Origin of the sequence: Crocosphaera sp. UHCC 0190, from assembly GCF_034932065.1 — a bacterium.
Lineage (GTDB): Bacteria > Cyanobacteriota > Cyanobacteriia > Cyanobacteriales > Microcystaceae > UHCC-0190.
The window spans coordinates 1-43,800 of sequence record NZ_JAYGHP010000022.1; the positions used below are offsets into that span (position 1 = coordinate 1).

A 43,800-nucleotide genomic window follows, 5' to 3' on the forward strand; every position below is an offset into this window, starting at 1 on the left:
AAATTTATTAAATATGAGTGGATTGAAGTTGAGGCTTACGACAATTGGAATAGCTTACTTAGCTATCTCAAAAAAGTGCTTGATAATTTTGGAAAAGACTATGTAATTAATTTTGTTTAGGCACTTAGTAGTATTCCTAAAACAGTCCGAAAAATAACACCCCTTAAAAAAAATCAATAAAAGTCATTTAACATAAGTTGAAGTTTTTTGCTAAATTCTGGGAATACTAAGTCTAGTTATGTCTAATCTGTCTATTTTATCCTGTGGTTATTTTCTGTAACGGCTCGATTTTCTGTCAAATAAATTTCTATCATTCTAGATTTTTCTTCTGATTATTTCTGTAATTTTTCTTACTTTAAAACATCATGACTCATTGGAAAACGGGACAAAAATTACAAAGCGGCCGCTATGAAATTGACAAAATCTTGGGTTATGGCGGATCGGGAATTACCTACCGTGCTAAAGAACATTCAACAGGTAATTTGGTTGCCATTAAAACCCTCAATGCTTTGATTCAAAATCAGGATAATTTTAGTAAACATCAAGAACGATTTATTCAAGAAGCATTCTGTTTAGCTAAGTGTAATCATCCCCATGTTATCAAAGTTGACCAAGTTTGCCAAGAAGGTGAACTTTGGTGCATGATTATGGAATATGTTGCGGGAGGAACTCTCAAACAATATGCAAGCTATAAAGGGATTTTATCAGAAGAAGAAGCCTTAAATTATATTCAACAAATTGCCTCAGCTTTAATCTATATTCATCAACAAGGATTTATCCATAGAGATGTCAAACCAGGGAATATTATGCTTCGCAAAACTAATATGCAAGCGATTTTAATTGACTTTGGTTTAGCCAGAGAATTTGTCCAAGATAAAGTACAAACTCATACTAATTCTCGCACAGAATCTTTTGCTCCCTTAGAACAATATGAACTCAGAGCAAAACGGGGAGCTTATACAGATGTTTATGCTCTAGCTGCCACTTTATACTATGTTCTCACCTCTCAATTGCCCTTCCCTGCACCTTTTCGTCAACAAGGTATTAATCTTATTCCACCCAAAAATCATAATGCTAATATCAGTAATTCTGTTAATTATGCTATTATTAAAGGGATGGAACTTCGTTCAGAAAATCGCCCTCAATCAATCCAAGAATGGCTAGATTTATTGAAAACAAAACCCCTGAGTGTTCCCAAGAAAAAAAATATTAGAAACTCTCGTCAAGTACATCTCAATCCTGCCAGAAACGAGCAGTTAACTATGGCTACTGTCGCCCCCTCTCAAGGGAGTGATTTATCAAAAATTCCTTTAAGTATTGCTCAAGAAACACAAAAAACTAGCCAAAAATCATCAATAATTATTTCCAGAGCAGACACCAATATTGATTATAAAAACTTGCAAGGATTTCTCACCCTTGGTCATGTAAAAGAAGCAGATAAAGAAACTGCCAGGTTAATGTTAAAAATTGCTGATCGAGAAAAAGCTGGATGGTTAGATACAATTCATGTCGAAAATTTCGACTGTCAAGAGTTAAAAATAATCGATCAATTATGGTGTGAAATTAGTAACGAACGTTTTGGATTTTCAGTACAAAAAAAGTTGTATGAAAATCTGGGAGGAAATCAAGAATATAGTTCACAAATTTGGCGAGATTTTGCGGATAAAGTAGGCTGGCGAAACAATAATAATTGGTTATCCTATAAAGATCTTAATTTTAATCTTTGGGCCCCCCAAGGACATTTACCCATGTTAGGAATGCAGTTTTGGGGGTTTACTGGATGGTTAACAACCATAATCAATCGCCTAAATACTTGTCAAATTAAGTCGGAATAAGGTTAAATTTTTGATAAAATGGGATAAGTTAAATCAAGGAAGTTAAAGAAAATGAACTTATTCCCCTCTTTATTGGCAACCGCTGGTCAATTTCCCACCTATTTTGTCATCGTTTATGTTGTGGGTTTCATCGCTGCCGTTACAATTGGTTCTCTTGCTTGGTATAATTCTAAGCGTCCTGCTGGTTGGGAAGATGCCCAACGTCCCGATTTTGTTCCTGATATGGAATCCAAGGATGACGCTTCTGAAAAACAGAAATCCTAAACTCCTCCAAATTATTCCATCAACAATGCTAATCATCCCTAATTATTATCGTGAAGTCTTCTCAAATTGATCGCTTATTACAAGACTTAAAAGAAGCAGATGAATTAGCCCGACATAGGGCAACCGGCCAACTTTGGCAGATTTGGTTTGAACAAAAGGGAGAATTGGGTTTAGAATTACTGAGACGATCACAGTTTTTTCTAGAGGCTGGTAATCAACAAAGAGCCGAAGAAATTCTCACAGAAACGATTCAAAATTATCCTGATTTTGCTGAGGCCTGGAATCGACGGGCTGTCCTATATTTTACCCAAGAACAATATGAAAAATCAAAAAAAGATTGTGAACAAGTTGTACAATTAATTCCCTATCATTTTGGGGCTTGGCATGGGTTAGGATTATGTCTATTAGCCTTGGGAGAATATCGAGAAGCCATTGCTGCTTTCCGCAAAGCCTTAGAAATCCAACCCCATGCCTTAATCAATCAAAAATTGATTTTAGAATGTACTGCTCTACTGTAAGAAGTTAACCCCTAAACTGTTTTTCTATAGCATTAACTAACCATTCTCTAGGTAAAAAACGGGAAGCATTGACAAGAAATTGATTGCTTAATCCCCCTGTTACCAGATGAGATTTGTTGTTTTCCAGGGCGTTTAAGGCATCTTTCACAACAGCTTCGGCGGAGGTTAACCCATTACCATCCTTACTGGCAAATGTTAACGGAAAGTTCGCCCTTTCAAAGAAATCTGACTCCGTTGGCCCGGGACATAAAGCAGAAATATGAACCCCTTTTCCTTGATTTTCTGCCCATAAAGCCTCAGTAAAACTCAAAACAAAGGCTTTTGTTGCTCCATAGGTTGACAAATAAGGGAAGGGCTGAAATCCTGCGATAGAAGAAACATTAATAATTCCTCCCTGGCCTCGCTGCTGCATTTGCGCTAAAAATAAATGAGTCAACTCAACTAATACCGTCACATTAAGTTGAATCATGTTTAGTTGTTGAGATAAATTTCGTTCTGCAAAGGGGCCATAATCCCCAAAACCTGCATTATTAATCAATAAATCAACGGTTCGACCCAAATCTTTGACCTGATTATAAACTTTCTGGCCTGCCTCTGGTTCTGTTAAATCCTGTACAATCACATCAACTGCGAGGGAAGTCTGTCCCTGTATCTCTTGGGCAAGTTGGTATAGTTTATCTTGAGAACGAGCAACTAAAATTAAATTAGTCTCACGAAGGGCTAATTCTTGAGCAAAGGCCCGTCCAATCCCAGAAGATGCGCCCGTAATCAAGGCCGTTTTCATTATCATAGGACTACAATTTTAAGGGAGTTACTTTTGTTACGAATTGTAACGCATGATCGCACAAAACGATTTACTATGAATCATGGTAAGACCGTCAGTTGGTTGCTAGAGCAACTAACTCAATCCTACTCCGTCAATGATCCTAGACTGATGCCCCCCCAAATTGCCGATGCCGATGAAAGTTATTAAATCCCTAGTTCACTTTCTGCGATTGCGGCCGGGTGGCTTTTCTCTGTCCCTGATGGATCGCTACATAACTTCACAATTAATTGCCCCGTTAATTTTTTCCGTTGGCTTAGTTTCCACTTTAGGTGTTGCCATTGGTTATTTATCAGATTTAGCCAATAAAGTTGTCGATTCTGATTTGCCCTTAATGCAAGCGGTGCAAATCTTATTACTCAAAGTACCAGAATTTACCGCCTACGCCTTACCAATCTCGGTGATGTTAACCACATTATTAACCTATGGCCGTTTGAGTAATGATAGTGAGTTAATTGCTTTACGGGGATGTGGGGTAAGTCTTTATCGTCTCGTTGTTCCCGCGTTAGTTTTAAGTTTAGTAATAACAGTTGTTACTTTTTTCTTTAATGAATTAGTCGTACCCACCGCCAATTATCGGGCTACGGCGATCTTAGTAGAATATCTCCAAGAGGATCATCCATTTTGGCAAAATAAAGATATTTTTTATCCTGATTATGAACAAATTGTTTTGCCCAACGGCGAGACAAGAAAACGCTTAAGACATTTATTTTTTGCTGAAAAATTTGATGGTAAACACCTAAAAACTTTAACGGTTTTAGAATGGTTAGAAGAAAAACTCAATCGTATTGTGGTGTCTGACTCAGCTACTTGGAATACAAACGAAGATACTTGGGATTTTTTTAATGGGACAATTTATAAACTTGCCCCTGATGCTTCTTATCAAGAGACTCGTCCCTTTGAACATCGTCAATTACCTTTGAGTAAAGCTCCTTTTGAATTTGCCTTGCAAGGGCGAGATCCTTATGAAATGAATATTATTCAGGCACAGCAATATATGAGGATCTTAAAAGTGATGGGAGATGATAAAAAATTACGCACCTTTCAAGTTCGTATTCAACAAAAAATTGCTTTTCCTTTTATTTGTGTCGTCTTTGGGGTTGTGGGTTCAGCTTTAGGGGCTAGTCCCCAACAAATGAGTCGGGCTACCAGTTTTGGGTTAAGTGTGCTAATTATTTTTACTTATTACGTTTTAGGGTTCTTAATTGGTAGTTTAGGATTAATAGGCGTAATATCCCCATTTCTGGCGGCTTGGTTGCCCAATTTGATCGGATTGGCCATGGGAGGATGGTTACTTTATCGTTTTGCTGAGTCATAGGGTGGGACTTAGCCCGACATTTAAGTTAAAATTTTTGATTCAGAATGTAAAGAAATGTAAAAAACGCTAAGATTAAAGTAGCGATAAAATCCTTTTTTACAAGATGTCTCATACCAATCCCAGCGAACAAGAACTGCTCAAAACCGTTCTAGAACCATTATTAGAAGACTTTCAATATTGGTTTGTTCGCGCCCGTCATTTATTAGAATCAGAGCGCATCACCTTTTTATCCCTGGAAGAACAAGGGGAACTGTTAGAGCGGGTAAAAACTAGCGAACAAGAAGTTCATACCGCTAAAATTCTCTTTGAAGCCACCGGAAAACAAGCGGGAATCGAGATCAGAGCCTTAGTTCCTTGGCATAACTTAGTGGCTGAATGTTGGGGAGTCTCAAGGAAATGGCGATCTCTCTCCGCGAGTGCGGCTGCACCGCAGCAAAACCCCGATTTACCGTTGTCTTAAATATATATCAAGGTTGCAACAATCCCTAGATCATTCGACAATTCTTGGTAAGCTAATTAAAGATTATCTTAAGAAAAGCTTACGCTTCCCCTAATTACCCCCTAATAATTTTTAGCTGACCCCTTCACCTAACAGGTGCTTTATCGGAGGACTTCAAATGTTACATTTAATTTACATTGTGGCTTTCACAATTATTGCCTTTCTCGCCGTTAGTAATCTAATTCGTAGTTTAATTACCGTGAGTATGGATTCTCAGCGTCGCTATCCCCATCGAGGAACATCTCCTACCGAAAGAGATCTCAAATGGAATTCTCAAAAAACCATCCATCCCGAATTATTAGATGAGCGCGGAAACCCGATTAATGAACCATTATTAGTGATGCGTTCCGTGACGGTTGAAGATGCTAGACAACAGTTAGATGCCATATATAAAGCTTCTCCTAGTGCTTCCAAGGAAAAAGAAGAAGATTCTTAAACCCGTTGCCAGAAATGCTGTGGTATGAGGGATTCTCATGATAAGCGACCAACTCCCCCAACAATCTGCTAACAATTTGTAACATAACCCCTAGGCTAAAGGTGTCTGGGGGCTTATTATTATGATGAAAAGTCTACTCGCGCATTCACGCTTAGTCTTTTGTAACAAAAGGAAACAACTCTTATGAAACGATTGTTCGCGCTAATTCTCATTGCAACTCTGTGGTTCAATTTTGCGCCTTCTGCTTCTGCTGCGTATTCCAATCTGACCCCTTGTAGCGAAAATGCTGCCTATCAGCAAAAGTCCAAAAAATTCCTCAATACCACCAATGACCCCCAATCTGGTCAAAAACGTGCGGAACGCTATGCAGAGGCTTTATGTGGCCCTGAAGGCTATCCTCACCTCATTGTTGATGGCAATTTGAGTCATATCGGAGACTTTACCATTCCTGGTATTTTGTTCCTTTACATTGCTGGTTGGATCGGTTGGGTTGGCCGGGCCTACTTAATTGCTATCCGCAAGGAGAAAGATACTGAAATGAAAGAGGTCGTGATTGATGTACCTCTAGCTCTCAGTAAAATGCTGACAGGTTTTGCTTGGCCTTTAGCTGCCTTTGGTGAATTTACCTCTGGGAAATTAACAGTTAAGGATAGCGAAATTACCGTTTCCCCTCGTTAATTAAACACCTCTTGCACTTTTTCATTCATTATTAATTGTTGGGAGAACCATTCATGGAAGGTTTCACAAAGTTTCTGTCTACTGCCCCTGTCTTAATTATGGCCTTGTTAACTTTTACCGCAGGGATTTTGATTGAATTCAATCGTTTCTATCCTGATCTTCTTTTCCATCCCCTCGGATAAGGGATTATTAGACAAATTCAATCCTTAATTATACTGAGAGGCTGACAATATTAATCTTATTGTCAGCCTTTTTTTCCTCAAGGTTAATATCAAGAATTTTTAAGCAACAGTTAATTTTAAAGATTTGGGTAGATTTGTCCTGTAACATAAAACCTAAAAAGAGCTTTTTCAGAGGATAAATTAACTATATGTCAAGTAATCCTAAAGATACCTTTTCCTGGGTTGATCCCAAAGTGCGTTATCCTGGCGCACCTCCCTATGTAGTTGGGCTTCCCAAGGGAGAAGGGATGAGTCCCTTCAAGATTTTCATCTTTGATTTTACCGCGCTTATTTCTGTTTTAAGTTTGATTCTTGCTCAATTGTTCCATATCTTTGGCTTTTTAAGTAGAACAAAAATTGAATTTAAGGGAGTTGCCGATTTAGGCTTAGGAGCAGCTTTAGCTCCGGCTGATAAATGGGAAAAATTGCAAGATTTGTCCCAATTTTTTAAACCTTGGACATTATTACCAAAACCATTAATTGCTGATAGATGGGAAGAAGATGCCGAATTTGGCAATCAATTTTTAGGGGGACTCAACCCTGTTTTAATGAGAAAAGCTAATCCAGAAGATCTAGCAACTGATGGTAATTTTCCGGTAACAGATGACCATCTTAAACCCTATTTAGGAGATAATTTTTCCTTAGCATCAGCTTTTGAGAAAGGGAAATTATATTTACTAGATTATCAAATTTTTGGAGATATTATTGAGCCGAAACAAGAAGATCAACTAGGACGCTATACTGCTTCTCCCCTATGCTTATTTTATCTCAATGAGCAAGAACAGTTACTCCCTGTTGCAATCAAAGTTAAGCAAAAATATCAGCCAGAAACTGATCCTTATCCAGAGATTTTAACACCTAAATCTTCTCCAGTTGAATGGAAAGCGGCTAAATTAGCGGTTGCAGCAACTGATATTGCTTATCAAGGAATTATCGCCCATTTACTTGATACCCATTTAGTGATTGAAGTTTGTACCGTTAGTACCTATCGAATTTTATCCCCCGATCACATTCTTTATCAACTACTTAAACCCCACTTTTTTAACACCTTAGCTATTAATTATATGGCTCGTTCTACCTTTTTAGGGCGAGGCAATTTCTTTGATAGCACCGGGGCATTAGGTTACACTGGTTCTAATGAATTATTAAGCCGAGCTTATTGGGGCAAAGGATTAGTAACTGACTATGAAGGTGAACCTTGGGAATTCTACAAAAAAGCCTTACCTTACAGCTTAGAATCTCGTGGGGTAGTTAACTTACCTAACTATCATTATAAAGATGATGCACTCCTGATGTGGGATGCCACCAAAAAGTATGTTAGTGATGTGTTGAAAAATCACTACAAAGACAATAATGCAGTAGAAAGTGATGATAAATTACAAGCCTGGAAAAATGAATTAATTGCTCCCAATGCGGGAACCATTCAAGGGTTATTACCTCCCGAAAAAGCAGATCAATTAACAGGAAAACTCAATAACTTAGATGATCTCATTGAGATTGTCACCATCATGATTTTTCTGGCAACAACTCAACACGCTGCTGTTAACTTTGGACAGTATGATTATGGTGCTTGGGTTTCTAATATGCCCTTTGCCTTGTATAAGCCTTTTTCTTCTCTTTATGATGATGAGATCAAGACAGAAGAAGACCGAGAAAAAATCTTATTAGATTGGCTACCAGATCGGCAACAAACTATTAAGCAAATCGTCTTAGTTAAGATATTAACTATACTTCCTCCTTACACCAGTAAGAGTCTTTTAACCTTACCTAACCCCTTCCAAGAAGATGGGGATAAACAAGCGTTTAAGGCGTTTAAAAAGCAGTTGAAAGAAATTGAAGTTAAGCTGAAAGAACGTAATAATAAACTAAAACAACAGGGCAAAACACCCTATGTTTATTTACAACCTTCTCATATCCCTCAAAGTATTGCTATTTAGGCATGATTTGGGGTTTTATAGAAGGAAAGAAAGGGGGTGGTTTTATGGGATCACCCCCTAATGAGTACATGGATAAAAATAAACCTTACTGGTCTATAAAATTGTTTTTGATAAACTTTCGACTTTATTGGGATGTGTTTATTTATTGCGATCGCCCGCCAATGCAAAACGTTTATTTTGGGCGTTAGAATGGGCAGAAACAGAAATTCCTCAAACTTTGGCTGATTTGAAAGAGGAGTTAGGAATTGAGTCCCAACAAGAGAAATAAGTTAGATAAGCCTAATAACAATCCTAACATTTATACTTCTGCATTTTTATTAATTCCCTAATTCTTTCTCTTCATTTTTTATTATAACAATCAATCTCAAGATAAATTTTTTTTAGTGTTTTGAAGCATCAATCATGACTGCTCTCTGAAGGATCAGGGTAACTTGTGTTAAGTTAGTCAGTAGATTTGCAGACCTCTGGCTAAGTAATCATGACTAATACCCCCCCTAACCCTCCACCAGAACCGTCTGAAAGCGGTACATCATTATTAGGAAGACTGGTTAATTTTGTCAAGAAACCCTCAACTTTGATCGTTGGAGGGGTATTATTATCCCTAGGAGTTGCTGGGTATGGGGGTATCAATTATTTTGTCTATGAAAAGTTATCTCCACTTCTCTCATCAGAATTGAGCAAACTGTTAGAAAGAGAGGTAAGAGTGGGAGAGGTTGAAAGTTTTTCTTTCAATCATATTCGTATTGGAAATTCGGCAATTCCTACCCAAGAAAATGATAGAGATAGAGCAGATATTAAGGGAATTACTGTTAATTTTAGTCTTTTGCCTCTGCTTATTGGTCAACCTTTAGAGCTTGATGTAACTATTGATGATCCTAATGTTTATATTGAACAAGATAAAACAGGTAAATGGGTAAATTTACCAGAAATGAAAGGGGAGGGGGAGCTTAATTTACCGATTGATATCAAGGGGAATATTCGCTTAAATAATGCGGATGTTTCTGTGCTTCCTAATGGGTTTAAGGATATAGTTAAAATTGATGCAGCAGGGAAAGTCGGTTATATTTATAAGTCTAATGATGATCAAGAAGTTAGTTATGATTTAGGGGTTCAGCTTTTAAGTAGTAATATAGGTATTAAGGGAAAAACTCAGATTAAAACGTGGAAAACTGAGGCAGAATTGAGAATAAATCAATTGTCATTGCCTAAATTAGTTGCTTTAATTCCTAATTTACCTGTTGCTGTCAAAAGTGGATTAGTTAATAGTAATTTGAGTATTTCTTTGCCCTCTTTAGAAGGGATAGAAGGAACTCAAGGAGTGGGAACTTTTGATATTTCTAAGATTGAAGCAAATATTCAGCCCTTAAAGGTTCCTCTTAAGCTTAATTTAGGTATTGAATTACAAGGAAAAACCGTTCAATTTAAGAATACTAAAATTAGTTTAGGGGGTTTGATTACAGAAATTAAAGGGTCAATTAATTGGCAAGAAGGCTATAATCTTGATGTTGATCTCAAACCGTTTATTGTAGAGAATGTATTAAAACTTTTTCCTAACCAAATACCGCTTAAACTTGCTGGAGAAATTCAAGGAAAAATTCGCTTAAGTGGTGAAATTAAAAATCCTATCTTAACGGGAACTATTAATAATAGCAAACCATTGCTGATTGAAAAAACACAAATTCAAGCTCTTAAAACTGTTTTTCAAGCTAACTTAAATCAAGTTAACCTCAAACAATTTCAAATCAAACCAACAGCAGGGGGAGTAATTACAGCAACAGGAAAAGTAGATACAGGAATTTTAAAATCTCTTAAAGAAAATAAACCGATTAATTGGCAAAAAATGCCTATTGCTTTGGGTTTTCAAGTTCAATTACCTAATCAAAAATTAATTGAACCTTACTATAAATCGCCTCTAAATGTGAGTTTAGGTTCCCTAACTGCCCAAGGTAAAATTGGGGGAAACCTAGGACAACCTAAAGGAAAAATAGAATGGCTTGCGCCCAATATTGTAACAGTTTCCGGTCAAAAAGTATCAGGAAAAGGCGCAATTTTGTTAGCGGGAGAAAATGTTTTATTACAAGACACTGTTTTAACTTCTAACAGTGGGAATATTACCTTAAATGCTGTGGGTAATATTAAACGGAAACAATGGCAAAGCTTAGTGACTGCAAATAATTTTTCCTTAACCCCTTTTGTAAAATTTACCTGTTCCTTAATTAGTTGTCCCGCAGCTATTTTAACTCAAAAAATTACTCTAAGTAATGCCAATATTAACTTATCAGGAAAACTCGATAATTTTGCCCTCAATACTATTAATAGTCGAGGAAATCTTACCCTAAATGTAGATCAAGGTGCAATCGCCCTTAATACTAATCTTTCTCAAGGTAATCTTAACACGACTGCCATTGTTTCAGGGTTAATTCTTGACCCCTATCTTCCTAATATTTCTATTCCGGTACAAGTCAGAAACACCAAAATTAATTTATCCGGTTCCCTTGACCAACTTTTTGCCAATTCAACGTTTAATCTTAACCGTCTTAATATAGATGGTAATGTTCAATTAACAGTTGCAGGAAATCCCATTAATGCTAATCTAGAAATCGGTAATGGTATCTTAGCAGCCGTAGCTAATGTAGGTCAAATTCCTCTTAATTCCCTCATTCCTAATTTACCTGTAAAATCAAGCTTAGTTAGCAGTAACATTGCCGTAACAGGCAACCTCAACTCTCTCATTGCTTCTCTAGGAAATACCCCAGATATTAGTAGCTTTCGCGGGACAGCTAACCTACAATTAATAGTAGAAGGAAGTCTGGTCAATGCGACTGGAAAATTAGGCAGTAACATAATTAGCGGAGTCGTCGATCTTTCCCAATTACCTCTTAATAATTTTATACCTAATTTACCCATTCCTGCTCAATTAACTGGGGCTGAAATAACCCTTTCAAGTCGAGTTATGCCACTCCTATCAAGCACTCCTGACTTAAGCAGTGCTTTGGCAACTGTTAATTTAAGACTGGCTACTGCTGAAGGAACAATTAACACCTTAACTCACTTACAAAATAATCAATGGAATACAAAAATAGCTGCATCCAACCTCAATCCTGCTCTAATTTTAAGCCAGCTTGTTCCCAATGCCCCCCAAATAGAAATTAATGACTTGAATGCCCAAGCAACCCTTTCCGGTAGCCTTAAAAGCATTTTTGAAGGAGGCGGAACCTTACCAATTATAGCCAATAATATTGCCCTTCAAATCGATGGACAAAAGTTAGAAGCTAGTGGTAATTTACTAATTTCTAACCTCTTAACAAATCCTGATGCTCAAATTAACTTAACAGTTGCAGCAAACTCGAACTTTGCCAGCCTACCTTTAACCCAATTAATTTCCCTAATTCCTGTCGATCAAAAATTCCTACCAGAAGAAATAAAATTAAGAGGAATGGGAGAATTTAAGGGAACTTTAGTCGGTCAAAATTTACTAACTGCCCCCACAAACCCAGGTAATATAAAACTTTTAGGCGATGTAAAACTTCTTAATCTTGCCTTTAATGATCGTCAATTTGAACCCAAATTAACGGGCAAACTTAAGGCAATTATCGGGGAAACCATTGCCTTAAACTTACGAGGAAATGAAGATATTATCTCTGCTTCTCTGCAACCTTGTACTCGTGAAAATTGTCCCGCCCCCTATCTTCCTACATCCTTTGAATTACGTCAAACTTCAGGGGACAAACCACCCATCATTGCAACAGGAAAACTCAGAGGGGATGAATTCGTAGCTATCGTTAAAGAATTCCCCTTAGACATATTCAAAATTTCCCCAGGAAAAGAGTTTGGCATTCCTGGATTTATTTCAGGGGTTGTTAATACTGAAATTGCTATTAACCCCTTCACTTTAGAAGGAAAAGGAACTATAACTATAGATCAACCCAGTTTAGGATTTATTCAAGGCAATCAAATAACCGCAAATATTCTCTATCGAGATAACTTCGCCCAGTTAAAAAATGCTACCCTAAGTTTAGGACAAAGCCTCTATGCACTGCAAGGATCACTTAACTTGAAATCCGGGGCAATTCAAGGTAACTTAAATGTAAATCAAGGACGAGTTGAGGACTTATTAACAGCTTTAAAACTCTCCAATGTGGAACGACTTTTAGACTTATTAAAAATTCAACCCATTGATTATGCTGAAGCTCAAAATATTCCGGCCCAGTCTGTGGGAAATGCTAATGCTACCATCGCTGAACAAGTTAACTTATTAGCAGTCATCGATCAACAAATTCGAGAATTAGCGAGGAAACGAGAAGCGGGAGGTGTTCCCACAGAATTAGATATTCGTGGCCGCTTTGATACAGAAATTGCCCTCGGAGGAACCCTTTATAATCCTACCTTGAATGTCGAATTCACGGGTCAAAATTGGGAATGGCATCCTCAAGCATCCTATCCTGATATTGTAGAACCCTTGGGGTTAGTCATACGAGATCAACAAGTTATTCCAGTTAATCAAGTCAAAATTGCGGCCAGTTTTGTTGATAATGTCATCACGATTAAACCCACCAAAATTCAAATTAAAGATACAATTATCGCTTTAGATGGTCAACTTTCTCCCCAACAAATTGACCTTAATTGGCAACTTAATTACTTATCCCTGGATACCATTGGCAGCTTTATCAAAATCCCCTTAGATACATCAGGGGCCCTCAATGCTTCAGGAAATATCAATGGAACCCTAATTGCTCTCCAATTACAGGGACAATTTGCCTTCGTTGATGCAGCATTTCAAGGAAGGCCTTTAAATAAAACTGTTGAGGGACAATTTAGTTATCAAGATGAAAGGTTTAAATTATTAACAAATGAACCATCAATTATTTATGCTTCTGTTAATATTCCCTTTCCTCCTAATCCAAATAATAATGAATTCGACATTAATATTCGCCTAGATACTGACGCACTTAAATTGGTTAGTATTTTCAGCCGTGAACAAGTTTTATTAACCAGTGGAGAAGGGGAAGTTAAGGCAGAAGTGAAGGGAAAACTTGACTTTTCTCAGGGGTTACTTCTCTCTGCCTTAGATGCGAAAGGAATGATAACTCTAAACGAAACTGTTTTCCAAAGTTCAGCTTTACCTCAACCCTTAACGGTGAGTGGAAAAGTTGCAATGAATGACAAAGTAATTGATGTCCAACAACTCCAAGGAACCTTTGCTGATAGTAAATTAAATATCGCCGGAATTTTACCGATATTTACTCCTCAAAATAACCTTGAAAACCCTCTTACAGTAGCCATTGAACAAGGAGAAATTAATTTAGAAGGATTATATCGGGGGCAAGTTGATGGTCAAGTAATTGTTACTGGTGTGGCTATTCAACCCATTGTTGGGGGACAAGTTCGTTTAGCTAATGGACAAATTTTTATTCCTAAAACTTCTAGTGATGGTCAAGTAGAAACCGTCGCAACTATTAATCAATGGGTTAACCCACGTTCGAGAAGAGTAGCGAGTAATAATCAACCCGTTCTTTTTATGCCTCAACTCCAGAATTTTAAGGTGAGTTTACAAAATTTATTTGTTGAATCTTTGCCCTTATTTCGATTTGAATTCGGCGGTGATTTATTAGTTAATGGTTCCTTGGGAAACTTTAACACATTACAACCTCAAGGAGCAATTAATGTTAATCGTGGACAGTTTAACTTCTTAGATACTCGCTTTTTTGTTGAACGTCGTAATCAAAATCAAATCGTTTTTGACCCCAAACAAGGATTATTAAATCCGATATTAAATATTCAATTAAGAACTATTGTTTCTGATGTTTCTGGGACAATAAGAGGATTTCGCACAGAAGGAACCACCGAAATTCCTGATGATAGTCTCAATAAAGTGCAACGGGTTGATATTAATTTAGCCCTCAATGGTTCCCTCGCTCAGTTAGTTCCCAGTTTAGGAAAAAATGAATCAGAAGTCTGTCAAATTCATGATGCTTTGCAACCTATTACCACAACAGCTACCTTATCCGATGAAGAATTAGAAAAAGTTAGTAATTGTTTACAACTATTAGCAGAAAAAGGAACAACCGATCAACAATTATTAAGTAATCCAGCAATCAAATTAACCAGTAGTCCCTCACGAAGTCAGGGGGAAATTGTCCGTTTATTAGGGCAACAATTCTTGGTTTTAGCAGAAGCATTCCAAGGACAAAATACAGAACAATTAATTCAATTTGGTATTGTTCAATTGGCCTTGCCGATGCTTTTCCAAAGTTTAGTTTATGATATAGAAACCTCTGTTAGCGATACCATTGGTAGCACAGATTTTCGCATTGTTCCCTTTTTAGAAACCATTTATGAAGTTGAAGATAAAGGTTATGTTCGTCTATCCTATGATTATGGTTTTAATGAGTTTCGTGTCAGATATGAAAAACGGTTTTAATTCAGAACCAAGAAGTATTTGAAGTCGAGCAACTTGACTATTTTAAAGGCTAAATTTGTCCAATTAATGGATAAAATGACCAATTTTAAGTGTTAATTTTTACTATTTTTTATTTCAATTAAAAAAGTATTTGTATTGATTGTTTTATCCTAGTTTATTATAAGCGATATAACAAAAATCCTTTTAATGTTAGTAGAGAGTGTTTATATGACTTCCAATATTGTCCAAGATATCCGAAATTATATCCCTTTAGTCGGAGATGTAAATACCAAAAGCCCAATTGCTTACCAAGCAACCCGTATGGCAACGCAGGTAGTTAATACAGTGCAAATGGCAGTAGCAGAGGCTTATATCAACGGACCAGAGGTTCCTGATTCTTTGATGCGATCGCTTTTTGATACTTGTATGCCCATCTTTTTCAAGTATTTTCCCTCACTTCTCGTTCCCTATGAATGGGTCTTACAAGAGACGGACGATTTGGCAGAAGGGGCCAGGGATTTGATGAAGATCCAGTATGATCTTCCACAAGGAATGTTAAATCGGATGCTAGGGGAAGGGAAACTAATCTATCCGAAATACAGCATGGGATTGTGGGAGAAAGGGGCTATCGATTTAGAGCAATCCCAGATGCAGATGATCGATGATATAATTGAAAAACTAGAGATCCGAGATGGGGACAACATTCTAGACTTTGGCTGTGGTTGGGGCTGTATTCCAAATTATGTAATGTCTAAGTTCCCAAATGTCAGATTTACGGGACTGAACCTTAGCCATGAGCAATGCGAATATATGCGCCAGAAAATGCAAGACAGTGAAAGCTATCTCAATTCAGGACGATTTACCCTGGTCGAAGGGGATCTTAACAAGGTTAAATTTGAAGAGAAATTTGACAAAGTTCTCTCGGTGGGAGTCTTTTGTCATGTGGGAAATTTGACCAATGCTTTCCAAAAGCTGGCATCTTTTCTCAAAAGTGATGGCAAGGTATTCATTCACATCATCACAGTCCGTACCCCGAATAACATATCCAGTGTTTACACCCATAAATATATTTTCCCCCACGGTCGTTACTGGAACTTTGATGCAGTTCCCAGCCGTAATAAAGACTTAAAAACGATTCGGCGATGGTATCTCAATGGCATGAATTACTCCACCACCTTGGTGAATTGGCTGAAAAACTTTGATGAAAGCTATGAATACGTTAAAGATCTCCATTACGGCATAGATTTTGCTAAGTTCCGTCGCATCTGGCGATTCTATCTGATGTGGTTTGTTTCCAACTTTGCTAGCTGTGACGGCGAGATTAATGGGAACGGTCAATTTCTCATGGTTCATAGTTAACATCGTCTCTTATAACAACGCTGCTGATTGTTTATCTTTAATGTCGGTTGGAAGACCCCTGCGATCGCGTATGTTAGTGGCGGAGATGTCAACTAAAAAATAATATTGCATCAGAAACCCATAAAAATATCGTAATGAAGGGCAAATACTGTAGAATATAAGGTGATTTGCCGATTATTTTGACTGTGTTTTCATGAACTATTCGTTACTCACAATTGTTTCTTATATAATCGGCCCAACACTGATTATTGTCAGCCATATCGGATCGCTTCTTATTCTAATAACTGGCTTATCCTGGGGTTCTGTCCTATGGATCGTGTTGTTATATGTCATCCGTATGCTTGCAACCACAGCCATTTACCATCGACTCCTCACCCACAGAAGTTATCAGACTCCTGCGCTGGTTTTATGGGTGGGCTGTATAGTCGCGGCAGCAGCAGGGCAGATGGGGCCAAGTTGGTGGAAAGCACACCATCTGAACCATCATCAATATTCTGATCAAGATCAAGATCCTCATTCTCCTTATACCCCGGCCAAGGGACTGAGAGGATTTTATTGGTCTCAAGGGGGTTGGCTGTTATCCCCTCGTTTCTTTCCTGCTAAGCTGCCGAGCAATGTTGAGAGTGATCTCGTCTTAAAAGTGATTGACCGTTTGCATTTCATCCCTCTAGTGGCACTTGGGGCCATCTCCTATTTCATTGGTGGTGTTGAATATCTCGGTGCCTTTTTTCTCAGCACGACCTTGCTTTTTCATGGTGTGCAAACCGTCAACTCCCTCAGTCATATTATCGGTAAGCAACCGTTTATCACCAACGATCATAGTCGAAACAGTTGGTTTGTCGCATTTTTAACCTTGGGTGAAGGCTGGCATAATCTCCACCATGCCTTTCCATCATCAAGTCGCCATGGCATAACCATTTGTGCTGGACGGGTTGTCTATCTTCCAGACCCCACCTTTAGCTTCATTAAAATGCTTGAGTTTCTCAGGTTAGGGTCAAAGCTTAGAGTTCCCGTTGAAACCGACCTACTGGCCCGTGCTAAAAACCGACACTTTGAGGATTCAGGGTTGCCCGTCGCAGTAGAAACGGCCGTAAATTCTTAACTCATTTTTGACTCATAACAACTGTGCTGATTCTTTATCTAAGAATAAAGTCGCATCAGAATGTTGACGTAAAACCGAAGCAGGACAATGCTTAGAAATGCCCCCTTGTAGTATTTCTTTGATAATTTCTGCTTTGCTTTCTCCTGTGGCTAAACAGATGATTTTTTTAGCTGATAAAATAGTAGGAATAGTCACAGTAAAAGCATATTTCGGGACATTTTCAAAGTCTTTAAAATGTCCTTGATGTGCTTGAACCCAACGAGTTTGTTGATCAAGACGGACTAATTTAACCCAATGGGGATCATTAAAATTAGCTACTTGGGGTTCATTAAAGGCTAAATGTCCATTAACTCCTACCCCTAAACAACAGAGATCAATGGGATGTTTTTTCAGTAATTTTGTGTAGCGTTCGCATTCATCTAAAGGCTCTAAAGTATCCCCAATTAAATAATGAAAGACCTTGGGATTAATGCGTTTTTCAACCCTTTCATGGAGATAAAACCGAAAACTTGCCGCATCTTTTCCATCGATCCCTAAATATTCATCTAAATGAAATAAATTAATTCGTGACCAATCAATTTTTTGAGAAGCAATTAATTTATCCAAAAACTTAAGCTGAGAGTTTCCCGTCGCTAATAATATGGTTGCTTCACTTTTATGGTCTAAAATATTCTCTAAATATTCTTGTCCAATTTTTGCGGCTCCTATGGACAATTCTTCCTCAGTTTCATAGATCTGAGTGTTAAGGGAATCAACCATTAATAATTGATGAGATATCATAAAAAAATCATCCCAAATTAAACTTGAGGATCGATAGGTTTATCTGGCATATCTGGAGCAATTTTTACCTGTTTCAATGAGTAACCCTGTCTTTCAAGATGTTGAACAAATTGATCAGGGTTAGATTGAGAGCCATTATTCTCATTTGGCAGAGATTTTCTCTCTTTTTTTAACTTAGCTTTACGTCCCATAGTTTTAGTTTTCTACTGTACATTATTATAGCGTTTGTCTCCTCACCCCTTCACCACCTTAATCCAAGTCACCTTCCATCACCGTAGTAATAGCCATTTTCGCATTATCCCTAAATTCTTTCACGTCCACTCGTCCCAATAACCAAATAGCGACTAACAGACCGATCGCTTGGATCACAAAAACTAACCCATAGGACAAAACAGGAATCGAAAAGATCTCCTTCCCCACATTCAAAACGGCCCCGCCCAAAACCGTAGACAGTCCCCTGGCCATAGATTGAGCCAAACCCCAGGCCCCGATGAAGGTTCCGGCGGTTTCGGCTACCGTTAAATCTAACATTAAACTGGTGGCCCCGGCGGTGATCATTCCTGATGCTAAGCCAAAAAATAGTAACCCCGACTTCAGTAAACTTGGACTCTCCATGACACCAGCTAAAATAATTAAACTAAAACAAGCAGATGCGAGCAGACAACCAATTTTTGTGGTTCTTTGTTTTCCTAAACGGGGTATGACTAAAAACCCGGTTGACGCGATCCCGAAAAGGGTTCCTGTGCCAAAAAATGCGTTTAATTGAGTAGTTTCAGCAATACACATTCCAAATACTTCCCCCCCATAGGGTTCCATCACCGCATCTTGCATAAATAAGCTGAGGGTTAGTACCAAAATAAAGCTGAAAAAGAGTCCAGTTTGACGACTTGCGGTTAAGACTTCTAAGGCATTTTTCAGGGTAATTTGATCTTCCCGTTGAACGCTACGACAACGCATAGTAAAACGAGAATAACGGGACTCTACTCCCCAAGTTGCCAAAAAACACATTGCCAAAACAATCCCAGGCATAATGATAAAAACAGGGTTAACCGTTGCTTGTAATGTGGCAATATTGACGATTTTTGTGGTTGCCGTTGGATCATAGGAAAGGATCGCTTCCCCGCAAATTTCTGGAGTATTCAGTAATTTTGAACTAACAATAGCCCCTATCACAATACCCACCATCAACATTGACCAAACTATTCCCACCACCTGCGATCGGTTATCGTCATCAGAAACATCCACCAATAAGGCCGCAAAAGGGGTAGAACTAATACTCAGGGCCAACCCATAACCAGCAAAAACGAACCCCAAAAAGGCGGCCCAACCATAGGACATCAAACTCCACCCCGTTGTCTGAATACTGGTTCCCAGTTGCCAAACTACTTGTAACGCGATGAATGAGAGTACGGTGAATAAGACTGTTCCAATCCACACATAACCTGTACGATGATGGCCCTTGATGGGTTTACTATCGGACATTTGCCCAAACCAAACCCGCGCGGGACTGACAAATTGATACATGGCGATCGCTGTTGCTGCGATCCAAGGCAGTACAGTCAACTCATCAATCATAATCCGGTTGAGGACTCCCAAGGTCAAAAGAGACATGATCCCCAGTCCCATTTGGAATAATCCTAACCGAAACATGGTTAATAGTTTCAGTTTGGGTAAAGGTTTTTGGCTATGGGGTTGAGGGGTTGGTGAAAGGTCTTCTCTGGTCATTTTTAGGTGGTTATTTGGTCTTTTTTATTTTAAATAGTTTTTTCTCTTTAGGCAATTATAGAATTAATTAGATGTAAAATTTTCATGATACTCATCCGATTGGGTGAACTACAAAGGGGAAGATAATATATAATGACCCATCTTATAATTAGGGTCATAGCAACTTTCTCCTTGTCGAATTTTCTGTGATCTTAAGCAAAATTTAATTTGCTAATTTCAAGATTTGATGACAATGAGACTTGTCTATGATTACCCTCAAGTTTATACAATTCATTAGGCAACTTTTTCCCATGAAAAACCTCATCCTTGGTAGTTTATCAGTGGCTCTTTTGTCTAGTATTGTCGCCCCTGCTATGGCATCGGAAGAAGTCGCAGCAGTTAACCTGAATGGCAGTAGAAATGTTGCATCAGAATTGTCTCCCGTTAACCTAGTTCAATTAGCTTATCAGGGCTATTTTTCTGATTTAGGTATTCCCAGTCATGGTGGGTTTAAAAGTGCCTTGACAGCGAAAAAAATTGATGCAGAAACCTTAGTTAGATGTGCGATCGCTAAAGGTAGATTATCGAGTAATGCTCTGCAAAATCAATATTATTTAGACATTTTGAATATAGAATTAGAAGGCCAATTATTTAACTAACTAAGTTTCCAACCTTAATGGGCAGGAGGAAAGTTTAAAACAAATTTCCTCCTGTTTTTTTTGCTTCTTTTCCCTTAAAATATATTAAAACTGAAAATTTTTGATAAAGCTGACGCTAAAATTCCAGTTCCTGTATCTGCTGAGGACTTCCAATTAACGGTAGAAAAACTTTTTAAGTGGTTATCTAAATAATAACAAAATTGTTTGAAAAACCCCCACCATAAAGCCTAAAACGCCTCCTAGATTAACAATTGCTTGTAATTCACTTTTAACAATTCCTTGAACTGCGGCTTCTAAATTTTGAGGAGAAGTTGCATTAACTCGGTCAATAATCACTTGATCAATGGATAAAATGGGAATTGCTTGAGCCACAATTTTTTCTAAATCTTCCTCTAAATACTTGTCTAAAATTAAAGCTAATTCCTTGCTAATTGTTTCTAGAGAAGTCGTTAAAGCGGCTGAATTTTGCAGACGATTAATAATGAGAATCGATAGCTGATTCCAGTCAACAGTTTGACCAAAATCTTGAATAAATTGAGATCCACTTTCTTGAACATAAGTCTGAACAGTTTCACGGGTTGTTTTGCGTAATTGTCTAACGGTAGAAACAGGTAAATTTTGTAAGGAAATACTTTGTAACCACTCCCGTAAACGACTCCGCACTTCTAAAGATAATAATAATTCTTTGAGTCTTGTATTCGCTGTTTCCTGTTCTTCTAGACAAAAACTACGTAACCGTAATAAAGTATTACGAACCCCAAATAAATTGGCCACCACCCAATAAGTGCCACTGGTTTTTTCTCGAACTCCCTCATCAATGACTTGAATATTTCTTTCCGTGAGAAAATCTACTAAAGCTTGACGTAAAATATCAGGAGGTAAAACCCCTTCGAGTAACCAGTCGGCAAACTGTCTGGCCTGGGTATCAGTCAGACGAAAATCTAAGATGATTTGGTCAAAAATTTGATTAATTTGGTGTTCTAAAAAATCAGTGCGACGGGCCAAAGCTTTCAAAAGTCTGGGTAAAGATTCAGTAAATAAATCTCGAAGAATCTCTGATAAAATTTTAGCTGTTTTTTGTTCCTTATCCGTTTTAACTTGTTTAATAGCCAGGTTTAATAACCATAAAATTGCCGTTTGTACCCGTTCCGTTTTTAATAACCGTTGGGCTAACTTTTGTAATTCTTCTGGGGTTAATAATGACCCCATAATGGTATCAGAAACTTTTTTGGCCAGTCTCTCTTGATTACGGGGAATTAATCCAGGGGTAAAGGGTAAACGACGTTTACCAACATAAATCGCCTGATAAGGACGAAATAACATATTAATAGCAATATCATTGGTAAAATAACCAATAATTGCTCCGGCGATCGGCGGTACAATAATGGTGGAAATTAGAGATAAATCTAGGGAAGAAAAATCTGAAAAAGTCATAATCAAGTCAGACGTTAACAAATACGATCAAAGGCGATCGCTTATCATAAGACAAATGGGCATGATTCCATTATGACTAATCTTTAGTCCCTACTAACACCCCCATCATTCCCCCAGCAATGAGATAATGAACAGCATGACTAAATCCTGCCTCATAAGCTAATTTTACTTGTTCGGTTCCCAGGGGAAATCTTTCCAAACTGGGCATAATATAAGCATATTCATCCGTTAACCCGAAACCTTTAGCCGTGGGAACTACAAAGTTATCGAGATACCATTGTTGAAGGGTACGCATCCAGGGTTGAGTCGGACGATGAAAGTCTAGGATAGCAACTTTTGCAGTGGGTTTGAGGACACGATGTAATTCTTGCAGACAGCGCGGAATATCCACAACGTTACGCAGTCCATAACCCATGGTGGCACAGTCAAAGGTGTTATCCTCAAAAGGTAAGGTCAGGGCATCTCCTTCGACCCATTTTAGGGCAAGGGAGGGATAATTATTCTGGGCCCGTAGATCTGCGATCGCCAATTGTTCTGGAGAGAAATCTAACCCCACCACCCGGCCAGTTTTTCCGACTTTACGGGCTAATAATTGAGCTAAATCACCGCTACCACAGCAAACATCTAACCCTACATCTCCTGGTTGGGGTTCGCACCATTTAACGGTCATTTGTTTCCAAATTCGATGTTGTCCCAGACTTAACCTTTGATTGAGTTGATCGTAAACTGGGGCAATGCGATCAAAAATACCTTGAATTTCTGTAGCAGAATGCCAAGAATTGTCTGTCATCAAACCAAGAACCTAAGTAACGGGGTTTTCTTTCTTATTATCTAATGTTACGGTAAGTAATCGAACATAAATTTCAGTATTAATTATTTGGTTTGAACTTCAGTTAATTTTCCTGTATTTCCTTCAATCGAAGCTGCATAATTAAAATCACGGAAGACAAAAAGCCCATCTGAATCTGATTGTTGCTCTGATATGATAACCTCTGGGGGTTCTCCTGAGTATCAAATCAATAAACAATAAAAAAATGTTTAAACAAATAAAAAATTTTATTATTATTGTTGTTTGTAGTTTAACGTTAGCTTTGACCTGGACACCAAGCACTGTCGGACAAATTCCGATATTTACCACACCCACTGATAACCAAACCACGTCAACAACACCCTGGGACCTTAATCAAGCTTATGCTTGTGGGAGATTTTGGTGTAGTGATGTTTATATCTATGATGACTCTCGAAGAATTCAAACAACTTTATTGACTCCTGAACTAACCTTAGCAGCCCTTAAAGAACTTAATCAATCTAATATTGAGGTAACTCAAGCATTAGAACAACGGGCAAAGTTAGTTCAGCAAGTGTTTGATAAAATTTTTCAAAATATTATTACAAATCAAACTAATTTTGAGGTTCCTCATATCGCAGATTGGCAATTTTGGTTGCCCACATCCGTCAAAGAATTGTGGTATCCTGCTACTCTTAAACCCTCCCATCCTTGGACACCGAACATTGAAATTGGTTTTAAAAATCAACAAACAGTTATCTATATTACTTCTCAATTTGATTTAGGAATCGCTTCACAATCCATTGTCACTGTTACTGATATGGATGCAAAAGCCAATGGCACAACTGTGGAACAATTAGCTAAAAAATGGCAAGATACGATTAAAATATCGTTCAGTAATGCCCTTTGGGGATATGAATTTGATCGACAATATCCGAAGTCGAGATGGTTTATTTCAGGGGTAATTATAGGGATAACTCTAATCTTAATTTGGTTGATTGAATTGATTCGTAATTTTTTGAGAAAATGGAATAATAATCTTATACAAAAACTACGAAAATTAACAGAATTTTTGACAATTGATGCCGAGGCTACTGCCCATCAGAAGAATGATAATAATAAATCAGAATCTTTAGGAAATAAACAAGCTGAGAAAAATGAATTTTCAAATAAAAGTGAAAAGTTTCCTCCAAAAATAACAAGATTTTTGAATTTTATCAAGAAAATTTTTCGTAAAAATACGTGGATATATAATCAGTTGTCTCGCTCAAAACAAAAGATTTTTTTACGGCGACAAACTTTGCTTAAACAGAAAATAAACTTATCTCAACTTTTTATAAGAATAGACTTCATTCTAGAATTAATAGTTTTAATTTTGGGAATAACTATTATTACGTTAATTTTTCGTCAAACTCGTTTTTTTTCAGTTTATTTATTAAAAGAAAGTCTAAATTTGCTAATTATTTGGATAGGATTAATTTTTATTGATAAATTAGGAGATTTTGTCATTGATTATTATCTTAACCGTTGGGCAAGTGAAGCACAGGTAACAAACCCTAATTCTAATCGTTATACCTTGAGAGTAAATACTTATTCAATTACCCTCAAGCAAGCAACAACCTTTATCACAATTGTCCTAGGAATCTATATAAGTCTCTGGATAATTGGACTTGATCTTTCAATTTTAGCAGGAGCAGGAATTTTTGCCGTTGCTATCGCTTTTCTTTCCCGTAATTTACTCGAAGATATGCTTAATGGTATCCTAATTTTATGTACTGATCGCTATGCGATTGGGGATGTAATTGATATCGGTGGCGGTATGTCAGGTTTAGTGGAAGATATTAATTTATTTGTCACTTCTTTACGTAATCTAGATGGACAAGTAATTGCCATTCCCAATAGTAAAATTACCACAGTGATTAATAATACCAAAGATTGGTCAAGGGTTAATTTTACGATTAAGATTGCTTGGAATGAAGATGTTAAAAAAGCAATAAATATTATGATTAAAGTAGCTAATCAAATGCAAAAAGAACCAGAATGGGGCAAAAAATTTCTCGAAGCGATAGAAGTTTTAGGGGTTGATGAAATATCCCATGAAGGTATTCTTATTCATCTTTTAATTAAAACCCAACCGAGTGAACATTGGGGAATTGGTCGAGAATTTCGTCTAAGAGTTAAACAAGCATTAGATGAAGCTGGCATTTCTTTGGGTATTCCTCACCATAAAATTTCAGTCAGTGATTCTTCTACTAATAATGATAAATTATTAGCTTATTTTCTTTCTAAACAAGATAGTTAGAAGTCAAACAAACTTAACATATCTCAAGATCATCTTTTTTTAGTAACATAGTTGGAGATAAATATGTTAGAAAGCTCATTATTAGGAATACTTTTTGCGAGTTCAAATTTGGCCAGCATTACCCATCAAGAATTTAATCAGGATCAAACAATTAAAGTGAATTTGTCCCCAGGCAATAATGAGATTTCAAAAAAGTCTAGACTTTCTCAAAGTTTAGAAATGATTGATCAGATGGATGACTCACACCTAAAAATCATACTGTTAAATAATCTCGCTTTATCTTATGCTAATTTAGGTAAGCTTGAACAAGCGATCGCTCTCTTAAAAAACTCTTTATCAATTGCTGAAAATTTTGAGGATATTACTCTAAAAATAACTACCCTAAACAATATTGCTAGTCATTATGATAAGATTGGGCAAAAAAAGCAAGCAATTAATATTTTAAATAATACAATTAGTCTAATAAATACCCTTGAAGATCAATCTGTTAAAGGAAAATTATTATTAACTATTTCGTTTGAATATGAAAAAATTGGGCAAGGAAAAAAGGCGGAAATTCTCTTTGCGAAAAGTCAAACCATAATCACAGAAGCATCTCAACCTTTACCAGAATTTCCTTTTACAGAAACCCCAAGCAGTCTGAAATTAGGATTTGCCGGAGCAGTTAATTCTTTCCGGGATACCACAGGTTTTTTAGGGGTTAATCTTAATTTTTCAAAACAATGGTCAGAAAAAGATATTCTCGTTGATGGTAATATTTCTTTTAATTATGATAGTAGTCGTACGGTTAATAATTATCGACCAGGGAGTTTTATAACCTCAGTTTACCGTCATCATTTTGACAGTGATTGGAATTTTTTTGTTAATTTTTTTAATACGGTTAACGAAGATTTATTCTCATCTAGAAACGATGATGAAGACTTAACCATTATTAGTAATATTTGGTTAGGATCGGGTTTAAATTTATGGCGAGGAGAGTCTAACAGAGAGTTTTTAGATTTTCAAATGGGACTGGGGCCGCGTTATGAATATGATTATATTAATTTTGAAAAAAGACGGGATGAAATCAATCCAACCCTTGCGATTATCCTCTTAGGGCGGGGTTTTTCGTTTGAACAGGCTAATATTAATCAAACCCTTGCAATTATCCCAGATTTAGGTGATTGGGATAACTATATTATTAGTTCTAATACTGAGCTTTCTTTTCCCTTGACTGAAAGATGGTCATTTACCAATCGTTTATTTTTGCGCTATCGTAATCAGCAAATATACGAAGAAAACCCTAAATTGCATTTCTTTTTTTCCACAGGCTTAGAATATAAATTTTAATAAGATATTTTTCTGGTTATGGTTATCAGCCAAGACGCATTTAGAATGCGTCTTAGCAAGTCAGAAGTTATGGGTTTTCCCTTTCAAGATTGAGTATTTGGGGAAGTCTTATCGTTCTGAGAAACCATTTTGAGGAATGCTTGAAGCTTCATCCGCTCGATATAGGGCCATCCTCCACTTTCATCAATTTCTTTAAGAAACTCATATAAAGCATTGCGAGTATTGGGTAAAGACGGCTCAAATAGATTAGAGCGGATTTCTCGGTGTAACGTTTCTAAGGTACGGAGCAAGTCTAACAATGCCTGAGAATCTCCATCACATTGCTCAGCGACTGTCTGTACCCTCAAAATAATCTCTTGCAGGGAATCTGAAGAAGAACTATTTGGGGAGTTCAGGGGCTGTTCTGTTGGGCTTGATGTTTTTGGTTGCTCCATCCTAAATCCTAAATCCTTTCCCTAGCCAACCTTATGATAGAAGATTTTGGTGATAAAGAATTACTCCGTTTAGGGGAAGGGGGGGACGAATTTTGGTAAAGTAGATCCCGATGCAATTGCCTAACTTGTCCAAAAGACTATATGTATCCAGGGACTCTGGAAAACGAAAACGCCTGATTAGTCGTTCTGTCGGGAAACCAACATCGGTTCGTATTTCATAAATATGTACCAATGGGTTTGAGATAAGTGGCGAAATCCCAGTGATGGAAATAACCAGGAATGCCCTATCGTGAGTTAGGGAGATTCCCCGCACAAAGCAAAGCGCGGAGTGCGCGGGATTATGTCACATTGAGATTGACAAAGCGAGGATGATCATGAGATTTCGTTCATTAATTATTGCTTTTCTAGCATTGTGCTTAGGGTTAATTACAGCTTGTAGCGAAGGTCCAGCCAATGCGGTTAATCCCCAGGATTTAACCTACGAAGAGATTTTAAATACAGGACTAGCTAATAAGTGTCCCCAAATGTCTGAATTTACACGGGGTTCTCTTCCCATTGAACCTGGTAAAACTTATCAAGTTGACGATTTATGTCTGGAACCCACAGAATATTTTGTCAAGGAAGAACCTCTTAATAAACGCCAAGAAGCAGAATATGTTTCCGGTAAGTTATTAACCCGTTTCACCACCAGTTTAGAGCAGATTACTGGCAAAATTAGTGTGAGTAAAGATGGGGTCTTAACCTTCATTGAAGAAGGTGGTATGGACTTCCAACCTGTAACGGTTCAATTACCAGGTGGTGAACAGGTTCCTTTCTTCTTTACTATTAAAAACTTAGTGGGTAAAACTCAGCCTGGATTTACTTCCATTAACAGTTCTGTTGATTTTGAAGGAGATTTTAAAGTTCCTTCCTATCGGGGTGCGACTTTCTTAGATCCAAAAGGTCGTGGTTTAGCCACTGGGTATGACAATGCCGTCGCTTTACCTGCGGGTGCTGATAGTGAAGAATACGCCAATGTGAAACAAACTCCCATTGGTAAGGGTTCTATTTCTCTCCAAGTGACCAAAGTTGATAAGGAAACTGGAGAAATCGGTGGCGTATTTGAAAGTGAACAGCCTTCTGATACGGACTTAGGAGCTAAAGAAGCCGTTGATGTGAAAATTCGCGGTACTTTCTATGCTCGCGTCACACCTTCAGTATAAAGATTAGATACTGACTTTTCTTAAGGACAATTATCTCAGCAATTGAAAGGGGCAATTTGCCCCTTTCGGTTTTAATGACGGTTTTCATAATAGTTTTTGGAGAGATATATGGTCAGTTATTCCTGAGAAAAAAATTTGTTAAACTGATATTTCCGCCAAAAATCGCTAAAATCAATGATAGTAAGATTGCTGAAATCTTAGCAACTTTCTTGATTATTGACTCCAGACAACCTCTTAGAAATTAAACATCGATACCACTATGATTGACTCATCTGTCAGTGCGCTTGAAGAACTCGATCTCTCCCGTGAAGAGAGAGTGATTGAAATTCAAAATCTCATTGAAACCCTACGCATTGCTGATGAAATCGCCAGTAAGGGTTACTTAATTACTAGCTCAGAATTAGCCGATTTAATGGATATCAATGCCAGTGCTGTCACCAGTCGGGGGGATCATTGGTCTTGGCGTAATTGGGTTGTCTCACGGGTTCGCCGAGAAGGAAACCAAATTCTTTGGCAACTAGAGAAAATTGATTGAGTAAAGGTCGCTATAAAATGAGGATTCATCGGGTAAGGAGAGCAGGTGTTAAGCAAGGAATCATAGCGATCGCTGTGTCATAAGTGCGTGACTTTTGTTATAAATAACTAAACAGAATTGCCTACGAAGTTCAGTGTAATGGCTATGTCCTCCCCTTCTCTCATTCAACCCCTACCCATTCGGGTCTTTAATTCTAATCTCCTCTCGACCTTTACCTCTGTCGGCCTTCATGGTCTGGCACTCTTTCTTGTTGTTCCCTACCTTACTAACTTACCGACGGGTGATAACCCAGACTCAGACGGGAAACCCAAAAATGTCAATGTCATTGAATTGAGTTCTGCTGAGCAAAATCGCCTACCGGATCAATCTTCTGGGTCTTTGGATATGCCAGATTTTCCTAATACAGCTTTAGGGGATGTTCCGGTGTTAGATTCTCCTAACTTCGCCCCTTCCCTACCAGCACCCTTAAGTAATTTACCGGCCCCACCAAGTTTACCGGCCTTACCGCCCCTATCTTCCTATGGTAATTACAGTAGAATTCCCATCGCATCACCACCGCGCTCATTTCCTATCGCCCCACCCCCACCTCCCCCTAGTGTCCTTAGACCCCCAACTCCCTTAACTGAGTCATCAATGAAAGACCCCCTGACTAACGATCCTCGGGCCTTAATTCCCTTTGATCGACCATCCCTCGGACAAGGGCCTCAAGATGATTTCTTTGGTAATGTCAATGGAAGAGAAGAAATTGCTACTAATACCTCATCTTTAACGGGAAGAGATGGCATTGTGGGGAATATCCAAAATGGGGCAGAAAACCTGGCTTATAATCCCCAAGGAACCGAACGGGAAGAAGCGAGACGCAAAGATCTCGAATGGATGCAGCAAACAGGCTTAACCCTCAAGCCAAGCCAAATGATGACTATTCGAGGAACCTATCCGAGAGCCGCTTGCAACGCCAAATTAGAGGGTTCGGCTGTTTATAATGTCCAAGTTAATGCCCAAGGACAACTGACTCAACCCCCCTTTATGACCAAGAGTTCAGGCTATCCAATCTTGAATAATCAAGGGTTTCAAGATGTGCGATCACAGAGTTTTTCCCAACCGACTAGGGTAACAGTCATTTTTCAACCAAACTCTAACATTTGTCCGGCGGTTGCTCGCACCGAACCCTCCCAAACTCCAGCCCTTCCTGGCAATGAGACGGAAAGACCCTTAAAACCCCCAGTCACCCCCGTGCCGACGGAAGCGAGAAAGGAACCTCTTGTCATTCCTGCTCCTCTCCCTGAAGAAAAACCCCCAGTCACCCCCGTGCCAACGGAAGCGAGAAAGGAACCTCCTCTCATTCCTGCTCCTCTCCCTGAAGAAAAACCCCCAGTTACCCCCGTGCCAACGGAAGCGAGAAAGGAACCCTCTGTCGCCCCGGCTCCACCTGCGAGTAGAAAGGCTGCCCCAGAGTCTTCATTGACAGTCCCTGCCCCCCCGACTTCCCGTAAGGATGAAGGGGCCCCAACTACTAATTAATCAACTGTCACTGGGGGCGTTTCTTCACACTGCTAGGAAGGGGCTTTCCTGGCAGTGTAGCCTTGCGTTGAGGCGAATTACCGTATAATTGCTGACGACCATTGCGAACCACCCCTAACATCTCGCTCAGTTGCTGTTCTAGGCGGGTTAATACCGCGTCTGCATATTCATCAGCCCCGTCTTGAATATTTTGGGCTTCTCCCATGCTTTGTTGACGCAACTGCTGCATTTCGCTGGTGGTGACTTGGCGTAATTGCTCAATTTCGGCCATGGTTTGGGACTGAATGGCTTCACATTCCTGCTGTACCTGTTGACGAATTTGGTTTGCTTCTCGTTGTGCTTGTTGAATAATCCCTGATTCATCCAAAATTTGGGCAGCCCTTTGTTGAGCAGACTGGACAATACGCTCTGCATAAGCTTCCGCTTCAGCAATAATATCTTGCTCTTGCTCCAACACGGAGAGAGCTTTTCTAATGGCTTCAGGAATTTTCGTTCCAATCAGATCTAATTGCTCAAGCAACTTATCTTCATCGACAATAGTCCATCGGGATACGGGAATATGAAAGCTTTCATAGATCATTTCCTGAAGACGGGCTAATTCTTGTTGAATATCAAAATCAACCTCTCGGCGATCCGTCGTGCCATTGCCTTGACGGTTTACTGAAGCATTGGGGGAAGAGGAGTTTCGGCGTACCATAAGTATCAATAAAAATAATAAAAACGATAGATCCTTTGTTAATTAACTGTAATGTATACGGATGTCTCTAGCGACGTTTTCAGGCACTAAATGGGAAATGGAACCCCCAAACTGGGCAATCTCCTTGACTGTGCTGCTGCTCAGGAAGCTATATTCTTTATTGGTGGCGAGAAACACCGTTTCTACTTCTTTAGAGAGGGTTTTATTGGTGTGAGCCATCTGTAGTTCTTTTTCAAAGTCTGATAACACCCTTAACCCCCTGAGCAACACCCTGGCTTTGTGTAATTTAGCATAGTCTACAGTTAATCCGGTAAAGCTATCAACCTCTACTTGTGGTAAATGTTGAGTACAGTAGCTAATTTGTTCAACCCGTTTTTCTGCCGTAAATAAAGGTTGCTTGTTAGGATTGCACAAAACAGCTACAATCACCTTCTCGAACAAAATTACCCCGCGTTCAATAATATCAAGATGGCCGAGGGTGACGGGATCGAAACTTCCTGGATAAATGGCAATCACGATATTGATGTCAAAAACTAAAGTAATTTCCTTAGTATAGTCAAATCTGACCATGAGGAAACTATTGCCGCTTCGCGGAATTCAAAATGCAGAATTCAAAATTCAACAGTATTGAGTAGTTTATTATTTAAAATATGGTTGGCTTCTTTTTCGTTTAATTGACATTCTTTGTGCAAAAAAGAAACTAGATGTTTCTTCCATTCTAATATCTCTAACTTGTGAGATTAATTAACAATACAAAAAATCAAGTTTCAATAAAAAGCACCCTGAAAATCAGGGCTTATGGCATTTTAATCGTACTAAAATACAACTTTTTTATTTAATTAAATCGGAGCGGCGGGATTTGAACCCACGACCCCTACTACCCCAAAGTAGTGCGCTACCAAGCTGCGCTACGCCCCGATATTCACAGATTTCTATTATACACACATACCCCTAAAAAAAGCAAGTTAAAATATTTTTAATCGTTGAATTGCTTGCCATAGCTCACTAACCACCTCTGCGGGCCAATTTCCCTCACAACAACGACCTTGATTTAAAATAAGCCGCAATGAATAGGCTGTGGGGTATCCTTCCACTTCTAACCATAATAAGTCGCTTTCCGCCTCACAAGCAATTCGCTCCTCCTCCATCAACCCTTGAGCCATCATCGTCATTGTCTCTGCTAATTGTGCAAACAGACGACAAAAATCATTAAATTCTGCCTCCGTTAATTCTATAGCCCAATCCTCGCCCCCAACTAAAGCAGCATAGCCCGAAGCTTCGGGTTTCCAACCAACGCGCCATCCTTGTCCCTGTTTCAGTAAGCGATCGCCCATTTTAGATCACGGCAGCAACAACTGAGCATCCCCAGGTTTAGAGAGTCCAGGGGTTGACGGGGTTGGGGTTGCAGGGGTTTCTAATGCTGGTTTTCCTTCGGTTTGCGTCGTCGTTTTTGGGGTTTCAGGGGTGTAAAGTTTCACCAACTCATCCACTAAGGCTTGTCGTTGACGACGGTTTAGTTGGCGTATGGCTTCAATATCAGCTTCTAAAGGACTGGTGGTGAGGGTAGAAACCCCTGGATAATTATTTTCTCGAATACTCTGATTAATGCCCAAATAATCCGCTAAGGTGATTTTCCAATCTAAATCCAATACTGATAAGCGTCGTTTAAAATCCCGATGGTAACGGATAAAGCGACTGATTAAGGTATGATTAGGGTCAATTTCCCCAGTTTCAACACTCTTATATTGATTTTCTTTGGGGAGATCGGGTTGTTGTTCGTAGATAATTGCTGCTGCTTGTTCAGGGCGTAAGTCTTGAGCATTGAGAGGTTGTAACCCCCAAAGTCCAAAACCTCGTCCTGAAATTTGTCCGATTCCCCAGGTTAAGGTAAGACTGAGAAGGAAGATCACGAACAATTTTGGCAGATTTATCGGTCGTGAAGGGTTTTTCCTAATCATTGTTTTATCTTCTTAGTCGCTAATAATTTCTGGTTGAGTTAATTCATCTGACATTTCAATGATGGCACGGATGGCAGGTTTCATGCTTGGATCATCAATACTATCAAACTCTTCATAACGACGACGCTTGGCACGGTTGGCCACTTGAACTGTGATGCGATAACGGTTAGAAGCTGCGTCTAATAACTCTTGGGCGCGATAAATAATCTGTGATGAATCAAAGCCATGTCTTTTTTGCATAAGTTTACATGAAATAACTTTAATCCTCTATCATATCATAAGCAGCTATTTATTGAGAAGAAATGTTTTTTTGGACGATTTTTGACTGAAAATTCGGGTCAATGGTATCCAATGAAACGGAGCATAATTGCTTAATTAAGCTAAAATCAAGTTTTATATAGAAATATAAAGTTATTAAAAGTTTATTGTAGGAGTCGTTTTCATGTCAACGGTTGCAACACCCCATCAGATCAGCAATTCATCCTTTCAAGCTCAGTCATTGAGAGTGGTGGCTTTAGGGGATAGTTTAGTCTATGGCTATGGTGACACAGCAGGGGGAGGTTGGGTTGAACGGTTGCGTCGTCAATGGATGGGGGACGATAATGGTCATGTCTTATATAATTTAGGAGTTCGCGGCGATCGCACTCTTCAGGTAGGAGAACGGTTAGAAGGGGAATTTCGCTATCGAGGAGAGTTACGCAACCGAGTTCCTGATGTGATTGTACTTTCCGTTGGGGTGAATGACTCAGCTAGGTTAAGAAGGCCAGATGGTCGTTTATTTACAGATTTTGAGACATTTCAACAACAAATAGCAGATTTATTGGACAATGCACAACAATTGTGTCCGGTTTTATTTGTGGGAATGGTTCCGGTAAATGAGGCAAAAATGCCCTTTATTGATTGTTTTTATTTTAATCATTTTGATCAATATCGGTTTAAGGAAGCGACAAAAAAAGCTTGTCAGTCTCGCCACATTCCCTATTTAGATATTTTTGATTTATGGTTAGGACGGGGAGAAAATTATCTGCGATCGCGTTTAATGGATGATGGACTCCACCCCAATGTCGCTGGTTATGAGGCTTTATTTAATGATGTTTTAGCTTGGCAACCCATTCATCAATTAAAGGCTGAACAGGTAGATTTTGCCTTAAGGAAAGCTTGATTTTCAACCTATCTGTAGGGGTAATTCATGAATTACCCCTACTAACGATAATTAATGGAGAAAATGACGTATTCCTGTTAATACCATCACTAATCCTAATTCATTAGCTGCCGCAATGGAATCCTTATCTCTTAATGAGCCTCCAGGTTGTACAATGGCTTCAATACCTGCGGCGGCGGCGGTACGCACAGAGTCATCAAAGGGGAAAAACCCATCACTGGCTAAATATCCCCCTTTAGTAGATTCTCCTGCTTGTTCTAAGGCAATTTTAACCGAACCTACTCGATTCATTTGACCTGCACCAATGCCTAATGTAGTACGATTTTTAGTGATGACAATGGCATTAGATTTAACGTGCTTTGCCACTTTCCAAGCTAACAATAATTCAGCTAATTGTTCAGGGGTGGGTTGTTTTTCTGTAACAATTTGCCAGTTATCAGGGACATCTACTACATCATCAGAGTCTTGCACTAATAACCCTCCCGCGATCGCTTTTACAGTTTGAGAAGGGCCATTTTTGAGATCAGGTAATAATAAGACTCTGACTTTAGATTTTTTGCTGATAATTGCTTGTGCTTCTTCGCTACAACTTGGAACGACGACACATTCTAAGAAAGTTTTCGTTAATTTTTCGGCTGTTTCCCCATCTAAGGGTTGATTTAAGGCAACAATACCCCCAAATGCTGAGATAGAGTCCGCATTAAAGGCTTTTTCATAGGCATCTGCCAAACTATTTCCGACAGCAACACCACAGGGGTTAGTATGTTTAAGAACGGCGGCTGCGGGTTCTTTAGGGTCAAATTCGGCAATAATACGTCTTGCTGCTTCTAAATCAACTAAATTATTGTAACTAAGTTCTTTTCCCTGTAATTGAGTTGCTGCTGTCCAACCTGACGCTTTTGTACCTGTTTGATACCAGGTAGCATTTTGATGAGGATTTTCCCCATAACGTAGGGTTTGAAAAGCTGTTCCTGAAACCGTAAAACGAGTAGGTAAAGTAGTCTCTGTCCCTGTTGAAAGACTGGCAAAATAGTTAGTAATTGCCCCATCATAAGCATTAGTTAAAGCAAAGGTTTCACCTGCCATCTTTTGCCGAAAACTTAAAGAGATTTCTCCATTATTTGCTCGTAATTCTTGCAAATAATCTTCGTAATATTTAGGATTAGATAAAACAGTCACATGAGCAAAGTTTTTCGCTGAGGCACGAAGTAAAGTCGGGCCACCAATATCAATATTTTCAATGGCTTCTGCTACCGTTACATCAGGCTTAGCAATAGTCTGTTCAAAGGGATAAAGATTAACAACTACTAAATCAATGGGACGAATATTGTTAGCCGTCATGTCTTCTTGATCTTGGGGAAGATCTCGCCGTCCTAAAATTCCCCCATGAATGCGCGGATGAAGGGTTTTAACTCGCCCTCCTAAAATTTCTGGTGATCCTGTATAGTCGCTAACTTTAGTCACAGTTAATCCAGCTTCCTGTAGTGCTTTTGCTGTTCCACCACTACTGATTAATTCAAAGTCGAATTCTTCAACTAATTGACGGGCTAAATCGAGAATTCCTGTTTTGTCTGATACACTCAGTAGGGCTAACCGTGTCATCAATTAATAATCTCTCTAATCAACTATTACTAATTGTTATTATCCTACGACTCAGTTAGGGTTATGGTCTAATTTTAGGATTAAATAAGATTAAGCACAACCTTTGTATTGATCAACTTGTGATCGCAAAAAAATCAATGATCCGTAAGCGATGCGCCAATTCTGCCTAAAATGGGTGTTAGAACAAGAGGCGAAACCATGTCAAAGAATAACAATGGCGGTCTATTCGTGGTAGGAATGGTAATCGGTGGATTACTTGGTACTGTTACCGGAATCTTAATGGCCCCCCGTTCAGGAAGAGAAACCAGACGTATTATTAAAAAATCCGCTGATGCTTTACCCGAAATGGCCGAAGATTTATCAACGACGGTACAACTACAAGCCGATCGCCTGTCGGAGTCGGCCCAGAAAAATTGGGGAGAAACCCTAGTCCGACTGAAAGAAGCGATCGCTGCGGGTATTGAAGCGACTCAAACCGAGATACCCGAAACCTCTTTGCCCCGTGACATTACGTCAGATGTTAGCCCCTCAGACAATAATCCTTAGAGCAAAACAATTGTGAGTGATCCCCTATTTTGGCTTGGATGTTCTCTTTTACTCGTCGCTGTCAGTCTGACTGCAGTCTTAGTGGCGGCTTTACCTGCCCTACAAGAATTAGCCAGGGCTGCCCGGAGTGCAGAAAAATTGTTTGATACCCTAGAACGAGAATTTCCTCCCACCTTAGAATCAATTCGCCTGACAGGGCTAGAAATTAGTGAATTGACTGATGATATTGATAGTGGGGTAAAAAGTGCCTCAGACATCGTTAAACAGGTGGATCAAAGCTTAAATAGTACCCGGCAACAGGTAAACAAGGTACAACAAGGAACCCGTCGTCTTGCTAGTGGGGTTAAAGCGGCTTTGCGAACTTGGAACCGTTCCCCCTACCAAAAAATTAAAGAGGAGAAACCTTAACTTTTATGTAAAAAATTGTAAAGAAATATAATATTGATTAAGATTTATTTAATTGTTGACGACCTTCTTAAGTTCTATTCCCATGCAGAAACCTGGCCTGAAACGTTTTTTCATCACCCTTGTTACTTGTGTTCTCAGTCTTGCTATTTTAGTTTTTTCACCAAAACCAGCCTTAGCGGTTAATAATCCAGAGTTATTACCGGAAATTGTTACCCCTGTAGTTGATTTAGCTAATTTTCTCCCCGATCCTCAAGAATCCTCTTTGATTAATGAGATCGAAACCTTTGAACAGGAAACAGGATGGAAACTTCGAGTCTTAACTCAATATGATCGCTCTCCTGGCCGTGCGGTGATTAATTTTTGGGGACTCGATGACAAAAGTATCCTTTTAGTGGCGGATTCTCGCGGTGGCAACATCCTTTCCTTTAGTATTGGGGATGATGTCTATGAATTATTACCCCGCACCTTCTGGATTGAATTACAAGCCCGTTTTGGCAATATGTACTATGTCCGAGATAATGGGGAAAATAATGCCATCATGAGTTCATTAAATACCGTGAAAGGCTGTTTAGTTAAGGGCGGCTGTGGGGTAGTGCCTGGTTTACCCAGAGAACAATGGATTTTGACCCTAATTACTTCCATTGTCGGGGGATTAGTCTTTGGGTTCGCCGGAATTCCTCGTAACAAAGATCAAGTCTTTGCTTGGCAATGGGTTTTGATTATCTCTCCGCTTTGGGGTATACTTTTTATCGCTTTCGGCATTGGGCCGGTGGTAACAAGAACTTCTGATTGGTTGCCCTTGTTTCGCAATGTGATGGGCTTTGCCTTGGGGGTATTAGTGGCTTATCTATCTCCCCTGCTTAACCAACCTACACCCTCTAATACTAATACTTAATCCTGTGTGCTAACTATGGAATGGCACCTAACTGATGCCCAAAGTCTGGCCATGATTGATGGTGAAATCGGTGAGACAGCTTTCTCTCCGGCTGAATATGAAATTATCCGTCGGGTGATTTATCAAACCGCCGATTTTGACTATCTTTCTTTAATTCGTTTTTCTGAACGCGCCTTACAATCAGGGGCCGCTGCCTTAGCGGCCCGTAGTACCATTGTGGTAGATGTGCCAATGGTACAGGTGGGTATTGTGCAAAATCTTCAGGAAAGCTTTGCTAATGCGGTTTATTGTAGTACCCAAACCATTACCCGTCCCCAAAAAACGCAAACAAAAACCGCCTGGGGGATCAAAACCTTGGCTAAACGTTATCCTGAAGCTATTTTTGTCATTGGGGAGTCCCAAACGGCTTTGACAGCTTTGGTGGAATTAGTTGAAGATGAAAATATTAAACCTGCTCTGGTGATTGGCACTCCGGCGGGGTTTATTGGGGCAGATGTGGCTAAACAAAGGCTACATGATGCCCAAGTTCCCTATATTACGGTCGATGGAAGGAAGGGTAGTGCTGTGGTAGCGGTGGCCATTGTTAATGGGTTATTAGATTTAGCTTGGCAAGCTTATGGACAAATAGGAAATGGGGCGAGTTAAGCTGTTAAGCATCTAAATTACTTGTTAAGACTGCACTATAAATTCATCAATAATTAGAGGAATTAAGCATAAGGGCGCAAGTAGAAATTACGCCCATCAGGATAAGTTTAACTCAGTCTAAGATTCAGTCACTGCCTGGAATTTTTCAGAGCAATGGTGGGGAATTTTTATATTCTAGCCCTTGTAAATCTTGTAAATTTCCCGTAGACTTTTCTAAGGGTTGGACTTCTTCAACAGCAGAAGTTGGTGAATCATTGGCTAAGACAGCAGGGAGAGAAGCCACAATCATGCTGAGAAGCATCATACTGATGAGGGCAGGTAATATATAGTTAATGAGTTGAAGAAGATTCATAGTCATTGACGTGAATACCCCAAGATAAGTACAAGTACCAGGCGACGTGCCTAACTTCCTACGATACTTAAAATTTCAAAAGATGCAATCACCTATCCCTGACAAATCAGAGAAACACGATAAATTATGTTAAGAAAGGCTCTCTCTCCTAGCCATTCCTCAATGTTAAGCTCAAAATAAACTAACGTGGAACTGAAACAGGTTATTATTGCCCATAAAGCCGGAGATGCCCAAAGTAAATCATGGGCCCAAACCTGCGCTCGACAATTAGAAGCCCGTAACTGTAAAGTCTTAATGGGACCCAGTGGCTTTAAGGATAACCCCTATCCGGTATTTCTCTCCTCAGCTACGGAAAAAATCGATTTGGCCATCGTTTTAGGGGGTGATGGGACAATTTTAGCCGGGGCCCGACAATTAGCCCCAGAAGGTATCCCTATCTTAGCGGTGAATGTGGGGGGACATTTAGGGTTTTTGACGGAACCTTTTGAATTATTTCAAGATACGGAACAGGTTTGGGATCGTCTCCAAGGCGATCGCTATGCTATGTTACAACGGATGATGTTAGAAGCGCGGTTATTTGAAGGCGATCGCCGCAACCCTCAAGCAAGTAGTGAGCGTTTTTATTGTCTTAATGAAATGTGTGTTAAACCGGCCTGTGTTGACCGAATGCCCACTGCTATCTTAGAAATTGAAGTAGATGGGGAAATTGTCGATCAATATCAAGGAGATGGGTTATTAGTAGCGACTCCTACGGGTTCTACTTGTTATACAGCTTCGGCCAATGGCCCGATTATTCATCCTGGAATGGATGCGATCGCCGTAACTCCTATTTGTCCTCTGAGTTTATCGAGTCGTCCTATTGTTATTCCTCCTGGTTCTGTTGTCGATATTTGGCCCTTGGGTGACTATGAATTAAATACGAAATTATGGACGGATAGTTGTTTAGCGACTTCTATTTGGCCGGGACAATGGGTATCAGTTAGAATGGCGAGTTGTATGGCGAGATTTATTGTTTTACGGGAGAATTATTCTTTTTATCAAACCTTAAGAGAAAAGTTACAATGGGCCGGGGCGAGAATTCGTTATGATAATAATCATCGGGTTTCTTAATCTTTTATACATTGTCTTCTTTGTAGGGGTCAACGGCCGTTGACCCCTACTGGAGTTTAACCAGTTCCATGAATATCAAGTTGAGAGAAACTGCGTAAAGAATCTAGTTTCCATATTTTTTGCCTACAGATTGAATGTTCATCCACATAAAATTGATAAGTGTTGGGATCTTCTTTCTCGTTAATACTTTTATATTTTTTATAGCAATAAAGACGATATTTTTCAAGGCTGACTTTTTCCAGAGAAATTAAAGCAGCATCAATTTCTAATGAACAACGACTACTATCATCCTGCTGTTTGGTTTCTGTTAGGTGTAAAATTTGATTTATTTTGTCCAGAGATTGAGATGATTGTAAGATTTTTTCCTGTAATTGAGTGATTAGGGTATTAGAATCTAAGGAGTTTTTATCAGTAATTTGCTGCTCTATTTCTAAAATTTGTTGCCATAAAAACCGATAATGAGCTAAACTAAAGAAAAGATTTTTAGCTTCTAATTTATTCAAAATTTCTTGACGGTATTCAGGATAATGAAGATAAATTCTTAATAGGGTTTTTTCTGCTTCTTCTAGCAAACTATCTTCAGAAGTATTAGCAGCTTTGAGGGATAAAGATGATTGTTTTGCTGAAGATGTTCTTTGGGGTTTACTCAGTTGGGTTTCTAATTTCTTGAAATAAGGAGTTAATAGTCTTACTTCTCCTTGACTGAGAATTTCTGCACAATATGCTGTATAGTAAGCTCGCTTATTACTATCGGTTAAACGGTTTAATAACCTTACCATTTGTTGGGCAATTTGTTCAAAATCATCGGCTTTTTTAAAGTTTCTATCTACTAATAATTGTTGAATTTGCCAGTCAAACCAAAGAGGCGCATTTTCAATTAATTTTTGATATTGTTCTAATCCATCTTTATGAGTTTTGATGAATTCATCAGCATCTTTCCCATCAGGAAGATTCAATATTTTTAGGTTAACTTGACCCGAATAAATTAACGATTCAATATCATTAATTGCTCTTTCTGTCGCCTTAATTCCAGCTTTATCTGCATCAAAATTAAAGATAACTTGTTTTGATTCTGTATACCTTAATAACTGTTTTAATTGTGCTTGGGTAAAGGCAGTTCCCAAAGAAGCAACGGTATTGGTAATTCCTACTTCATGAAGGGCGATCGCATCGAAATAACCTTCTACAACCACCGCTTTATCAAAAGATCTAATACTATTTTTTGCTTGATCTAAGGCAAATAATGTCTGACTTTTATCAAATAAAGGGGTTTCGGGAGAGTTAAGATATTTCGGTTCTTCATCGCTTAAGGTTCGTCCTCCAAACCCTATAATACGCCCTTGAATATCTTTAATCGGAATCATCAAACGATCCCGAAATCTATCATAATATCCACTACCTTTTTGACGAGATTTAATTAATCCTGCTGCTTCAACTATGGCAACAGGATAACGTTTTTGTTCCACTAAATAACGATAAAGAGTTTCCCATCCTGCGGGAGAATATCCTAACTGAAACTGTTGAATAGTTTCTGATTTTAATTGCCGTTTTGTGGTAAGATAATTAAGAGATATTTCGCCTTGAGGTTGAGAAAGTGCGTGTTGATAAAAGTTAGCAGTGACCGCTAATATTTCGTAAAGTTGTTCCCTTAAAGAGAGTTCTTTTTGTAATTCTTGACGTTGTTGGGGTTCCAAGGTTTTGATCGGAACTTGATAGCGTCTTGCTAATTCAAAAACAACCTGACTAAAAGATTGTTTTCCCACTTCCATGAGAAATTTAATCCCATTTCCCCCTTCTCCACACCCAAAACAATAATAAAGTTGTTTACTCGGACTAACACTAAAACTAGGAGTTTTTTCATCATGAAACGGACATAACCCTACATAGTCTTTTCCTCGTTTTTTAAGCACCACATAATCAGAGATGACATCATAAATGTCAACCCGTTGTTTAACTTCTTCGAGGGTATCAGGATGTAAACGAGGAACGTCCATTTTTCAGATTCAGGGAACTATAATAAAAGTAAGTTAGAAATCAAAGGAAGTCAGGGTTATGAGTTTAACTTTAACACAAAGTCTCCAGCAAATTGAAACCCTTCTTAGTTTATCTCAAATACAAGATAATGACCCTGAACAAGTATTAATAATGAATAATGAATAATTGCTGAAAAGTTGTTACATAAAAAAGATTTAACTATTTTTTTAATTCAATCAATAGTTAAATCTCCTGAAAATAACCAATAACAGGACAAAATTATTTATTTATTGAGACGTATTAACTTGATTTTCTGCTGCTGTAACACTACGTTCAAAATAAGTACCAGGTTTTTGAAATTTAACCTTTGTGGTTGCTTCTCCTCCCTTTAAATTAGAGAACTCTTGTTTTTCTTCCCTCACAAACTTAGCGATGGTTTTATGAAGGGTTATTCTAGTATTTTCACTAACATTTCCTAAAGGTTGGGGTAAGACCTTATCTCCTATAAAAATAAAAGCTAACCCTAAGACAAGACTAACATTAAAAATCGTTCCTAACCGAATGACAATTCTCACAGTCAACTCCCCAATAATTGCTAAACTATTTTTATCGTTAACTTGGTTATAACCCGTTTATTAATGATTAGTCTGTGAAATTTATTCAAGTATATTGTGAACTTCATCCAGTTATCTTGTGATATGAATCAAACCTAATCTACAATATTGGTAGAGGGACAAAGGTTTTGAGCATCTTCCGAATTTTCAACAAGAAGATGAGATTACGCAGTTTTGAGTTTATCTCAGGAGGATAGGGTCTTTCCCCTAATTTTTCCTGAATTTGAGCATATTCTGCTGCGGTTAAGGGTTCTCCGTCTATTCCTGACCTTCCCTCCGTAATAATTTCCATTCGCAAGACTTCTTCAGGAACGTCCTCTGGAGGGGGTAAAGCGACTCCTACCTCTAAACCGATCATTTGTAAGGCTAAACTTATCGGTATGACCTTGTAAAATGCTGGATATCTCATGTTTATTCTTACCTTGGTGACAACCCTGGGGGTAACGTTTCTCCACAACTGCTATGAATTGTAACAATTCTTTCAAACAACCAAGGGTAAGTGTGGCGATAATGAGGAATTAATGCCAGGGGACTGAGTAACGCTGCTGCGGCTATATCTGCCACGCTCAGGCGATCGCCTACCAAGTAAGGCTGAGTCTGCCAGTAGGATAACACATCCATGGCCGTTTCTAAGCGTTGGCTGGCTAATTCGACGGTCGCGGGGGTAATACCATATTGACGACGAACGATATTAATTACCAGTTGACTGAATAAAGAGGGATCGATAGATTTGCCTTCCCCTGCCCTAAAATGATAATAGACAAAACGGGTTGCTGTCCCTATACTTTCATCTAACCAGTCTTCTAATAACCATGCTTGGGTTTGTTGGGTAGTGTCGGTTGGGATGATTGGGGGGTCAGGTTGATAAATTTCTAGATATTTAAAAATACGGGTTGAGTCTGCAACTGCTTGGGGTTCTCCTGTTTTTTGGGGTAATAAAACAGGGATAGTTGTTAACCCTGTTAGGGGTTTTAGTTTCAAAATATGTATTCCTGGGGTCAAGTTTTCGACTTGATAGGGAATCCTTTTGTATCCTAATGCTAATCTGGCTTTTCGACAATAATGAGAGGTGCTAAATTGTAGGAGTAACATAGATGAATGGAGTTTAAAGTCTTATTATACAAAGCTTATAAAAATTTAGTAAACTCTAAAGGTTCCACTCTAGAAACTTTATTAATATCGTAATTAGTAATAAAAATTTCTTTCCCTTGATAACGGTTACTTTTATAACCATCAGCAAGCTTTCTATTATTTTTCTGATCATCGGTTTGACTGATTGTATAATTCCATTGGTTATCCTGAATTGAGGTACACCATTGATACATTTCTCTGATCTCAGGAACATTGTCATAAGTAATGAGAAACCTAAATTTTGAAGCATTTTTTTTCAATACGTTGTTTAAGCGATAATGATCGTCTAAATTAAAACTACAGGAATAAAATTTGTCTTGATCTGCACCAAAATATGGCGGATCAATAAATAGAAAAAAATCCTCTTCAATGGACTCTATTACTTCTTCAAAATCTAGGGATAAAAACTGAACTGATTGTAATCTTTCAGAAGTCGTTCTTAGATGCTTTGGCCAATTTTCAGGACGCATAGAATATTTTTCACCATATCCCCAACAACAATTAAGTAGTCGGACATAAATAAACAACACTATGTTAAGAACTATTAAGGAGACAAGCAAGCTGTTAACTCATACTGAAACAATCAGGAATTTTCTTGGCAGAAAAAGTCAGATAAATATCGAAACTAA

44 protein-coding genes, 1 tRNA gene and 2 pseudogenes are annotated in these 43,800 nt (G+C 38.6%); 27 read left to right on the plus strand and 20 right to left on the minus strand.

Annotation, left to right across the window (positions count from 1 at the left end; all coding sequences use genetic code 11):
- From VB715_RS20465 to VB715_RS20480, 4 genes and pseudogenes are all read left to right on the plus strand, one after another.
- Positions 1-120, plus strand: a pseudogene (locus tag VB715_RS20465) (IS630 family transposase); the annotation flags it as partial.
- Positions 121-365: 245 nt separating this feature from the next.
- On the plus strand, positions 366-1,835 hold the full coding sequence (locus VB715_RS20470) for a serine/threonine-protein kinase (RefSeq protein WP_323303050.1): 1,470 nt from the start codon (positions 366-368) through the stop codon (positions 1,833-1,835).
- A 51-nt stretch (positions 1,836-1,886) separates the two neighbouring features.
- On the plus strand, positions 1,887-2,099 hold the full coding sequence (gene psb35 / locus VB715_RS20475; protein ID WP_323303051.1) for a photosystem II assembly protein Psb35: 213 nt from the start codon (positions 1,887-1,889) through the stop codon (positions 2,097-2,099).
- 50 nt (positions 2,100-2,149) lie between these two features.
- Positions 2,150-2,617 carry a tetratricopeptide repeat protein gene (locus VB715_RS20480; RefSeq protein ID WP_323303052.1) on the plus strand — a complete coding sequence of 156 codons (468 nt, stop codon included), beginning with the start codon at positions 2,150-2,152 and terminating at the stop codon, positions 2,615-2,617.
- Positions 2,618-2,621: 4 nt separating this feature from the next.
- Here the strand turns inward: VB715_RS20480 and VB715_RS20485 are convergent, their stop codons facing one another.
- Complete coding sequence (locus VB715_RS20485; RefSeq protein WP_323303089.1) at positions 2,622-3,401, minus strand: SDR family oxidoreductase; 780 nt, start codon at positions 3,399-3,401, stop codon at positions 2,622-2,624.
- Between the two features lie 33 nt (positions 3,402-3,434).
- Here VB715_RS20485 and VB715_RS20490 point away from each other — a divergent pair, with 33 nt between their 5' ends.
- The 11 genes and pseudogenes from VB715_RS20490 (at position 3,435) to VB715_RS20540 (ending at position 17,390) form a co-directional block, all read left to right on the plus strand.
- Positions 3,435-3,590 carry a hypothetical protein gene (locus tag VB715_RS20490; protein ID WP_323303053.1) on the plus strand — a complete coding sequence of 52 codons (156 nt, stop codon included), beginning with the start codon at positions 3,435-3,437 and terminating at the stop codon, positions 3,588-3,590.
- Entirely contained in the window at positions 3,577-4,758 is a 1,182-nt protein-coding gene (locus tag VB715_RS20495; RefSeq protein WP_416336967.1) for an LptF/LptG family permease, read from the plus strand. The genes VB715_RS20490 and VB715_RS20495 overlap by 14 nt, the downstream gene beginning before the upstream one ends.
- A gap of 103 nt (positions 4,759-4,861) precedes the next feature.
- Entirely contained in the window at positions 4,862-5,218 is a 357-nt protein-coding gene (locus tag VB715_RS20500; protein WP_323303055.1) for a DUF2605 domain-containing protein, read from the plus strand.
- A gap of 157 nt (positions 5,219-5,375) precedes the next feature.
- Positions 5,376-5,693 (plus strand): DUF2973 domain-containing protein, encoded by a 318-nt coding sequence (locus VB715_RS20505; RefSeq protein ID WP_323303056.1) that lies wholly within the window; start codon positions 5,376-5,378, stop codon positions 5,691-5,693.
- A gap of 183 nt (positions 5,694-5,876) precedes the next feature.
- Complete coding sequence (locus tag VB715_RS20510) at positions 5,877-6,371, plus strand: Photosystem I reaction center subunit III (protein WP_323303057.1); 495 nt, start codon at positions 5,877-5,879, stop codon at positions 6,369-6,371.
- Between the two features lie 53 nt (positions 6,372-6,424).
- Positions 6,425-6,553 carry a photosystem I reaction center subunit IX gene (psaJ, locus tag VB715_RS20515; protein WP_323293760.1) on the plus strand — a complete coding sequence of 43 codons (129 nt, stop codon included), beginning with the start codon at positions 6,425-6,427 and terminating at the stop codon, positions 6,551-6,553.
- Positions 6,554-6,741: 188 nt separating this feature from the next.
- Positions 6,742-8,529 (plus strand): lipoxygenase family protein, encoded by a 1,788-nt coding sequence (locus VB715_RS20520; RefSeq protein ID WP_323303058.1) that lies wholly within the window; start codon positions 6,742-6,744, stop codon positions 8,527-8,529.
- A 100-nt stretch (positions 8,530-8,629) separates the two neighbouring features.
- Positions 8,630-8,797: pseudogene (locus VB715_RS20525) on the plus strand (prevent-host-death protein); the annotation flags it as partial.
- A gap of 210 nt (positions 8,798-9,007) precedes the next feature.
- Positions 9,008-14,950, plus strand: a complete 5,943-nt coding sequence (locus VB715_RS20530) for a translocation/assembly module TamB domain-containing protein (RefSeq protein ID WP_323303059.1) — start codon at positions 9,008-9,010, stop codon at positions 14,948-14,950.
- A 207-nt stretch (positions 14,951-15,157) separates the two neighbouring features.
- Positions 15,158-16,288: an SAM-dependent methyltransferase gene (locus VB715_RS20535; RefSeq protein WP_323303060.1), complete on the plus strand. Its 1,131-nt coding sequence runs from the start codon at positions 15,158-15,160 to the stop codon at positions 16,286-16,288.
- Positions 16,289-16,481: 193 nt separating this feature from the next.
- Positions 16,482-17,390 (plus strand): acyl-CoA desaturase, encoded by a 909-nt coding sequence (locus VB715_RS20540; RefSeq protein WP_323303061.1) that lies wholly within the window; start codon positions 16,482-16,484, stop codon positions 17,388-17,390.
- Between the two features lie 12 nt (positions 17,391-17,402).
- Here the strand turns inward: VB715_RS20540 and VB715_RS20545 are convergent, their stop codons facing one another.
- From VB715_RS20545 to VB715_RS20555, 3 genes are read right to left on the minus strand one after another with little or no spacing between them, the layout of a single operon-like run.
- Positions 17,403-18,170, minus strand: coding sequence for a glucosamine-6-phosphate deaminase (locus VB715_RS20545; RefSeq protein WP_323303062.1), 768 nt, complete (start codon positions 18,168-18,170; stop codon positions 17,403-17,405).
- Between the two features lie 17 nt (positions 18,171-18,187).
- Positions 18,188-18,361, minus strand: a complete 174-nt coding sequence (locus VB715_RS20550; RefSeq protein WP_323303063.1) for a hypothetical protein — start codon at positions 18,359-18,361, stop codon at positions 18,188-18,190.
- Between the two features lie 58 nt (positions 18,362-18,419).
- Positions 18,420-19,895 carry a BCD family MFS transporter gene (locus VB715_RS20555; RefSeq protein WP_323303064.1) on the minus strand — a complete coding sequence of 492 codons (1,476 nt, stop codon included), beginning with the start codon at positions 19,893-19,895 and terminating at the stop codon, positions 18,420-18,422.
- Positions 19,896-20,185: 290 nt separating this feature from the next.
- On the opposite strand from VB715_RS20555, the gene VB715_RS20560 reads away from it, so the two are divergent.
- A complete protein-coding gene (locus VB715_RS20560; protein ID WP_323303065.1) occupies positions 20,186-20,533 on the plus strand; it encodes a hypothetical protein in 348 nt (115 codons plus the stop codon).
- Positions 20,534-20,713: 180 nt separating this feature from the next.
- On the opposite strand, the gene VB715_RS20565 is transcribed toward VB715_RS20560, so the two are convergent.
- Together VB715_RS20565 and ubiE are read right to left on the minus strand one after the other, a co-directional pair.
- Positions 20,714-21,967 carry a DUF445 domain-containing protein gene (locus VB715_RS20565; RefSeq protein WP_323303066.1) on the minus strand — a complete coding sequence of 418 codons (1,254 nt, stop codon included), beginning with the start codon at positions 21,965-21,967 and terminating at the stop codon, positions 20,714-20,716.
- A gap of 76 nt (positions 21,968-22,043) precedes the next feature.
- A complete protein-coding gene (ubiE, locus tag VB715_RS20570; RefSeq protein WP_323303067.1) occupies positions 22,044-22,757 on the minus strand; it encodes a bifunctional demethylmenaquinone methyltransferase/2-methoxy-6-polyprenyl-1,4-benzoquinol methylase UbiE in 714 nt (237 codons plus the stop codon).
- 244 nt (positions 22,758-23,001) lie between these two features.
- Between ubiE and VB715_RS20575 the strand changes: the two genes are divergently transcribed.
- Entirely contained in the window at positions 23,002-25,056 is a 2,055-nt protein-coding gene (locus VB715_RS20575) for a mechanosensitive ion channel family protein (protein ID WP_323303068.1), read from the plus strand.
- Positions 25,057-25,119: 63 nt separating this feature from the next.
- Positions 25,120-26,385 (plus strand): tetratricopeptide repeat protein, encoded by a 1,266-nt coding sequence (locus VB715_RS20580; RefSeq protein ID WP_323303069.1) that lies wholly within the window; start codon positions 25,120-25,122, stop codon positions 26,383-26,385.
- Between the two features lie 83 nt (positions 26,386-26,468).
- Here VB715_RS20580 and VB715_RS20585 read toward each other — a convergent pair whose 3' ends face one another.
- Entirely contained in the window at positions 26,469-26,819 is a 351-nt protein-coding gene (locus VB715_RS20585; RefSeq protein ID WP_323303070.1) for a hypothetical protein, read from the minus strand.
- A gap of 374 nt (positions 26,820-27,193) precedes the next feature.
- Here VB715_RS20585 and VB715_RS20590 point away from each other — a divergent pair, with 374 nt between their 5' ends.
- From VB715_RS20590 to VB715_RS20600, 3 genes are all read left to right on the plus strand, one after another.
- Positions 27,194-28,021: a photosystem II manganese-stabilizing polypeptide gene (locus VB715_RS20590; protein ID WP_323303071.1), complete on the plus strand. Its 828-nt coding sequence runs from the start codon at positions 27,194-27,196 to the stop codon at positions 28,019-28,021.
- A 259-nt stretch (positions 28,022-28,280) separates the two neighbouring features.
- Positions 28,281-28,556, plus strand: coding sequence for a hypothetical protein (locus VB715_RS20595; protein WP_323303072.1), 276 nt, complete (start codon positions 28,281-28,283; stop codon positions 28,554-28,556).
- 138 nt (positions 28,557-28,694) lie between these two features.
- Positions 28,695-30,077: an energy transducer TonB gene (locus VB715_RS20600; protein WP_323303073.1), complete on the plus strand. Its 1,383-nt coding sequence runs from the start codon at positions 28,695-28,697 to the stop codon at positions 30,075-30,077.
- A gap of 7 nt (positions 30,078-30,084) precedes the next feature.
- Here the strand turns inward: VB715_RS20600 and VB715_RS20605 are convergent, their stop codons facing one another.
- The 6 genes from VB715_RS20605 to VB715_RS20630 all read right to left on the minus strand — a co-directional run bounded on the left by VB715_RS20605 (position 30,085) and on the right by VB715_RS20630 (position 32,972).
- The gene (locus VB715_RS20605; RefSeq protein WP_323303074.1) at positions 30,085-30,774 is read right to left on the minus strand and encodes an ATP synthase F0 subunit B; all 690 of its coding nucleotides are present in this window, start codon (positions 30,772-30,774) and stop codon (positions 30,085-30,087) included.
- A gap of 42 nt (positions 30,775-30,816) precedes the next feature.
- Positions 30,817-31,290 carry a pantetheine-phosphate adenylyltransferase gene (gene coaD / locus VB715_RS20610; protein WP_323303090.1) on the minus strand — a complete coding sequence of 158 codons (474 nt, stop codon included), beginning with the start codon at positions 31,288-31,290 and terminating at the stop codon, positions 30,817-30,819.
- Positions 31,291-31,618: 328 nt separating this feature from the next.
- A tRNA-Pro gene (locus VB715_RS20615) sits at positions 31,619-31,692 on the minus strand.
- A gap of 47 nt (positions 31,693-31,739) precedes the next feature.
- Positions 31,740-32,108, minus strand: a complete 369-nt coding sequence (locus VB715_RS20620) for a DUF1818 family protein (protein ID WP_323303075.1) — start codon at positions 32,106-32,108, stop codon at positions 31,740-31,742.
- 6 nt (positions 32,109-32,114) lie between these two features.
- Positions 32,115-32,732: a hypothetical protein gene (locus tag VB715_RS20625; RefSeq protein WP_323303076.1), complete on the minus strand. Its 618-nt coding sequence runs from the start codon at positions 32,730-32,732 to the stop codon at positions 32,115-32,117.
- Positions 32,733-32,744: 12 nt separating this feature from the next.
- Positions 32,745-32,972 (minus strand): DNA-directed RNA polymerase subunit omega, encoded by a 228-nt coding sequence (locus VB715_RS20630; RefSeq protein ID WP_323292942.1) that lies wholly within the window; start codon positions 32,970-32,972, stop codon positions 32,745-32,747.
- A 202-nt stretch (positions 32,973-33,174) separates the two neighbouring features.
- Between VB715_RS20630 and VB715_RS20635 the strand changes: the two genes are divergently transcribed.
- Complete coding sequence (locus VB715_RS20635) at positions 33,175-33,894, plus strand: GDSL-type esterase/lipase family protein (protein ID WP_323303077.1); 720 nt, start codon at positions 33,175-33,177, stop codon at positions 33,892-33,894.
- A gap of 51 nt (positions 33,895-33,945) precedes the next feature.
- Here the strand turns inward: VB715_RS20635 and purH are convergent, their stop codons facing one another.
- Positions 33,946-35,496 (minus strand): bifunctional phosphoribosylaminoimidazolecarboxamide formyltransferase/IMP cyclohydrolase, encoded by a 1,551-nt coding sequence (purH, locus tag VB715_RS20640; RefSeq protein WP_323303078.1) that lies wholly within the window; start codon positions 35,494-35,496, stop codon positions 33,946-33,948.
- Between the two features lie 198 nt (positions 35,497-35,694).
- Here purH and VB715_RS20645 point away from each other — a divergent pair, with 198 nt between their 5' ends.
- The 4 genes from VB715_RS20645 (at position 35,695) to VB715_RS20660 (ending at position 37,990) form a co-directional block, all read left to right on the plus strand.
- Positions 35,695-36,042, plus strand: coding sequence for a YtxH domain-containing protein (locus VB715_RS20645; protein ID WP_323303079.1), 348 nt, complete (start codon positions 35,695-35,697; stop codon positions 36,040-36,042).
- A 12-nt stretch (positions 36,043-36,054) separates the two neighbouring features.
- A complete protein-coding gene (locus VB715_RS20650) occupies positions 36,055-36,450 on the plus strand; it encodes a DUF948 domain-containing protein (RefSeq protein WP_323303080.1) in 396 nt (131 codons plus the stop codon).
- Between the two features lie 82 nt (positions 36,451-36,532).
- Positions 36,533-37,345, plus strand: a complete 813-nt coding sequence (locus tag VB715_RS20655; protein ID WP_323303091.1) for a TPM domain-containing protein — start codon at positions 36,533-36,535, stop codon at positions 37,343-37,345.
- Positions 37,346-37,360: 15 nt separating this feature from the next.
- Entirely contained in the window at positions 37,361-37,990 is a 630-nt protein-coding gene (locus VB715_RS20660; protein WP_323303081.1) for a precorrin-8X methylmutase, read from the plus strand.
- Between the two features lie 145 nt (positions 37,991-38,135).
- On the opposite strand, the gene VB715_RS20665 is transcribed toward VB715_RS20660, so the two are convergent.
- Positions 38,136-38,348, minus strand: coding sequence for a hypothetical protein (locus tag VB715_RS20665; RefSeq protein ID WP_323303082.1), 213 nt, complete (start codon positions 38,346-38,348; stop codon positions 38,136-38,138).
- 180 nt (positions 38,349-38,528) lie between these two features.
- Here VB715_RS20665 and VB715_RS20670 point away from each other — a divergent pair, with 180 nt between their 5' ends.
- A complete protein-coding gene (locus tag VB715_RS20670) occupies positions 38,529-39,452 on the plus strand; it encodes an NAD(+) kinase (RefSeq protein WP_323303083.1) in 924 nt (307 codons plus the stop codon).
- 56 nt (positions 39,453-39,508) lie between these two features.
- Here VB715_RS20670 and dnaG read toward each other — a convergent pair whose 3' ends face one another.
- From dnaG to VB715_RS20695, 5 genes are all read right to left on the minus strand, one after another.
- Positions 39,509-41,446, minus strand: a complete 1,938-nt coding sequence (dnaG, locus tag VB715_RS20675; protein ID WP_323303084.1) for a DNA primase — start codon at positions 41,444-41,446, stop codon at positions 39,509-39,511.
- A gap of 267 nt (positions 41,447-41,713) precedes the next feature.
- On the minus strand, positions 41,714-42,001 hold the full coding sequence (locus VB715_RS20680; protein ID WP_323303085.1) for a hypothetical protein: 288 nt from the start codon (positions 41,999-42,001) through the stop codon (positions 41,714-41,716).
- 139 nt (positions 42,002-42,140) lie between these two features.
- Positions 42,141-42,449 (minus strand): hypothetical protein, encoded by a 309-nt coding sequence (locus VB715_RS20685; protein ID WP_323303086.1) that lies wholly within the window; start codon positions 42,447-42,449, stop codon positions 42,141-42,143.
- An 8-nt stretch (positions 42,450-42,457) separates the two neighbouring features.
- Positions 42,458-43,132: a glutathione S-transferase family protein gene (locus tag VB715_RS20690; protein WP_323303087.1), complete on the minus strand. Its 675-nt coding sequence runs from the start codon at positions 43,130-43,132 to the stop codon at positions 42,458-42,460.
- A 35-nt stretch (positions 43,133-43,167) separates the two neighbouring features.
- Positions 43,168-43,641 carry a hypothetical protein gene (locus VB715_RS20695; protein WP_323303088.1) on the minus strand — a complete coding sequence of 158 codons (474 nt, stop codon included), beginning with the start codon at positions 43,639-43,641 and terminating at the stop codon, positions 43,168-43,170.
- Between the last annotated feature and the right edge of the window lie 159 nt (positions 43,642-43,800).

Bases quoted from the DNA above. Each gene is read 5' to 3' on its own strand.
- VB715_RS20470 (WP_323303050.1), top strand. From the start codon at position 366: ATGACTCATTGGAAAACGGGACAAAAATTACAAAGCGGCCGCTATGAA.
- psb35 (WP_323303051.1), top strand. From the start codon at position 1,887: ATGAACTTATTCCCCTCTTTATTGGCAACCGCTGGTCAATTTCCCACC.
- VB715_RS20485 (WP_323303089.1), bottom strand. From the start codon at position 3,401: ATGAAAACGGCCTTGATTACGGGCGCATCTTCTGGGATTGGACGGGCC.
- VB715_RS20495 (WP_416336967.1), top strand. From the start codon at position 3,577: ATGAAAGTTATTAAATCCCTAGTTCACTTTCTGCGATTGCGGCCGGGT.
- VB715_RS20500 (WP_323303055.1), top strand. From the start codon at position 4,862: ATGTCTCATACCAATCCCAGCGAACAAGAACTGCTCAAAACCGTTCTA.
- VB715_RS20505 (WP_323303056.1), top strand. From the start codon at position 5,376: ATGTTACATTTAATTTACATTGTGGCTTTCACAATTATTGCCTTTCTC.
- VB715_RS20510 (WP_323303057.1), top strand. From the start codon at position 5,877: ATGAAACGATTGTTCGCGCTAATTCTCATTGCAACTCTGTGGTTCAAT.
- psaJ (WP_323293760.1), top strand. From the start codon at position 6,425: ATGGAAGGTTTCACAAAGTTTCTGTCTACTGCCCCTGTCTTAATTATG.
- VB715_RS20520 (WP_323303058.1), top strand. From the start codon at position 6,742: ATGTCAAGTAATCCTAAAGATACCTTTTCCTGGGTTGATCCCAAAGTG.
- VB715_RS20530 (WP_323303059.1), top strand. From the start codon at position 9,008: ATGACTAATACCCCCCCTAACCCTCCACCAGAACCGTCTGAAAGCGGT.
- VB715_RS20535 (WP_323303060.1), top strand. From the start codon at position 15,158: ATGACTTCCAATATTGTCCAAGATATCCGAAATTATATCCCTTTAGTC.
- VB715_RS20540 (WP_323303061.1), top strand. From the start codon at position 16,482: ATGAACTATTCGTTACTCACAATTGTTTCTTATATAATCGGCCCAACA.
- VB715_RS20545 (WP_323303062.1), bottom strand. From the start codon at position 18,170: ATGATATCTCATCAATTATTAATGGTTGATTCCCTTAACACTCAGATC.
- VB715_RS20550 (WP_323303063.1), bottom strand. From the start codon at position 18,361: ATGGGACGTAAAGCTAAGTTAAAAAAAGAGAGAAAATCTCTGCCAAAT.
- VB715_RS20555 (WP_323303064.1), bottom strand. From the start codon at position 19,895: ATGACCAGAGAAGACCTTTCACCAACCCCTCAACCCCATAGCCAAAAA.
- VB715_RS20560 (WP_323303065.1), top strand. From the start codon at position 20,186: ATGAAAAACCTCATCCTTGGTAGTTTATCAGTGGCTCTTTTGTCTAGT.
- VB715_RS20565 (WP_323303066.1), bottom strand. From the start codon at position 21,967: ATGACTTTTTCAGATTTTTCTTCCCTAGATTTATCTCTAATTTCCACC.
- ubiE (WP_323303067.1), bottom strand. From the start codon at position 22,757: ATGACAGACAATTCTTGGCATTCTGCTACAGAAATTCAAGGTATTTTT.
- VB715_RS20575 (WP_323303068.1), top strand. From the start codon at position 23,002: ATGTTTAAACAAATAAAAAATTTTATTATTATTGTTGTTTGTAGTTTA.
- VB715_RS20580 (WP_323303069.1), top strand. From the start codon at position 25,120: ATGTTAGAAAGCTCATTATTAGGAATACTTTTTGCGAGTTCAAATTTG.
- VB715_RS20585 (WP_323303070.1), bottom strand. From the start codon at position 26,819: ATGGAGCAACCAAAAACATCAAGCCCAACAGAACAGCCCCTGAACTCC.
- VB715_RS20590 (WP_323303071.1), top strand. From the start codon at position 27,194: ATGAGATTTCGTTCATTAATTATTGCTTTTCTAGCATTGTGCTTAGGG.
- VB715_RS20595 (WP_323303072.1), top strand. From the start codon at position 28,281: ATGATTGACTCATCTGTCAGTGCGCTTGAAGAACTCGATCTCTCCCGT.
- VB715_RS20600 (WP_323303073.1), top strand. From the start codon at position 28,695: ATGGCTATGTCCTCCCCTTCTCTCATTCAACCCCTACCCATTCGGGTC.
- VB715_RS20605 (WP_323303074.1), bottom strand. From the start codon at position 30,774: ATGGTACGCCGAAACTCCTCTTCCCCCAATGCTTCAGTAAACCGTCAA.
- VB715_RS20620 (WP_323303075.1), bottom strand. From the start codon at position 32,108: ATGGGCGATCGCTTACTGAAACAGGGACAAGGATGGCGCGTTGGTTGG.
- VB715_RS20625 (WP_323303076.1), bottom strand. From the start codon at position 32,732: ATGATTAGGAAAAACCCTTCACGACCGATAAATCTGCCAAAATTGTTC.
- VB715_RS20630 (WP_323292942.1), bottom strand. From the start codon at position 32,972: ATGCAAAAAAGACATGGCTTTGATTCATCACAGATTATTTATCGCGCC.
- VB715_RS20635 (WP_323303077.1), top strand. From the start codon at position 33,175: ATGTCAACGGTTGCAACACCCCATCAGATCAGCAATTCATCCTTTCAA.
- purH (WP_323303078.1), bottom strand. From the start codon at position 35,496: ATGACACGGTTAGCCCTACTGAGTGTATCAGACAAAACAGGAATTCTC.
- VB715_RS20645 (WP_323303079.1), top strand. From the start codon at position 35,695: ATGTCAAAGAATAACAATGGCGGTCTATTCGTGGTAGGAATGGTAATC.
- VB715_RS20655 (WP_323303091.1), top strand. From the start codon at position 36,533: ATGCAGAAACCTGGCCTGAAACGTTTTTTCATCACCCTTGTTACTTGT.
- VB715_RS20660 (WP_323303081.1), top strand. From the start codon at position 37,361: ATGGAATGGCACCTAACTGATGCCCAAAGTCTGGCCATGATTGATGGT.
- VB715_RS20665 (WP_323303082.1), bottom strand. From the start codon at position 38,348: ATGACTATGAATCTTCTTCAACTCATTAACTATATATTACCTGCCCTC.
- dnaG (WP_323303084.1), bottom strand. From the start codon at position 41,446: ATGGACGTTCCTCGTTTACATCCTGATACCCTCGAAGAAGTTAAACAA.
- VB715_RS20685 (WP_323303086.1), bottom strand. From the start codon at position 42,449: ATGAGATATCCAGCATTTTACAAGGTCATACCGATAAGTTTAGCCTTA.
- VB715_RS20690 (WP_323303087.1), bottom strand. From the start codon at position 43,132: ATGTTACTCCTACAATTTAGCACCTCTCATTATTGTCGAAAAGCCAGA.
- VB715_RS20695 (WP_323303088.1), bottom strand. From the start codon at position 43,641: ATGCGTCCTGAAAATTGGCCAAAGCATCTAAGAACGACTTCTGAAAGA.